Genomic DNA, 53,578 nt, shown 5'->3' on the forward strand with positions numbered 1-53,578 from the left:
ATGTCGCGCTGGCACAGCCACTCGACGCCGGTCGAATCCATCTGTACGCGCTGCAACTGACGCATCTCCTTATCGCGGCGTTCACGCCGGTAGTTCTCTATCGGCTCCTCAGCCAGATACACACGCATCGGCTGGGGCTCCTGGGCATCGTAATGCTGACAGCAGGGACACCGCTCGCGTTCTGGGCATCTGTGCCGAAGCGCCACGCCGTCACCGGGACAGTCGTCGTCTGCATCGCGTACTGCCTCTATCGGAGCCGAAAACCAACAGATGGGGTAGTCATCACACAGCAAACGACCTTCCGCGCACTCGCCTACGCGCTGGTGGGACTGTACGCGTGGGTGCATGCTCCGGAAGCACTCCTGCTCTGTGTCGCCCTCGCACTGGTCGATATCCCGACAGCACCGGACAACAGTCCACGAACGCTCGTCCGTATCGGCGTCGTCTTTGGCCTCTCCCTGCTGCCGTTCATTATCACAAATATCGCTATTTCCGGGTCGCCGGTCAAGCCCCCGCGATTGATTTCCCGCGGTGGCTCCCTTGGCGACAGCTCTGCGGGCAGTGCAAGCGGTGGCGGCGGTAGCGGCGGCAGTGGTGGCTCTGGTGGATTGCTTACACCGCTGGCACCTCTGCTCGGGCCCATCGAGAGCGGAATGCGCCCACTGCTGTTGCTGGCCGGCGAACTCGTGTCAGGATTCAAAGCGCTCCAACAGCAACCAGACGACGTGTATCACGCCTTCGTCCGGTCAGGAAGTGCGAGCGGTGCGCTCGATAAGACTGGCGAGGAGTCCGTCAATCTCTCACTGCTCGAATCTGCGCCGGTTCTCGTTGCCATGGTCAGTACACTCCCAGTCATCCGACGATTGCGTTTGCCGTCGTCGATGGCTGACCGGACACTCAGTGCCGACCGTGTCGTGGACGCGTTCGTTATAGCGGCGTTTGCCGGCGTCGTCCTGCTGTACAACAACCGCTTACCACTGCACGCACAGGTGACTGCCCGGTATCTGTTCCCGCTCTATCCACTCGGCGTGTATCTGCTTGTACGGCTTCCAGCGGTACGCCAGACTCTCGCAGATCACTGGCGCATGTTCCTCTGGGCAGTTGCAGGAACGGTGCTGATCGGCGGGCAGCTGACCCTGGTGTTCGTTGCGCTGACGGTGAACGGTATCGGTGAAGCGTTCCAGTTGCACGCGCTGCTCGCGCTTGGGGTCGCTGTCCCACTCAGTATCTGGGCGCTGTGCGGTCGCTCAAGAGGCCGAGCCGGGCAGGTCGGTGCAGCGCTTCTCGGTGCTGCAACGGGTGTGGCGGCTGTGTTTCTACTCCTAACCACCGTCGAGTACTACGCACTGGGTGATACACACCTCCTGCCGATGATGCGAGCACTCGGTGAACTGCTGACGCTCTACTGAGTCGGTGACGGAGAATTTTAGTACGGGCTTGTAGTACCGACGGCATGGACCGACTCAAGAAGTCCCTACTCGAAGCGCCAATTATCGAGAAGGAAGGCTACCACTACTTCGTCCACCCCATCAGCGACGGGGTCCCGATGCTTCGACCGGAACTTCTGCGCGAAATCGTCATCAAGATCATCCGGAAGGCAGAACTGGACGACGTCGACAAGATCGTCACACCGGCGGCGATGGGTATCCATATCTCGACAGCCGTCTCGCTGATGACCGATATCCCGCTCGTTGTTGTCCGCAAGCGTCAGTACGGGCTTGATGGGGAAGTATCACTGTCACAGGTAACTGGCTACTCCGAGAGCGAGATGTACGTCAACGACGTGTACGAGGGCGACCAGGTACTCGTACTCGACGACGTGCTTTCGACCGGCGGGACGCTGGCCGGGCTCACGGGCGCGCTCGAAGACATCGGCGCCGACATCCGCGACATCGTCTGTGTCATCAAGAAGGCCGACGGGACGAACAAGCTCGACGAAGCGGGCTACGACGCCAAGACGCTGATCAACGTCCAAGTCATCGACGGTGAAGTCACTATCGTCGACGAGCACGGCGACGACTAGAGCAGCTGTTGATACGGTTTCTGTAGCGAGTCGAGGGCGAGCCGCCAGTAGTACCAGTAGGCTTACAAAGACCTGTGCCGGCACTGGCTGTTGTGTCCCCCTCCATTCGGTCCCTCACAAAGGATTTCGCCGCACTGTTTAGTTCACTTGTCTTGCTTGGGCCACTGACACTCGGGCTACTCGTCGTCGCAGGCAGAATTGTCGCCGGGCTAATAGGAGTCGCGGTTCCGGACGCGCTTGGCACCATCGGCTTCAGCGTGGCCGCACTGCTGGCACTCTGGCTGGCGCTGGAGGGGGCGATGGTACAGCGGCACGGGCTCGAAACGATGGATCGCGGCGGCTCAATTCAGCGTGCCGCCCGGTATCTGTTGGTCGCCGTCACGACACTTGCCGGGCTTATAGTCTCTGTCCGGTTTGTAGCGCTGTCGCTCCCGTGGGCATTCGAGACGCAGAACACGGCTGCACAGGTCCTTGGCGTGCTGCTCGTTGCGGCGTTGGTCACCACGCTGTACCGAACACTCACAGCGGCCAGAAAGGGGTACAGCAGTGAGCAATAGCGGAGAACAGGCTGAAGGCAGTCTGCAGCGCGAGAGAGCATAGCGGGAAGTAGATTTGAACTACGCCCACGTCGCTCCCGCTGGTCGCTCGTGTTCTACTTCAAATCTACTCTGTAATAACAGTCGCTCACGGGTTTGTGAGCGACAGAATATAGCGGGAGGTAGATTTGAACTACCGATCTGCGGGTTATGAGCCCGCCGGAATCTCCTGGCTATCCCATCCCGCTACCTTCTCGTAGTTCGGTCCCCTCATTAAGGGTTGTGATTCGAGGGCCGTCCGTGAGTTAGTAACGCGCTACGGTCACCCGTCCGCATGGACCTGCCAGGTGAAGACACTCTCGGCGACGTAGTTGACCAGCATCGCGACCCCAATGGCGAGCGGGCTCGCGGCGATGAACCACAGGTCAGTCCCGGCGATAACGAGTTCAATCATCAGCCACTGCGTAAGTAGCCAGTAAACTGCGAGCTGGACCGCGACGCCGCCGGACCGAACCAGGTGGGACTTGCCGAGGCGCTTGGCGAACGAACGGCGACCTGTCTCACCCTGGCCCGCGAACGTCCAGTGTTCGTTGACCAGAAACATCACGAGAATCGCCGTTTCGACGCCGGCAGCCTTGGCCCACATGTCGCTGACGCCGAACGCCAGGCCGAGCACGGCGAGGACCGTGTTGTCGCTGATCGCGCCGACGACACCGACGGAGACGAACTGGCCGAAGCGAACGCCCGACACAAGGGACTCGAACCGGTCGGGAACGATTCGGCGAACCTGCTGTTCGATGTCGATCATCGATCTTTCTCGATAAGGGCAGTTGGTTCGTCGAGATGCTCGGCCAAGGCCGCGTGGAAACGGTCATCGCGCAGTTGCTTCGACCGATGGCGAGCGGTTAGCAATGCCTCAAGCAGGTCTATCGACGTTCGTATCGGCGAGACCGTCGAGCCGGGCTTGTCTTCCCACTCGATAGGGACCTCCTCGATACACAGGTCCAGTGCGGCGGTGATGGCTATCAGTTCAACGTCCCACGCGAAGCCGGGTTCGTACAGATGGTCGCGGACGCGCTCCCAGGCGGCCGCATCGATTGCTTTTGCACCGCACTGGTAGTCATACAGCCGCACATCGAGCAACTGGCCGGCGAGCCACGCGAAGCCGTCGCCGAGGAATCGGCGGGCGAACGTCTGGTGGCTGGCAACGATAGCGTCCGGGTGGCGGCGGGAGCCAACGGCGAGGTCCGTCCGGCCCTCGGTGACCGGGGCCAGTATCCGTTCGAGCGAGGCGACCGGTGTCGATCCATCAGCGTCGACAAAGGCCAGCACGTCGGTCTCCATCCGCTCGAACCCGGCAGTGATGGCTGCACCTTTACCGCGGCGATAGGGCACGGTGTGGACTTCGACTGGGAGCGAGCGGAGCTGTGCGGGAACGCCGTCCCGGGGTGCATCGAGTTCAACGACTATCGTCTGCGGTTCGAGGGCATCGTCGATAGCGGCGATATAGGTCCCGAGCTGCTCTGTGTCGGGACGGTAGGCGGGGAGAACTACCCCGACGGAACGCGACATTGCCGAGTAGTCGGACAGGCGGAAGTAAAAACAGTTCGAAGCTACCGGTTCCTAACCAGTCGATAATCGCAGGAGCAACGAAAAAGCGTATAGGCCAGCGAACCGGTCCCTCCACTGATGCAATACGGGCTCCTCGCCATCTGGCTCGCCCTCTACCTCCTGTTACTGTACGCTGGCGGAACCGTCGCTGGACTGCTGTTTCCCCGCTTTGCCGACCGCGGACTCGCCTTCGGCGTCCCGGTCGCCGTCTCGATACTATGGCTGGTCACCTACTTCGTCGGTCGCCTCTCGTTGACGCTTGGCATCTGGCTCGGCGTCGTCGTGCTCGCAACGGGTACGGTAGCTGTCTGGCGGGTCGACAGCGCACCCGACCCCCGAACCTACGCCGAAACGGCCGGCGTATTCACAGTCGGGTTTCTGTTTCTCGTCGTCATTCGAGCGTTCGACCCTGCAATCGTCCCCATCGGCGGCGAGAAGTTCCTCGATTTCGGACTATTGCAGTCGCTCATGCGGGCCGACAGCCTTCCGCTAGAGGACATGTGGTTCGCCGGCGAGCCGGTCGCGTACTACTACGGCGGGCATCTCATCGCAGCGATTCTGACCAGGGTAACGGGGACCGGAGGGCAGTTCGCGTACAATCTCGCGCTAGCGGGGTTTTACGCCACGCTGGTCACGGCGGCGTACGGACTGGCGGGCGCTGTCGCGAGCGAACGCGGCCTCCCGCGGCGACTGGCCGCCGGCCTCACGGCGTTCTGTGTCGGGTTTGCCAGTAACCTATCGACGCCTGCCAAGTTCGTCATCTGGCTCTTGCCCGGCGGGCTGGGCCAGAGCGTCGCCGAACGGGCCGGTTACGAATTGAAAGGGCTCGCAGCGGGGCCAGACTCGTTCAGCTACTGGGACGCGAGCCGTGTCATCGAAGACACGGCATCTGATTTCGGCACATACGAGCCCAGTGTGGCGCTAGTCATCGATGAGTTCCCGCTGTTCTCCTGGCTCAACGGCGACATGCACGCCCACATGATGAGCACGGGCTTCCTGTTGCTCGCCGCTGCGCTCTGTTTCAGCTACTACCAGACGCCGGCCGCCGAACGCCGGCGGCGGATCGGACTACTTTTCGCTGCGCTCCCGGCCGTCGCGGGCATCATGGCCGTAACGAACACGTGGTCGTTCCCATCGATGGGCGGGCTGGCACTGCTGACAGTGACCGTCGCGCCGGCTGACCCGACGACGCTCCTGCCAAAGGCCATCGAACAGCGACTCCGACTGAACGGCCTAGGCCAAGAGGGTGTCCGGATCGGAATGGGACTGGGCGTCGCTGCTGTCGTTCTGGTGCTGGGACTACTCTGGTCGCTACCGTTCTGGCTCGGCCCGGCGAGCGGGCGCGAGATCGCCGTCCTGCCAGACCGGACCTCGCTGCTGGAGTTGCTGGCCGTCCACGGCCTGTTCGTCGCTCCGTTCTGGCTGTACCTGTACGCCCAGACCGGGCGCGCCGTCGGGCGGAGTACAGCCCGCATTGTCGGTCTCGTGGCCGTCGGCACGGCGGCACTGGCGGCGACGCTCGACATCGCGGCGGTCGGCCTGCTCGGGCCTCTACTGCTGGGCGCGTGGCTGTTCGCGCGCTCACCGACGCTTGACAGAACAGTCGATGCGGTCCCGGCGCTCGCTGACGGCGGCGACCGGCCCGTCGGCTTCGAGTCCGTGCTGATTCTCGCCGGCGCGGGCCTGGTTCTACTGGTCGAGTTTATTTTCGTCAGGGAGAACATCGGTCGGATGAACACCGTCTTCAAGACGTACATGCAGGTGTGGGTGCTCTGGGGGGTCGCCGCCGGCCCCGTACTGGCGTGGCTGCTCACCCGTTGGCGGCCGACCGGCAAGCAGGCACGAAAATGGACCAACATCGGCGTCCGGGCGTTCGTCGCCCTGCTTGTCTGTTCGGCATCCCTGTACGGCGTGTTCGCGCTCTCGAACCACGTCGAGTACGCCGGCGACCCCACGCTGGACGGGCTGGCGTATCTCGACGACGACCATCCCGAGGAGGCCGAGGCAATCCGGTGGCTCGACGAGACGACGACTGGACGGCCGACCATCGTCACGGCCGCCCCCGCTGACTACGAGTGGGTCGCCGACGAGGGCAAGGGCGCGAGCGCGCCGTCGAGCCTGACCGGGCTGCCGACCGTCGCGGGCTGGACCCACGAAGCCCAGTACCGCAACGACACGGTGTACGACCGCCGCGTCGACGATGTGGCGACGATTTACACCGGCGACGCGCCCGAGCAGCGCCGGCTGCTCGAAGCGTATGACGTGCGCTACGTCTACGTCGGTCCGGTCGAACAGGCCCGCTACGGCGACGTAACTGTCGACCAGCTACAGGGAGTCACCGTCGCGAAACAAGCCGGCGGCGTCACGATCTATCGGGTCCGACCGGAGTACTTCTGAAAACGAAGCGGGTTACTGTGGGCGAACGACGGTTTTCGGGGATCGATGCGGATCGCTCAGGACTCGGCGTTCGGCGGCGCGCGCTCGCGGAGAACGGTGACGGCCTCGGCCTCGATGTCGTCCGTGTCCAGATGCATCGGGATGTACTCCTGGGTCTTGAACGTCTCTTCCTCGTCCTCCGAACCGATAGTACACCAGAGCTGTGGCCGGTCCGGGCCGTGCCAGTCGCCCTGCCGCGAGACCGAGAACACCTCGTACTCCTCGTCCTCGTACTCGATGCGGCCGCCCTTTCGGAGCCCCGGGTCGCCGTGGATAATGAGCTTCTTCATGCGCGTTCCTTTGCCAACAGCGTACTTAGTGACTTCGAAGGCGATTGCGACACAGCGCACCAGTCGACAGAGAGCGACGGGAGAGCATCTGTAACTAGAATGACCTTATATTCTTACCGATGATGTTTAGATGCTTAACATCCTGATAGCAGAGATTTATATATCCGAATCGATGACAGTCGTGTATGTTGAAACAACAGCAGCGGTCGTGCGAGCGGGCCTCAGTTGTCGTCAACCCGATGGACGACAACGGACGGATGGAACTCAGGGATATCGAGACCGACGAGACCTATGAGGTCGTGGACTACATCGACGACGAACTGGCCGCGAAGCTGGGGTCGCTTTCGACCGGCGAGGCCGTAAATCTCGAACTGCTAGCGGGCTCGGAGTCGGACGTGTTCGGTGCGGTCCGCATCGAGTCGACCGGTCCGTCGGCGCGGTTCCAGTAAACGGCCGCGGGACGGGGGGCGTTGGCGTCACATATGCAGCGATGCGGGGCGGGCGGCAGGTGCGAACCAAACGGGTTTTAAGCGGTCACGTCAAATCGCTCGGTAAGGCCGATATCTATGCAGATGCCACGACGATTCAACACGTACTGTCCGCACTGTAACGAGCATCAGGAACACGAAGTCGAGAAAGTCCGGAGCGGCCGTGAGACCGGCATGAAGTGGATCGACCGCCAGCGCGAGCGCAACTCCGGTATCGGGAACGACGGCAAGTTCTCGAAGGTCCCGGGTGGCGACAAGCCCACCAAGAAGACGGACCTCAAGTACCGCTGTGGCGAGTGTGGGAAGGCCCACCTCCGCGAGGGATGGCGCACCGGCCGACTGGAGTTCCAGGAGTAACGATGGCAGGAAGCTTCATCACCGTCGAATGCCCCGACTGCGAGAACGAACAGACGCTCTTCGAGAAGGCCGCGAGCGAGGTCTCGTGTGCCGTCTGTGGCCACACCATCGCCCGTCCGACGGGCGGGAAGGCCGACATCGAAGGCGAAGTGACCGCCGTCGTCGAGGCCCGATAGGATGAAATACAGCGGCTGGCCCGAACCGGGCGAACTCGTCGTCGGCAAGGTCGACGAGATCGAGGACTTCGGCGTGTTCGTCGACTTAGACGAGTACGAAGGCAAGCGCGGCCTCTGTCACATCTCTGAGGTCGCCAGCGGATGGATCAAGAACGTCCGTGACCACGTCAACGAAGGGCAGACAGTCGTTGCCAAGGTGCTTGACGTCGACGAGAGCGCCCAGCAGATCGACCTCTCGATCAAGGACGTCAACGACCACCAGCGAAAAGAGAAGATTCAGGAGTGGAAAAACGAGCAGAAGGCCGACAACTGGATGGAACTGGCCTTCGGCGAGGACCTAGACGACGAGACGTACGCCGCCATCGCCAACGAACTGCTGGCGGAGTTCGGGTCGATGTACGACGGCTTCGAGTCGGCGGCGATACACGGCACGGACGCCCTCGAAGACGTTGACCTCTCCGAGGAGGAGATCGACGCTATCGTCCAGACGGCCCGGAACAACGTCTCCGTGCCGTACGTGCAGGTCACCGGCTACGTCGACCTGTCCTGTCCCGAAAGCGACGGCGTCGACATCATCAAGGAAGCGCTGCAGGCCGCTGAGGGCAACGGCGAGGTCCCCGACGAGATCGAACTCGAAGTGACCTACGTCGGCTCGCCCGAGTACCGCATCCAGGTGCAAGCGCCCGACTACAAGACCGCCGAGGACGCGCTCGAAGAGAGCGCGGACCGCGCCGCGACGGTCGTCGAGCAACACGGTGGCACGGGGCAGTTCCACCGTGAGCGTAGCGAAGACGACGAGTAAGCCGGTTGTCGTTCAGTGAGTCACTACCGATGAAATCGGACATCCACGTCTGTACTGCCTGGGAGTCCGAGCACGACCGGCCGGTGTACACGCTGGACGATACCTGTCCGGAATGTGGGGCCGAAGCAGTCAATAGCGCACCCGCGCCGTTCTCGCCTGAAGACAGCTACGGCGAGTATCGACGTTCTCTTAAGCGCCGCAGCCGCGAATAAGCCGTATGGACGAATTCGACATCGAGACTGTAGCGGACCCCGACCTTGACGATCCGGTACTGGTCGAGGGGCTGCCCGGCGTCGGCCACGTCGGCAAACTCGCCGCCGAACACCTACTAGAGGAACTCGAAAGCGAGCTCGTTCGCCGTGTCTACTCAACACACTTCCCGCCACAGGTCAGCATTGACGACGGACAGGCAGAACTTGCCTGCGCCGAGTTCCACGCTGTGACCCCGGAAGAGGGCCAGGACCTGCTCGTGCTTTCCGGGAACCATCAGGCCCAGGACAACCAGGGCCACTATGGCCTGACCGACACGTTCCTCGACATCGCCGACGAGTTCGGCGTCCAGCGGGTGTTTGCCCTCGGCGGCGTCCCGACCGGCGAACTCATCGAGGAGTACGACGTGCTCGGCGCGACGACGACTGAGGATTTCAAGGAAACGCTGGAGGACGCTGGCGTTGCCTTCCGCGAGGACGAACCTGCGGGCGGTATCGTCGGCGTCTCCGGCCTGCTGCTGGGTCTGAGCAAGCGCCGCGACGTGCCAGCCAGTTGTCTCATGGGCGAGACATCGGGCTACCTGGTCGACCCTAAGAGCGCGCAGGCCGTCCTCGAAATCCTGCAGGAAGTCATCGGGTTCGAGGTCGACTACAGTTCGCTGGAGGACCGCGCCGACGAGATGGAGGAGGTCGTCCGGAAGATTCAGGAGATGGAACAGCAGAACTCCCCGTCGCCCACCGACGAGGATCTCAGATACATCGGCTGAGACGGATTCCTGTCCCCGTGTCTCGGCTTTCACCGACGGCGGAGCCGGTACCCTCCGGGACTGATTAGAGGGAGTCCGCCTGAAGCAGTCACCTGTTGCCGGAGAGCGGGAATTTCTTTACCACTGGACCCTAATTCAGGGCTGTGCAGACACAACCGGGTATGCCACCGGAGTGGCTGGTCCTCGGGCTCGCCCTCGGCGTCGCCGGAACCCTCGTTGTCGCCGGGCTATTCGTCCTCGCGAATCGTGTGTTTCCGGCTGAGCGGCCGAATCGGCAGGCGACAGACGGCGGGGAGATGCGACGCCGGGCGGAGCTTCGCGAGTACCTCACCGCTATCGACGAGCAGTTCGCCGAGAACCACTTCGTCGAGGGGCAACACGTCGCCTTCTATCTCCCCAAGCGGGACGTGGCAATCACGTTCGACGCCCGGGCGTACTACCGCATCGAGCGATCGCCGACTGTTCCCGTACTGGTCGAACACGAGATGCCGGGCGTCTATCTCGGCGCACGCCTGCCCTTCGAAACGCCCGAAGTTGACCTCGGCCCGGACCCCGAGGAGGAACCACACCCGACAGTCCAGGCGTTCAGCGAACTGGGACTGACACAGAGCGCGTCGCTGGACGACGTGAAATCGGCCTACCGCGAGCGCGTCAAGGAGGTCCATCCGGACCACGGTGGCAACGAGGACGAGTTCAAGCGCGTCCGGGAGGCGTACACCACTGCAAAACAGCACGCATCCGGGGCATCGCGACAGCGAGCGTCATAAGGGGAGACTGCAGGCCTGTCACTGCATCGGGACGCAGCAGACCGGGACAGACGAATGACGGACAACGGTCTCGGTGACGCTTCCGGTCAGATATCGCGTGAGGCCGGAGTGGCCGTGTGTTCCCATCGCAATGAGATCGATATCGTGTTCCTCACTGTAGGAGAGAATCGCGCGTGCAGCCGGGCCGCTTGCGATGTTGCCTGCAACACTGACATCCGCGTCGCTGGCACGCTCATGGACCGCCTCAAGTGCCTCCTGACCGGTTTGCTCAAGCGCCTCGTGAATCTCTGTCGCTCCTTCAGCGCCGCCGAACCGGCTCGTGTCGACAGAATAGAGCGTGTGTACGGTTGCGTCATACAGTTCCGCTAGCGTGATTCCCCATTCGATTGCGAGTGCTGCCCCTTCGCTGCCGTCAGTCGGGAGGAGAATGTTGTCGTACCGTTGATCACCGATTTCGACGATATCCCCATCCGGAGTGACTGTGACGATTGGAACAGCGGCAGTCCGGAGCGTCTTTTCTGCGACACTCCCGAGTGCAACCCGTTCGAACCCTGTCCGTCCCTGCGTCCCCATAACAATGAGATCGATGTCGTGAGCATCGACGTAGTCGTTGATCGCCTGAAACGGAATCCCCGACTCGACAGCGGTAGTGATTTGCCCGGAGAGATGCGCCCTCGCGAGTGTCGCGATGGAGTCTACCGCCCGTTCAGCCGCCTCCGTGAGGAGACGCTCCCGGTCGGTCTGCCCATCAGAATTCAGGTCCGGTTCGATGTCACGGGCGTCAACTGCTGACAGTACGTGGAGGTCGGCACCGATTGTGGCAGCGAGATCGATACCTCGCCGAGCCCCTATTCGCGCCCCGTCACTGCCGTCGGTCGGCACGAGAATCGAGTTGATCGGTTGGCTCATAGCCACGGTTTGACAGGCTATTGATTTAACACTACGTTCGATTCCCGCACATTGCAGAGTGAGTTTACGACCGCCCTGTGTTGCGTACGTGTACTGCATCTTGCACGCCTCGGTCAACGGACGCCGAACCGACCAGCTGCCGCCGGCAAGAAGATGGGCGTTCACAGCCGACGGGACTGCGTCGCGCCTCTGAACCAGGCGCACCACCATTTTATCCACAGGCTGACCGTAGTCGCGATATGATCGAACGGATTCTCGTTCCGATGGACGATTCGGAAATGGCCCGGCGAGCGCTTGCGTACGCCCTTGAGAACCATCCCGACGCGGAGATTACTGTCTTACACGTCGCGGGCGGACCGTCGCCGTTGGGAGGAGCGGCCACCGCGCTTGCTCTTTCGGATGATGTCGAAGCGGCCGCCGAGGAGCGTGCGGAGGAAGTATTCGACGACGCTCGTGAGCGCGCCGCCGAGTACGATGTGGAAATAACCACTGAAGTGCAACTGGGCCACCCGGTCCGGGCGATTCTGAATAGAGCTGCCGACTTCGATGCGGTCGTACTCGGAACGCACGGCGGCTCGTTATCCGATCGGCTGGTCGTCGGGAACGTCGCTCAGAAAGTGTTCCGTAACTCGCCTGTTCCAGTCATCATTGCCCGATAAGTGGTGGCAAGGCCGATAGATGGACTGCCCCAAGCATCGACAGTGACGGGACACCGACCGTCTGTGCCAGACTCAGTCTGGAAAGTTTCTGGGGGTCGCGGGAGTGACTACGGCGTCACGACGAGTTTGCCGACGCTATCTCGGTCCTGCATTGCCGCAAACGCCGCATCGGTCTCTTCAAGCGAGTACGTCTCCCCGATTTCCGGAGAGAGTGTACCGTCAGCGACGAGGCCGACGAGTCGCTCCAGGTCACCCTGTGTTCCCATCGTACTCCCGATGACGCGCTTGTGGCCGAGAAACAGGTCTGGAATGTCGATCTCGGACGTGCCGCCGGCCGTCCGCCCACAGACCGCCATCCGGCCGCCGCGACGGAGAACGTCCAGCCCGACCTGCGTGTACTCGCCGCCGAGGTGATTGAGCACGGCGTCGACCGGCCCGACCTCGCTGACTGCCGCCCGAATCTCGTCCGGGTCGGTGCTCTCGACGGCGTGGTCCAGGCCGAGCGATTCGACGCGGTCGAGTTTCGCCCGCGAGGAGGAGGTGCCGGCGGTGTGAGCGCCGAGCGCGTCGGCGAGTTGCACGCCAGCGACGCCGACGCCGCCGGTGACGCCCGGCACGAACACCGTATCGCCCGGTCCGGTCTCGACCCGGTGGAGCATGTGGAAGGCGGTCATGTAGGCCGTCGGGAGTGCGGCCGCCTCGACCATGTCCACGCCGTCGGGAAGCGCGACGAGCCGGTCGGCCCGGACGCGGGCCGATTCGGCGAGGCCGCCGTGGTACAGCGAGAAGTTCGCACAGAGGTTCTCAGGCCCCTCACGGCAGTAGCGACACGTTCCACAGGTCTCGTTCGGGCAGAGTACAACACGGTCTCCGGGTTCGACGGCGGTGACACCCTCGCCCACGGCGTCGACGGTCCCGGCCACGTCGAGGCCGCTGACAAACGGCAAATCGTCGGTGTCGACCATCGCGGAGTCGCCTTCGAGAATCCAGAGGTCGTGGCGGTTGATAGCACACGCCTCGACGGAGACGACCGCCTCACCGCGTCCGGGTTCAGGGGTCGGTCGGTTGACGAGCGAGACGCCGTCCGGGCCAGTGAGTTCGCTGAACGCTGCGGCGCGCATCAGGCAAGTGTTGTGCCACGACGGGTTAAACAGCACCGAAGCGTGCGGTGTCGTGCCACAGCGGCCCTATTCCGACCGGCTCAGATGCCCTGGCTCATGAGGTGACTGCGCAGGAGGTCCGCCTCCTTGCTGCCGGCGACGGGGTTTACCAGGACGACCACGTCGTCGCCGTCGAAGGCACCGTCGTCGGCCAGCGCCCGTGCGCCAGCGATGGCGGTCCCGCCGGTCGCGCCTGTTTCCGGCCCCATCTCGCAGCCGTCGACGGCACCGGCCAAGATGTCCTTGTCGGGGACGGCGACGCCGCCTCCGCCCGAACGCTCCAGCGAGTCCAGCGCCGCCGTGCCGGCCGCGGGGTCGGGCACTTCGAGCGGGCCGACGATGGTGTCGGGGTGCTCGACGGTCGCCGGTTCGTCGTCGCCCTCGCGTGCGGCGTCGGCGATGGCGGCCGCCGAATCGGGCTGTGCGGCGTAGATTCGCGGGACCGACTCCGTGAGGCCGCTGTCGGCTGCTGTCTGAAAGCCGCGTTCGAGACCGACGACCGTCTCGCCGTGGCCGGTAGGGTGGACCACCGCGTCGGGGACCGCCCAGTCGAGGTCGTCAGCCGTCTCGAAGGCGACGGACTTGGCCCCCTCGATACGGAACGGGTGGCCGGGCGCGACCGGGACCCAGCCATCGGCGGCCTCGGCCAGTTCCTCGTCGAAGGCCGCGACGGCGTCGTCGTACCGCCCCTCGACGACGCGCATGTCGCCGCCGTGGACGTTCACCATCGCCTTGTTGAGGAACGGACACCGCGAGGGGACGAAGCCCTTCGACTCGACGCCGGCCCGGGCCGCGTAGGCGGCGCTGGCCTGCGCGCCGTTGCCCGTCGAGGGCGTCACGACGCGCTCGGTCCCACGCTGGGTGGCGGCAGTGACCGAGAGCGAGAGCTTCCGGTCCCCCAGCGAGGCCGTCGGGTTGCGCCCCTCGTCTTTGACGTACACCGCATCGACGCCGAGTTCCTCGGCCAGGTCCGGGACCGGGACCAGCGGCGTCGCCCCCTCCCCGAGCGTCACCGTCGCGTCGTGAGGGAACGGCCGCAGCGGCTCGTAGCGGCCCGGCCCCGTCGTGTCGGGCAGCGCCGCCGGCGTCAGCTCCGGAACGTCGTAGTCGCCCACGAGGACCCCGCCGCAGTCGGGACAGCGGTCCGCCGTGCTGTCGGTTTCCGCACCACACGCCGTGCAGGTGAGGCCGCGAAACGCCGCAGTCGTCTCCATGTCTCCCACTGGGGACGGGACGACCAAGTGTGGTCCGGTCCCGCTTCAGCACGCTCTTGTCCCGTGCGGTCGAACCGGAGGGTATGACAGATGTCGTCGTCGCCGGAGGCGGACTCGCCGGGCTGGTCGCCGCCCGGCACGTGGCGGAGTCGGGCCGAGACGTGACCGTCTTCGAACAGGCCTCGGAGGTCGGGGGTCGCGTCCGGACGGCCCACGAGGACGGCTACACGTTCGACCGCGGGTTCCAGGTGATGTTCACTGCGTACCCTGCGGCCAAGCGTGAACTCGACATCGAGGCGCTCGCCCCGCGGACGTTCACGCCGGGCGCGACCATCGCCAGCCCGAACCACCGCTCGGTGCTGTCGGACCCGCTCCGCAACCCCACGGCCGCGCCACAGACGCTGCTCAACACCGACGTGCGCACGGCCGACAAGCTCAGGCTGTTCCGGCTCCAGCGCGAACTGGCCGGCGTCGAGCCGGTCGAACTGCTCTCTCGTGGCGGCCGGACCATCCGGGAGTACCTCGCCGACTACGGCTTCTCACAGCGGTTCGTCGAGCGGTTCGCCGCACCGTTCTACGGCGGTATCACCCTCGACCGCTCGCTGGGCACCGACAGCAGCATCTTCGAGTACACCTACAAGATGCTGAGCGAGGGCGAGATATTCGTCCCCGCCGACGGGATGCAGGCGATGCCGCGCCAGCTCGCCGACCGCGCTCGCTCGGCGGGAGTGACCATCGAGACCGACGCGGCCGTCACAGACATGGAGATCCACGACGGCGAGATCACTGCCGAGGTGGGCACGGAGACGGTGACGGCCGAAAGCGCCGTCGTTGCGACGGACCCGCAGACAGCGGCTGAACTGACGGATATCGATGCGATTCCGACTGAGCCCGTCGGCTGTGTCACCCAGTACTTCGCGCTCCCGACGAACCGCGCCCCGACGACCGGGCAGCGCATCATCCTCAACGCGGCGGACGACCGGCCAAACACCGTCGCGCCGCTGTCGGCTGTCGCCAGTGAGTACGCGCCCGCGGGAATGGAGCTATACAGCGCCACCTTCCTCGGAACCCCCGAAGCGAGCGACGAGGAACTGGCCGCCGAGGTTCGGGACGCACTTCAGTCGTGGTACCCGAGCGCGAGCTTCGAGGCGCTCGAACACCTCCGGACTGACCGAGTTCCGTTCTCACAGTTCGCCCAGCCACCGGGATACCGGGAATCGCTCCCGGACCCGACAGCGCCGGACGGGAACGCGGTCCTGGCTGGCGACTACACCCGCTGGTCGTCGATACAGGGCGCGCTGGAGAGCGGCAAGGTCGCCGCTGATCTGCTACGATAGTAGAACTGCTGAGACAACTCCGAAGCGACGGCGGTCTATGCGGCTGGACCGCCGCTATTCGTGTTTCCCTCGTGGTCGGGCCCCTCCCCTTCGAGGACTTCAGAGACGTACTTTATTGTCGCGAAGTACAGCAGCAGTAGCGAAAGCAGCGTAATCGCGATGAGACCCAGCGCGATTTCTGTCTGAACCATATTCCAGCGTCCACCGTCGCGGCTCAAATACTTACCGTTATAGCATGCGGCGGAACTCCCCCAGCGGCGGGAACGATAGGGTCTCGCGGCCGCTCTCGTCCCAGACCACCGGCTCCAGCCGGTCGGCGTCGGTGACCAGCGGGGACTGGAAGTCACCGGCGCGCATCTCGTTGACCTCGACGCCGGCGTTCAGCCTGTTGAACGACGGGAGCATCACGACATCGCTGCCGCGGTACTGACCGCTCCCGACAAGGTAGCAGGGCTGGCGTTGCCCCTCAATGCTGATCGTGGGGTGGTCATGTCCGACGACGTAGCGGTCGGCGTCGGCTTCGGGGGCCTCGTGGCCGTGGCAGACGACGGTGTCGCCGACCCGGTACTCCGGCTCGGTCGGCCCGTCCCACACGCTGTCGAGCATCGTGTCGTGGTTGCCCGGCGTCACGAGCAGGCGCGCACCGGCCGTCCGGCAGGCCTCCCTGAGGCCGGCGACGGTACTCTCGACCGACCGGGGAACGGTCTGGAACGAGTGGAGGAGGTCACCGGCGATAACGACCTCCGCTGGCTTGTGGCGCTCGACGAGCGACTGGAACCGCTGGAGCATGTCCGAGCCGGATCCGACCGGGAGTTCGAGGTTTCCGCCGGTGCCCCGGCCGACGTGGAGGTCCGCGACGACGAGCGTCTCCCCGAACAGGAGCGCACGGTCGTCATAGCTGGCTGTCATCGCCGTGGAGTCGGCGCTGCCGACGGTTATATTGTCGGTCACGCGAACGCTCGGCGCGGGGCTGCCCGCGTATCTGGGCCTGACAGTGTCGGTGGTATTTTTACCCGCGACTCCCGTGACTCCTGTATGGTCGACGTCCTGGAGAACAAGCGGGCCGCGACGCGGTTTCGGGTCCTCGTGGAAATCGCCGAGCGCCAGCCCGCAGTGAGTCAGGGCGAAATCGCCGATGCCGTCGGCGTGACGAGCCAGGCCGTCAGCGAGTACATCCGCGAACTCGTCGACGACGGCCTCGTTGAGAAAGAGGGGCGGTCCCGCTACCGGGTCACCAAGGAGGGCGTCGACTGGGTGTTCCAGTCTGCGACCGATGTCCGACGGTTCGCCGACCACGTCACCGACGACGTACTCGGGAGCGTGCAGGAGGACGCTGCCATCGCCACGGCGGATCTGAAAGAAGGAGAGACGGTGACACTCTCGCTGTCGGACGGGCTGTTGCACGCCCATCCCGGCGGCGGCGACGCGACAGGCGTGACAACGACGAGCGCCGCGGAGGGCGAAGTCGTCGGTGTCACCGGCTTCGAGGGCGTCATCGACCTCGACCCCGGCCACGTCAGCGTCATTCAGGTCCCGCCGGTCCGGACGGGGCCAGTCGAGAACATCGACGAGATCGCCACAGCCTGTGCAGATGTTCCCATCGTCACCGCAGCGGGCGTCGAGTCCGTCGTTGCGCTCCGCGATGCCGACATCGAACCGACGACACATTTCGCGGCTGGCGAGGTGGCCGCTGCGGCCGCATCGCGGGGACTCGATGCCGTGGTCGTCGCGACACAGGACACCGTGGGGCGTGTGACCGACGCCCTTCGCGATGCGAGCGTCGACTACGACGTGACGCAGTGACTCACGAGTAGCGGGACTTTTCTGGTCGGCTGCCGTCGGGACAGCCATGAGCGATCACGAAATCCATGCTGCTGTCGAGGCGTTCCTGAACGAAGCCGACGACGCCTACGGGGAGTACGAGCAAGGATACACCGACGCTGATGCGACGCTCCGCCGGCTTGAAACGGCCATCGAGGAACTGCGGACGACGGCCGAAGAGTAGGAGGCCGTCCATCGTCGGGCGAACAGTATTGTAGGCTCAGATTCATGTAGCCCGTATGACGGATGTGGTTCTGGTAGACGGCGCACGCACCGCACACGGTGAACTGCTGGGAGGCCTCGCAGAACGAAGCGCGATAGCGCTGGGTACGGCAGCCGTCGAGGGACTGCTTGACCGAACCGCCATTGATAAAGACAGTGTCGACTGGGTCGGCCTCGGAAACGCGGTACAGGCGGGCGTCGGCCAAGTTCCGGCCAGACAAGTCGTCGTCGAGTCGCCGCTCCCTGACGATGTCGCCGCCACGACGCTCAACGAGGCATCGGGGTCCGGGTTGCGGGCGATCACGACCGCCGCCGACCGTATCGAGGCCGGTCGGGCGTCGGTGTGTTTCGCCGGCGGTATGGAGTCGATGTCGAACGCGCCGTATCTCGTTCCGGATATGCGCGGCGGTCGCCGACACGGGAACAGCGAACTCGTCGACGCGATGATCTGGGACTCGCTGTGGGACAAACACTACGACGCGCACATGGGCACGCTGACGGAGGCCCTCGCCGCAGAGCACGACATCAGTCGCGAGGCTCAAGACGAGTACGCTCGGCGGAGCAACCACCGTGCCGGTGAGGCCATCCAGTCCGGGACGTTCACCGAAGAACTCGTCCCCGTGGAAACAGCGGATGGCCTCGTGACAGAGGACGAAGGGCCGCGGCCCGACACGACGCTGGATCGGCTGGCGGCGCTTCCACCGGCGTTTTCGGACGGAGGCACGATCACCGCCGGCAACGCCTCGAAGCTCTCGGACGGAGCGGGTGCAGTGGTGCTGGCCGACGCCGAGACGGTCGATCGCGAAGGGCTGGGACCGATGGCCCACGTCGAAGATTACGCGGTTGCCTACCGTGACCCGTCGGAATTCTCTATCGCCGTCCGCGACGTTGTCGAAAAACTGCTTGAGCGCAACGACCTCGCCGTCGCCGACGTGGACCACTTCGAACTCAACGAGGCGTTTGCTGCGCAGATGGTGTACGTCGCCGACGAACTCGACATCCCCGCCGAGAAACACAACCCGCTCGGCGGCGCAGTGGCGCTCGGGCACCCCATCGGAGCCAGCGGCGGCATCCTCATGACCACGATGCTGTATGCGATGGAACGAGCGGACCACCATCGCGGCATCGTGGGGATGAGCGTCGGCGGTGGCGGCGCGATTGCGATGTCTGTGGTCCGATAGGATCCGCCAGCGACGAGGCGAGTGAGCGTCGGCGGTGGCGGCGCGATTGCCACAGCAAAACCGGCGCGAAACCCCGGTGAACTGAAAGCCGAAGGGCAAGCGGACACTACGCACGAAACCAGTCGAAACGAGAGAATAGCAGCTGGATTACGAGCTTGTGTTTCCGATTTCCTCCAGTGAGAGTGTGTAGTCTCCGCGTCCGCTGTAGACATACACGAGTATGCCTATTTCGCTGACCTGCGAGAAGTCGTCGATGATTATCTGTTCGTTGCTGTCCTGCGTGTAGGACGCGCGGTCGTAGTCGTTCGGCGTGGGTATGCGACCGTCGAAGGAGACATAGAGGTCGAAGTCAGCATCAGACGGGCCATCGAGGCTGAGGATCAACTGCAGAGGCGAGTCCGTCTCCAGGGCGTACGTGTACGTATCATAGTCAAGCATCCCACTGAGTGAGCCGGACGACTCAGTGGTGATACGGTCTTTTGCTTCAGAAGAGACAGAGACGTTGACTGAGGTAGTTGCCTCGGCACCGTCATTATCTGTCACAGTGACGGTAACGGTGTAGTCGCCAGTGTCGGTGTACGTGTGGCTGACCTCTGCTGCGTCCGAACCCGTAACGGGGTCTGAGCCGTCGCCGAACTCCCAGCGGTAGTTCGTTATCGAGCCGTCGGGATCACGGGAGCCGCTGGCATCGAAGATAATCTCTCTGTTGACAGTGACAGTTCGTGAGTCGTCGTTGAGCGTCACGATTGGCGGTTCGTTTTTCGATCCGCCGCCGGCGGTGACGAAGTTGTATGCATCCGCAAGGCCGACACCGACGAACTTGCTGTCCTCACTCAATGGCTGGGCAGTGTCGAGAAGGTTCTGTCGGGTCTGGCTGACGGGCCAATCGTGTCTGTCGAGTCCGAGCGCCGCAACGCCGGCGACAGCAGGACACGCCATTGAGGTTCCGGGGAACTGCGCGTAGTCCCCTCCGGGAACGGATGAGAGGACGTCATTGCCCGGAGCCGCGATGTCGACCTTCTCACCGTAGTTCGAGAACTCGGTCGGACTCTTGTTCTGATCGACGGCACCGACGGCGACGCATTCTTCGTAGGCTGCTGGGTACGACACGTCCTGCTGGCTTGGAGGGTCACCGTCCTTGTGGTTACCGGCTGCACAGATGAGGAGGACACCCTGATTCCATGCGTACGAAACAGCGTTTTTCATCGTCTGGTTGTAGCCGCCGCCACCGAGTGACATATTGATAATGTCCGCCCCCTGATCAGTCGCCCACTCGACAGCGTTAGCGATATCGGCGGTTCGGCCCCCGTTCGGACCGAGTGCACGACAACTCAGGAGCCGTGAGTTACTGACACCTGCGATACCGGTTTCGTCGTTCGTTTCGCCGGCAGCGATGCCGGAGACGTGTGTCCCATGCTGAGCGGATTGCGGTGCGGGGTCGCTGTCGTTGTCGACGAAGTCCCGTCCCTTCTGGCTCCCGAACTGCCCGTCAAGATCGGGATGGGTGTAATCTGTCCCAGTGTCTATGACAGCGATGGTGACGTCTTTGCTACCGAAGGTAACATCCCAGGCTTTCGGGGCGTTGACCAGTTGTGGCGCGTACTGGCTGTCGAACTTCGGGTCATTCGGAACCGTGGCGATCGGCTCGCGAACGTGATTGAATTCCGTGTATTTGACTCCGTCAATCGCTTCGACCGTCGGAAGGAGTTCCTCCTTGAATTCCTGAGGGACTGCTGAACGAAGGTACGAAAGTGACTCGTTCACGTCAATAATATCAAGCTGTTCAAGGTCGGATCGCTCCTTTATTTTGTTATGAACATCTGATGCGTTTTTATCATTTGATACACCGATCAGATATTCTTCTGTGTCAGTTTTTTGTGATGCACTGGCTTCTCCACCGAAAGCTGCGACCGTTACGGCGGAACCGAGCATCTTGATGACTGATCTTCTGGACGGTTTCGGCAGAGTATGTCGGGACATCCGACTCCCACTAAATATGGGTAGGTTATAAAACTAATATATAATTCATCATGCAGCCCGATATGTAATAAATAAAGTCACATAAACTGCATTATGTTTACGCGTCAATTTTGATATCTGATATATAATGGAATAGTTATAAACATAAAAGCTGTTTACTTTGGTCGGTGGATACAGCAGAACAGACGGTGGATGCTATTGCTACCGAAGCACAAGGAAGAATTATCGGGCCGGCCGCCCCGAAACAGAGTATGACCGAATTCTCCCGGCGGGTAGAGCAGGTATCGATTTCGGGCATCCGCGAAGTGTTCGAGGCGGCCGGCGAAGACGCCATCAACCTCGGCCTCGGCCAGCCGGATTTTCCGACGCCGGAGCACGCCCGGCAAGCGGCCGTCGAGGCAATTCAGGCTGGGGAAGTCGACGCCTACACGTCGAACAAGGGGACCGAGGAACTCCGGGAGGCCATCGCCGCCAAACACGCCCGGGACAACGACCTCGACGTCGACCCCGGGGACATCATTGCCACGTCGGGCGGGAGCGAGGCGCTGCATATCGCGCTGGAGGCCCATGTTGATGCAGGAGAGGAAGTCATCTTCCCGGACCCCGGATTCGTCTCCTACGACGCCCTGACCCATCTGGCCGGCGGGACGCCGCGGCCGGTCCCGCTGCGTGAGGACCTCACGATGGCCCCCGAGACGGTCGAAGAGGCCATCACCGAGGACACGGCGGCGTTCGTCGTGAACTCGCCGGCGAACCCGACTGGCGCAGTGCAGTCCCCCGAGGACATGCGGGAGTTCGCCCGTATCGCCGACGAACACGACGTGCTGTGTATCTCCGACGAGGTGTACGAACACCAGGTGTTCGAAGGCGAGCACCGCTCGCCGGCGGAATTCAGCGAGACTGAGAACGTCGTCGTCGTCAACGCCTGCTCGAAGGCGTACTCGATGACGGGCTGGCGGCTCGGCTGGGTCACCGGCTCCACCGACCGCATCGAGCGGATGCTACGGGTCCACCAGTACGCACAGGCCTGTGCGTCGGCCCCGGCCCAGTACGCCGCCGAGGCGGCGCTGACAGGGCCACAGGACCCCGTCGCGGAGATGCGCGACGCGTTCGAGGAGCGACGGGACGTGCTGCTCGACGGCCTCGAAGAGATGGGACTCGACTGTCCGACGCCGAAGGGCGCGTTCTACGCGATGCCGAAGGTCCCCGACGGCTGGGTCGACGAGGTCATCGACCGCGGCGTCGTCGTCGTCCCCGGCGACGCCTTCGGCGAACACGGCGCGGGCTACGCCCGCATCTCCTACGCGACGGACATGGAGACGCTGAAAGAGGCCATCGACATCATGGCCGACGCGACAGCAGCGGTCCGCTGAGCGGGTGGTCACTGGCGGCACCTAGTGCGCAGTCGCCCCGAAATTGGAACAGTCTCGGAAGAGAGTGCGAAGAAACGCTTTATCCGCCGCCCGTTTTGACTCCGGTATCCCATCGTGGCATATGTATCCGAGTCCAGCGGGCTGTTCGACGGGGAGAGACAAAACTATACGACGGGCAGACGCAGGTCCCGGGAGGACAGTGGGATGGAGAAAGCGCTCTGGTACCTGCTGACGGCGACGCGCGGCGGCGCCAACCGGGCGCGTATCATCGACGCTCTCTCGGACCGACCGATGAACGCCAACGAACTCGCCGACGAACTCGACGTGGGCTACAAGACGATCAGACATCACATGGAACAGCTAGAGGACCACGACGTGGTCGAATCCGGCGACGAGGAGTACGCCAAACTCTACTTCCTGACCGACCGGTTCGACAACTACCGCGATACCTTCGAGGAGATCGTGGAGAAAATGGACGAATGAGAGAACAAATCACCAGGGCCGCGACCGGCAGGCATGCGAGGTGGCGCTGATGGCGATGGGACCGCTCATCACTGCCGCGGCGGCGCTAGCGGGGCTCAACGTCCTGTTACTACTGCCGCTGCTGGGTGTCTGGGTCCGAAACTACGCGACGTTCCGGACGGGACTCGTCGCCGGCCTCATCGCCTTCGCCGTCGCCATGCTCGCCGAGAACGCCATCGCCGTCTACTTCTTTTTCTCGATGCAGAGCTTCTACGCCGGCGACCCACACGTCCAGCAAGCCGTACTGGTCCTGCGCTCGCTGCAGTTTATCGCCATCGCCGGACTGAGCTACACGACGCTCCGGTGACCTGCGGGTCGCAGCGACGGTCCGTTTTCCGATACGCATATCGGAACCGCACCGTCGTCCGAACACGTTCGGGAGAACTGTCTGACTGGCTGGGACCGTCATCGGACGTATGAGTACGGACCAGCAAGAGTCGGTACGAGAACTCGACGTTCGGGACGTCGAGGGGGAGCCGTTCGGACAGATCATGGACGCGCTCGACTCTGTCAGCGAAAGCGAGGCGCTCAGGCTGGTGAACAGCTTCGAGCCGGTGCCGCTGTACGACGTTCTCACGAGGAAGGGATACCAGTACGACGCGGAACAGGTCGCCGACGAGGAGTGGCACGTCACGATACGGCCGGAGTGAGATGCGGACCGAGCGCGCCTCGCGGTGGTTCGTCGCCGCCAGCGCGCTGTTTTTCGTCGGCTTCCACGCCGCGATTGCGGTCGCCGCGCCCCGCCGCGTCGTCGTCACGCTCGGGCTCTACGGGTTCGTCCTGCACGTCCTGTTCGGGAAAGCCTACGCGCTCGTGCCGTCGTACTTCGACCGGGACCTCGCGTGGGAGTCGGGGCCGGCCGTCCAGTTTCCGCTGTCCGTCGTCGGGACGGTTGCGCTGGCGCTCGGGCCGGTAGGGCCGCCGTGGCTCGGCCCCGTCGGAACCGGACTCTGGGTCGGCGGCGTCGGGGTGTTTCTCGGCACGCTGGGCCGGACAATGTGGGGCAACGTCACCGGCGCAGCGACGGGGACCGGCGGCGCGAACGCCCACCGGGAACCGGTCGACCGAACCGCCAACGTCGCGGTCCCGATAGCGCTCGGCTACCTCGCCGTCGCGGCCGCTGGTGCGCTCGCTACCGCCGCCGGCTTCGGGTCAGTACTCCCCCAACAACTGTCGCACTTGCTCGCTGTGGGGACGGCCGCGCTGTTCATCTTCGGCGTCGGCTTTCGGGTGTTCCCCCGGTTTCTGGTCGCGACGGTGCCGCGCCCGGTCGTCGTCCTCGTCGTCATGGCCGGTGCCACCGGTCCCGCGCTGCTCGGGTTCGGGCTGTTCGACCGCGCACTCCTCCTCATCGGTGGCGTCGTCGAAGCAACCGCGGTCGCGGGGTTCGCGCTGTCGTATCTGGTCCTGTTCCTGCGGTCGGAGCGTCGCCGCGTCGGGTTCTACGCGGTGCTGTTGGCGGTCGTGGCCGGGGTCGTCGGTATCGGATTCGGGCTGACTGTCGCCGCAACCGGTCGGAGCCCGGCGCTGGTCACTGCGCACTATCGGGCGATGCTGGCGGGCTTTCTCGGACTCACTGTGGTCGGCGCAGCGTTCCAGTTCTACCCGCCGGCAGTCGGCGTCTGGCCCTGTGCAGATGACCGAACAGCGCTGCTGTCGATTGCACTGCTTGGGAGCGGACTCGGCATACAGCTACTCGGTCTTGTCGGCCGTGTCGGCTGGATGAGACCGGTCGGCACAGCGGCAGGAGTTCTCGGCGCACTCCTGTATACGTATCTTCTGTTAGCGGCGTTCGCTCGCCGTTGGTAGGAGGAGATCCGCGTCGCGGGCCTACTCCGCGACAATGCTGTCAAGCAGCTTTGTCTGGGCGGCGGCGAGGTGTTCGGCGAACGTCGAAACGGAGATGTCCAGTTCCGCCGCCACGTCGCCGGCGTTGGCCCCTTTGGGGTATTCGAAATAGCCCATCTCGACGGCCGTTTCGAGCACTTCCTGCTGCCGGTCGGTGAGCTTGCTCCGGTCGACCAGTATCGAGTCCACCGGGTCGACATCGCCGTTGCGCCGCATCGACCGGAGTGAGACGCCGTCGTACAGTTCCTTCAGCCGCGTCACAATGGCTCGCACCCGGTCGACATCGGGAGCGTGAAATGTCAGGTGGAGCTGTCCGCCCTCAGCACGGATATCTGCCACCGGACAGTCATACGTTTCGACCGCTTCACAGACGCACTCAGTTCGCGACCGAGAGAACTGGTAGCGGGCCCCGGTGCCCGTCGAGAACACCTTGTCCATGTCCTCTCGTGTCTCGATTTCCCCTCCGTCAGTGCCCGTCGCGGTGAACTCTTCGATGACCTGCCCGTCTGCATCTGGGCTGCTTCGGGCAACATCGGTCACGGCCGCGCCCGCCTCATCCGAGACGCTCGCCACCGGACAGGCCCCCGGGGCATCGACCGATAGCTCCACTCTGATGCCGGAGTCGCTCATACAAGTTACTGTGACACCACATTACAAAACGGGCGAGGCGCGTTCCCACGGAGTGAAAAATCCCCTCAATCTGCTGGGTGCTGGTCGGGAACCGGCCCCTCGAACCCATCCGGTTGATAGTCACACAGCGGGTCCGCCGCCAGCGGGTCTCCCGTCGTCGCGTAGGCCCGCGACCGACTGCCGCCACAGACCGACCGGTACCGGCAGGCCCCGCACTTGCCCGTCAGCGCGTCGTCGTCTCTGAGTTGCTGGAACAGCGACGACTCCCGGTAGATGTCGACGACGCTTTCCTCCCGGACGTTGCCCGCCGATTCCGGCAGGAACCCGGAGGGGTACACCTCGCCGGTGTGGCTCACGAAGGCAAAGCCCTTGCCGGCGCGGATACCCATTCGGCGCTTGAGCCCGCTGGCCCCCTCGTCCTGGTTCTGTATCGCGACGCGCCGGTAGTGGGGCGCTTCGGTCGTCTTGAGGCCGAACGACGCCTCGTCGCTGACCTCGTGGAGCCACTCCAGCACGCGCTCGGCCCGCTCGGGGGGAATCGGCGTCAGCACACGCCCGCGGCCGACCGGGACGAGGAAGAACACCGACCACAGCACCGCATCGAGGTCTGCAACGAGGTCCCGGATGGCCGGCAGTTGCTCGACCGTCTCCGCACAGACGGTGGTGTTTATCTGCAGCGGGATGTCGAGATCCTGGGCCGCCTCGGCGGCCGCCATCGTCGCCTCGAAGCTCCCGGACTCGCCCCGGAAGGCGTCGTGGGCGTCGCTGTCGCCGCCGTCGAGAGACAGCGCCAGCCGCCGGAGTCCGGCGTCGTCGAGGTCGGCCAGCCGGTCCCTCGTCAGCGAGGTCGTCCCGCTCGGGGTCATCGTCATCCGGAGGCCCCGCTCGGTCCCGTAGTCGACGAGCGCGGGGAGATCCTCACGAGCGAGCGGGTCCCCGCCCGAGAGGACGACCAGTTGGCCCTCGCCGAACTCGCGGGCCTGATCCAGCAGCGCCTTTCCCTCCGCCGTCGACAGTTCGTCGGGGTGGCGACGCGGCTGGGCGTCGGCCCGGCAGTGTTTGCACGCCAGTTCGCAGGCCTGCGTCACTTCCCATATCAGCACCAGCGGCTGCTGGTCGAGGTCGAGATTCCCGCGCATCTATGCCTCCCGGTGGACGCGGGTGACGTGGCCCCCACAGCCACACTGCTGGACGTACTCCGTCGAAATCGTCTCGCCGAAGGCGTCCTCCAGCGCGTCGAACAGGTAGGTTTCCGGGTGACCGTGGTCGGCGTGGCTCACCAGATTGACGTGGTTCCCAGCTGTCGTCATCTCGACGGCGTCGATGGCCTGTTCGACGACCACGTCGGGGTCCGCGGCGTGTGCGGGCGTCTCCAGGTTCGCCGACCAGGAGTTGTCGTGCACCTCGGTCGTGACCGGCGGCACGTCCTCGTGGGAATGGCTCATATGTACCGGTAATCCGTGGGTATCCCTCGGTCCTCTCCCGAAGATGTTCGGGTTATTAAACAGAGAACAGCCAGGCGGTCGCTCGAACAGTCACGCTCGCGTCTACCGCGATGGCACTTGCTCGACCAGCCAGTCGAACTGCCTGTTGAGCTCCTTCGTGCGCTGTCGGGAGACGACGGTCGAATCGAGCATCTCGCCGAGAACCGGGAGGTCGAGTGCGCTGTACTCCGTCGTCGCCGTCACCTCGGTCCCGTCGTCGACGGCCTCGATGCGGTACTCCGTCATCATCGACTCGAAGATACCCTCTCGCTGTTCGTACCGCAACACGGCGTCGGTCTCGACGATTTCAAGGTCCAATTCGATTTCGAAGAGGCCGACGCGGTTCGTGATGCCGAGGTCGTCCCCGTCGAGCGTCACCTCGTCGAAGCCTGCCGCGCGCATGAACGGTGCCACGTCGGTTATCAGACCGGTGACTGTTTCCGAATCGGCCGGGATTGTCCGAGTCAGCGAGACGCGCTCCATACCAGACGGCCAGTGGCCGGCGGAATAAGCGTTCGCCATACCCGTAGATGTTCGACGTTGCGGTTTTGTCCGGTCCTATATCGTGGTGGCAGCGTGGGACACTACCCCCAAATTTCTTATTCCGGCGAAGAGTGGACGAACATGTTCGGGATTACGGACGCAGGGGCCGGGCGAATATATTCGGATACACCAATGCCACACGCAGAACTCACACTCACGATTCCGGAGGAGATCTGGATCGGCGATGTCTCGCGAGCGTACGACGACGCGACGTTTCGCATCCTGTCGGCGCTCCCCGGTGAGGACTCCGGTGTCGGGCTGGCAGAGATCACAGCAGACGACCTCCCGGCGGTGCTCCGTGATATCGAGAACAGAGAGTCTGTCACCACGCTGGAGATACTGTCACACCGGGACGACAGCGCGCTAGTGCAGTTCGAGACGTCGATGCCGCTCCTGCTCTTCCCAGTTCAGGGCTCGGGCGTTCCGCTGGAGATGCCGTTTACGCTCTCGGACGGCGAGGCCGTCTGGGACATATCCGCGCCACAGGAACGACTCTCCGAACTCGGCGAGCAACTGGAGGAGTTCGGCATCTCCTTCAGCGTCGACCGCATCCGGCAACACCTCGAAAGCGAGCAGGTACTCACCGAGAGCCAGTTCGAACTGGTCGAGGAGGCCATCGAGGCGGGCTACTACGACACGCCGCGGGAGTGCTCGCTAACGGAGCTTGCAGACCGAGTCGGTATCGCGAAGTCGACCTGCAGTGAAACGCTCCACCGCGCGGAAGAGCAGATACTCAAGCAGTTCGTGTCGGACCACCCGGCGCGGTGACGGGAAGTCGAAGGGCGTAATACGCGCCTCTGTGAGAGGTACGACATATGAGTTCCGACGCGGTCGACGAGACGCACGAAAACGCTCGACAGGAGGTCGTCGCGGTGGATGCCGACGACAACGAGGAGGGGCTGGTCAATCGGCTCGATGCGCACACCGGTGACGGGGTTCGCCACCGCGCGTTCACCGCCCTGTTGTTCGACGAGGATGACCGAATCCTGCTCGCACAGCGTGCCGCCAACAAACGCCTCTGGGACACCCACTGGGACGGCACCGTCGCCTCCCACCCCGTCCAGGGCCAGACGCAGGTCGAAGCCACCGAGGAGCGCCTCGAAGAGGAACTGGGTATCGACCCTTCGCAGTACGGGGACCTCCGCGTGACCGACCGGTTCGAGTACAAGCGCTACTACGAGAACGCCGGCCTCGAATGGGAAGTCTGCGCGGTTCTCCAGGCCACACTCCACGACACTTCGCTGGAACCGAACCCCGAAGAGGTCGACGGCCTCATGTGGGTCCCCTACGAGCGGCTGCGCGAACACCCCGAGTACTACCGCCAGCTGCGCCTCTGTCCCTGGTTCGAGATCGCGATGCGCCGGGACGAGGAGCGGTAGGTCGGCCCGACATAGCGGCGCAGTCGCCACGACCACCCTTCTTTTCGGCTCGGCCGCCCAACTTCGGGTATGGACGTTCCGCTCTATGACTCCCTCGACGGGCAGGTCGCCCTCGTCACCGGCGCGACGCGGGGCATCGGGAAGGCAATCGCCGACGGGCTGGTCGACCTCGGCGCGACTGTGTACGCCGGCGCACGCGACACTGACGACATCGAAGCCATGGACCGCCACGCCGTCGGACTCGACGTGACCGACGACGAGGGGATGGTCGCCGCCGTCGACCGCATCGAGCGCGAACAGGGTCACCTCGACGTGCTGGTCAACAACGCCGGCGTGATGGATTCGCGAGAACCACTCGACGAGATGCCGACCGACGTCATCGACCACACCCTCGATACGAACCTCCGGGGGGCGGTCCTCATGACGAAATACGCCCTCCCGCTGTTGCTGGGCGACGACGGCGGCCGCGTCGTCACCATGTCCTCCGGGCTAGGAGCCATTACCGAGAGCCAGTCGGGCGGCACGCCGGCCTACCGCATCTCGAAGACGGGCGTCAACGGACTGACGAAGTACCTCGACGGCGAGTACGCGGCCGACGGGCTGGTCGCCAACTCGGTGTGTCCGGGGTACGTTCAGACGGACATGACCGAGGGCAGCGCCCCGCGAACACCCGAAAAAGGAGCGGAGACGCCGGTCTGGCTCGCCCGCTTCCGACCCGACGCACCGAGCGGGCGGTTCTGGCGCGATAAAGCTGAAATCGAGTGGTAGCGGCTACGCTCAGTCAGCGTTCTCCCTGCGGGCCGCCACTGGTTCGTCCGTCGCGTGGCCGGGCTCAGCCGTCGGCAGTTGCAGCTCTACGGTCGTTCCTGAATCGTCCGTATCGGGGAACGACATCCGACCGCCAAGGTTCCGGACGATCCAGTTGACGAGCCACAGCCCGACGCCGGAGCCGTGCTTGAGCGGCGTTTCGGTCCCCGAACGGATGACCTCGCGCTCGTGGTCGGTGATACCGGGACCGTTGTCGTGAACGGCCACACGGGCGCCCGGCGTTCCATCGGCCCGCGTCGCCGTGATCTCGACCGCAACTCGGTCCGCATCGGTTGCCTGATGTTCGACAGCGTTCTCGACCAGTTCCTCCAGCGCGATGCGGACCGACGGACCACCCCGAATCCAGATATCATCCTCGCAGGTGAGCGTGATCGCCACGTCAGGGTGGCGGCCCTTGGCGTCGCTGACGACCGATTCCAGCAGTTGCCCAAGCGCTGTCGGGCTGTGCTGTTCTGTCTCTAACGCCTCGGTGACTCGGCCGATTTTGTTGCTTCGGTCGACGATGTCGTCGACTGTGCTGATAATGCGGTCGAGTCGCTCGCGTTCGTCGGTGTCGGCTGTATCCCTGAGCAGGTCCGCGTTCCCCTTGACGACGTTCATCTCGTTTCGGATATCGTGGCGAAGCAGGCGATTCAGCACGTCCAGCCGCTGTTCGCGCTGTCGGCGGTCCGTGATATCCCGGAGACTGATGAGATGGCCCGAGACAACGCCGTACGCGCGGTACAGCGGTAGCACGCGCACGTCGTAGTACCGCACACTGCCGCCACGGTCGAGAGCCATCTCGGTCTGGGTTTGCTCACCAGGGCCGGGAACCGTCTCGGCGAGTGTCGGTGACATCTGGGGGAGCGAGCGGCCCAGAACTGCATTCTGGTCACCGTCGAACAGCGCCGTGGCGGCCGCGTTGATGTCGACGATGCGGCGCTCGTCGTCGACAATGATGACCATGTCGTCCATTTCGGTGAAGATGGCTTCCCGGCCCAGTTCTCGGGTCACCGGTGCCACGTCGAGCAGTTGCCCGCGGAGGATAGCGACCGAGAGGACGGCCCCCGACGCGACGTATCCGAGACTCGTCGGGTCGAAGGCGGTTGGCAGCACACCGAGCACAAACAGCGTCTGGATGACTGTCGGGACGGTAATTGCAAGCAGCAGTGCGAGTCCCTGGCTCTGGAATGCCTGATTCGACCGGAACAGCATTCGCAACAGGAGAACACCGCCCGCGAGAATCAGAAGCAAAATATACGACATATGGCCCCAGTAGATGACTTCGAATCCGGGAACGAGCGTCACTGACGACGCTGAGACGAACTGGGTTTCGCGGCCGGACCAAATGAGTTCGTGAGCGTGGTTTGACCACACGAGCGTGACAAACACTGCCGGTTCGACGAGCAACAGCGCCGTTCGGCGCTGCGTGAGCCAGTGTGGATATCCCGCGTACTCGATGACCGTCACGAGCCACGCCACAGGGATGATTACTGAGAGCGTCAACTGTATCTGGACGAGTCGCTCCATGGTTGACAGCCCCGGCACAGCGAGCTCGATGCCGTACGTAACAGCCCAGAGGCTCGCCGCAACGACGAACACTGCCAGCGGTCCTGCACCCGGCCGGTCCCGGTGGAGCCACACGAGAAAGGCGACGCCCATGCCGACGACACCCGACAATAAAACGACAGTAAGCGGCGACAAGACCATTCAGTAGCTTAGCAAAGGCGTCCCTGATATAATTATTCTCGGTCACCCTGACTGCGAGCGAACCGCGGACCACACCGCGAGCGCACCGAGGACGAACGCCGGAACGAGCGGGAGCGTAAGATAGGCGTCTCTGAGCGTGAGGCCGAAGCTACTGATGACGCTCTGGGCGGCCGGCAAGAGCAAAATTGCGCCGGGAACGAGGAGGAACGCCACGCCAATCATCCCGACAAGAATCCAGCCGCTCGTCCCGAACTCGGGACCGTCGGTGGGTTCCGTGCCTGTCTCACCGTCTGTGCGAGAGCGGTCCGTGGACTGTGGCTCCGTGTCAGGCCGGTGGACGTAGCCAGACTCGTCGTCAGCCATCGACACCCACCCCGTCGCGCCCGCTCGAACGGTGCGTCACGATGGACACCCTCCAGTGATACCGACGGAACAACGTGGCTGCATAGGTCAGAATCAGGCAAGCGTGCGCAAAACGCTAACGGTCGCGCTACTGTGACAGACCAGGCGTTTCCCGGCTCGAGATGTCACGCAGACTCATCCGGTGCCCACTGGCAGAAGCGTGCGCGTCCCGCTGGCCCTCCGCGACCGACGACTCCTCGTACAGTCCCTCGAACGCACACTCGTGGCAGACGACGTGGTATCTTCCAGCCATACATTTTTGTTTTTCTTACTATATTTTAAGGCTAACGGTTTCAAATATTATATAAGTTGCAGTCATACAAACGGTCGTCAGGGTATTTATCCACGCCGCCCGTTGAACTGATATGGTGGATTTCCAGTCCCGTGACACGCGCCGGGGTCCGACTGACGGGGAAGACGACGAGACAGACGAGGGCGAGACGGGGGACGACGAGGAATCCGCGGAAGTCGATACTGACACCGAGGCCACCGCTTCGGAACCCACCGAAGCGACTGATGCAGCGTCGGGAAGCGACGATATAGCAGCAGGGGAAGCCGACAGCACAGCGACTGCTGCAGTGGATGATACCGCGGAGAACCGCGACGAACCATCTACAGAGGCCGAATCCGACGGCTCTGTCACAGAACAACTCGACGAGGCGGCGGCTCAGAGTTCAGACAGCCAATCAGCGGCCGAAACGCAGGACGGTGAAGTGCCTGCTGCAACGACACAGAGCCCTGACGAGGACGCACAGAAGGAACCCCACGGCGAGGCACAGGCAGCGACCTCGGCGGATACACCACAGGAAGCGGCGGTTCAGACAACGGATGCGCCGCCAGCGCAGACAGGAAGTCACGACGACACGTCACAGGAACAGTCGGTGACCACCGCCCTCGTCACGGTCGGGACGGCGACGGAAGAAGGCGACCCGACGGGTGAAGCGGTCGAGGCGGCGCTGGAAGCGACCGGTCAGACGGTTACAGCCCGTGAGCGACTGCGAGGGAACTACGACGGCATTCAGGAGGCCGTCGACAGACTGGTCGGCCGCGACGACGTGGAGGTCGTCGTCACGGCGGGCGGTCTCGGCGTCGCGCAGTCGGAGCAGACCCTCGAAGCGGTCCATCCGCTGTTTGAGAAGGCCCTGCCGGGATTTGAAGAAGTGTACCGAGCACTTCTCTTCGAGCAACAGGGAGCCGGTGTCATCTCCATCCGCGCGACGGCAGGCATCGCTGACGGAACGCCAGTGTTTTGCCTGCCCGCGGACCCGGAGGCGGCCCGTGTCGCCATCGACGAGATCATCGCGGCGGAAGCCCCGTCTCTCGTCGCCGACCTGTCCTGAGGCGACGCGACGGACTCGCGGTATCAGTCTTGTGTCCGTTTACCCGACTTAATCTGATATTTTGCCGGTTCGGACCGGGCCACCAGTTTTCCATGTCCGACGGGCTATTCCTTCGAATATCGGCCGTCTAAACGTTTAAATCGCCGTGAAAGGTCATTAACTGCGCCCCCCATTGAAGTGGAGACAGTCCACAGGACCGGGTGTCATGTCCGATCGCAACGCGACACGACGCGGCGTACTCAAGGGTATCGGCGCGACAGCTGCAGCCGCACTCGGCGGGACGGCCCTCTCCGGGACGGTTGCGGCGGCCGGTCCCTGGGAGTCCGTCGAGTCCCCGACCGGGAACACCCTCCACGACGTCGAATACACGGCCGCCGGCGCGTATGCAGTGGCGGGCGGCGGTATCGTCCTCGAACGGACCGGCACGGGCTGGCAGAAGGTCCTCGGCGGCGGCCCGACCGGCAACGGCAACAGCCTCTACGGGGCCGACGTGACCGACGACGGCAAGGCCCTCTGGTTCGTCGGTTCCTCGGGCGCTATCGGCGAGTACGACGTGGAGTCGGGCGTGCTCACCGACCACAGCGCCCCGATGGACGTCACGAACAACTTCAACGACGTGTCCGTGACGGGGGACGCCGGCGAGGCGAACGTCTACGTCGCCGGCGACTCCGGGAAGATGTACTACAGCTTCGAGAACGGTGCAAGTCAGACGTGGGACTACACTACGCCCGGCTCCGGGTCGGCCATCAACGCCGTCGACTTCCACGGCGTCCGGTCGGGCCACATCGTCGACGGCAACAAGAGCGTCTTCGTCACCGACGACGGCTCGACGTGGGACAAAATAGGGCTCGCCGACGCCAACGTCAACTTCTACGGCGTCGACTCCGACGGGCCCGACGACGTGTGGATCTCCGGCGGTGGCGGCATGATATTCCACTGGAACGGCTCCGAGTGGACGCCGACCGACACGGGCGACGCCGGCCTGCGCGACATCGAGGTCACCGACGGCGACAGCGCCGGTTACACCGTCGGCGGCGGCGGCAAGGTGTACGGCCTCGGCGGCGGTGACTGGACGCAGGAGGAGACCCCCGCTGGCGAGAACCTGAAGGCCGTCGTCCGCGGCGGCACCGACATCGCGGTCGGCGCGGGCGGGACTATCCTCGAAAAGTAGGCGGCGGAGCGAACTACTCCCGGTCGCGCTGGCACTCGGCCTTCCCGTCCGCGGGGATGCGCGCGTCCCGATAGGCCCCCTGATGGAACGACTCGGCCAGCCAGAGCTTGTGGCCGTACTCGTTCCCGAGGCGTGCCGTCCCGGTCGAGACGAACTGCCGGGTCGACGACTGCGAGTGGAGGTTGACGTGACACTCGTCTAGCTCCCAGTAGTCGTCGCCCCTCGTCGTCCGGTCCCCCTGCTTGCGGAGGTAGACGTGTGTGACGTTGGGCAGGCAGATGGTCATCCGGTCGAGTTGGTCCGCCGCGGTCTGTGGGTCCTTCCCGCCGTAGAAGTTCGCGTACTGTCCGAACGAGTACGTTACGACGCTCCCTTCCTCCCAGTCGTCGAAGTTCTCGACGTTGAGTGCGAACTCGCGGCCGCCGACCGTGCCACAGACCCCGAGGTACACGTGGTCGTCGGTGCCCGCGTACTTTCCGGCCCCGGTCGTCAGGGAGACGAACACGCCGGACAAGTCACTCATGCGTGTGCCCCCCGGACCGGGGCTGTTTGTCCGTCAGTACGCGTCGCCGTCGTGGATATTGGTGGCTCATTGCCTCTCTCCTGTCTCCGTCGAGACGTGGCAGATAGACGTGAGGAGCTATTAATACCCACAAATTGTTTATGATAGATAGATGTGGCCCCAGGGGTAGCTTCGGCGTACCCCTGAACTGTAACCCTGTCTGTGCGCCCGAGTGGACACCGACGTTTTACCTGCGTGATGCGAACGAACAGTATGGACGAGATTCAGGTCCGGGGAACATCGGTCCCCGCAATCGGCCTCGGAACGTGGCAGTTGACCGGCCAGTCCTGTCGTGAGACGGTCGAGGCGGCCCTGGAGATGGGCTACCGGCACGTCGACACCGCACAGGCCTACGGCAACGAGCGGCAGGTCGGACTGGGCATCGAAGCCGCCGCGGTCGACCGCGGGGACGTGTTTCTGACGACGAAGCTCGACGGGTCCAACCGGGACGCGCGGAGCGTCCGCCGGTCGACCCGGGAGAGCCTGAACAGACTCGGGACAGACTATCTCGATCTCCTGCTCATTCACTGGCCGAACACCCCGTGGATGGCCTCGCTGTCGGAGACGCTCGGGGCCATGAACGACCTCGTCGAGGAGGGGCTGGTCCGTCACATCGGTGTCAGCAACTTCTCGCCGTCGCTGCTGGACGAAGCACGGGACATCTCCTCGGTCCCGATCCTGACCGACCAGGTGCAGTACCATCCTTACTGGGACCAGCGCAAACTGCTCGACTACTGTCGCATTCACGACGTGCTCCTGACCGCCTACAGCCCGCTGGCCCGCGGCGGCGTCCTCGACGACCCCGCGCTCGTCCAGATAGGGAACCGCTACGGCAAGTCCCCGGCACAGGTCGCGCTCCGGTGGCTCCTCCAGCAGGACGGCGTGGCCGCGATTCCGAAGGCGTCCAGCCGCGACCACCTCGAAGCGAACCTCGCGGTCTTCGACTTCGAACTCACCGACGCGGAGGTAGAACGGATTCGGGACCCGTCGAAACTCAGGACCGGCGTGGAGTTCGCCCGGTCGCAGTTGCCGTTCTGAGCGCCGTCCCGAACCGGTGACGACGGGTATTCGCCGTATTGTGGGATGTCCGTTCGGTTTTCAGACAACTATTCGGATAATCGTGGCCTCTGATGGGGGCAAATATTACTAATCACACAACAATCATAAGCCGCCTGGACGCAGGTTTCATGTGGTGTGTTACCATTAGGTTCCGGCACGGGGACACACCGCGGCACCCACAGCGAGGCCACTGTGTCAGTACACGAATCCGAACCGATACGACGGAGCATCGAAGTCGAGTACTGGGTCGTCGACGACGCGGGCCGGCTGGTCGAGCCGGGCGCGCTCGTCGACGCAACTCCGGGGGCGGAGCGGGAGTTCGTCGAGCCGCTGCTGGAGGTCAAGACGACGCCGTGTGAGACAGCGACGGAGCTACACGAGGAACTCTTCGACCGGCTCGGGGACGTGCTGCGGCGGGCCGACGACCTCGGGAAGCGTCTCGTGCCGCTTTCGACCCCGGTCAACGCCGACGAGATTCAGGAGCTTCCGAGCGACCGGACCCGGATACAGAACCGCGTCATCGGCGACGACTTCGAGTACGTGCGCCACTGCGCCGGCACCCACATCCACGTCGAACAGCAGCCGGGGCGGGCGATAGACCAGTTGAACGCGCTCATCGCCGTCGACCCCGCGCTGGCGCTCGTCTCGTCGTCGCCGTACTTCCGCGGCCGGCGGCTGGCCGACAGCGCCCGCTCGAAACTGTACCGCTGGATGGCGTACAACTCGGTGCCACACCAGGGGTGGCTGTGGTCGTACCTCGACGACACCGAGGAGTGGGACCGCCGGCTCGAACGCCGCTACGACGACTTCGTGACCGCGGCTATCGACGCCGGTATCGACCGCCGGACCGTCGCGGCCAACTTCGACCCCGAGAGCGCCATCTGGACGCCGGTCCAGCTCCGGGCCGAGTTCGGCACCGTCGAGTGGCGGTCGCCGGACGCCGCGCTCCCGAGCCAGGTGCTGCAACTGGCCGACGACGTGGCGTCGCTGATGGACCACCTCAGGGAAACAGAGGTGCGCATCGACGGGGCGACGGGCCGCGTGACCGACGACGAAATCGTGCTCCCGGAGTTCGATGCCGTACTCGAGTACGCGAACGACGCTATCCGGGACGGGGTAAGCACCGACAGCGTCCGGTCGTACCTCGACCGGATGGGGTTCGACGTGGACGCCTACGACCCGGTCGCGCCGACGTTCGACAGGCCGGAACCAGTCACGGCCAGCGACGCCCGCGAGATTCGACTGGAACACGCCGACCGCCTCCAGGACGACGTGCGCCAGGCCGCGCCGGTCGCACTGGATTGAGACCGGCCGCCGATACAGGACAGTGACAGTTTAGGAACCACCGTTCCAACCTCGCGGTATGGTGACGGCGCTCGCCGACCATCTCTGGTGGTACGACCTCACGGGCGTCAACGCGACGCTCGTTGACGACGGCGGCATGCTCACGCTCGTAGACACAGGGCTGCCCTGGCATGGCAACGAGCTCATCGCTGGCCTGAGCGACGCCGGCTACGAACTCCGAGATCTGGACCGAATCCTGCTCACGCACTTCGATTTCGATCACGTCGGCGGGCTGACTGCCTTCGACGGCGTCGACGCGACTATCTACGTCGGCAAACGGGACGCACCCCTGGTCACCGGCGAGCAATCCCCACCGCTGGGCAATCACAAGGGCGCATTCCAGCGGCTTATCTCGCCGTTTCTGGACGCACCGGACAACGAGGTCGTCCCCCTGGCCGACGGCGACACCGTCGGCAGCTTCACCGTCTATCACACCCCAGGCCACACGCCAGGCCACGTCTGCTACGTCAGCGAGACGCTGTCGCTGGGACTGCTGGGCGACCTCGTCCGGGAGGACGGCGGCCGCTTCGAGCCGTCGCCGTGGCTCGTGAGCTACGACACCGACGCCGTCGCCCGGAGTATCAGTGACTTCGCGGAGCGCGCCCCAGACTTCGAGGTCGCGGTCCCGGGCCACGGCGTTCCATTCGAAAAACGCGGCTCGGAGCGACTGGACCGCCTCGCGGCAACAATGTGAACAGGGGCCGGAACGCGCGGGACTGCGCTACAGTTCCTCGGCGACCGCGTCGGGACCGAGCAGGTCCGGGTCGACAACGAGGTCGGTCTGCCGGCTGGCGAAGTCCGGCAGCGAGCCCTCGGCGTAGACGACGACCCGCAGGTCGGGGTTGAGGTCCTTGGCGACGGCGATGGAGGTGGCCTGTGACATCTCAGTCAGCAGGTACACGTCCGCCTCGTGGATGCCGGCCTCCTCCAGTCCGGGCCGGTTGCCCACGTCGGCGACCGTCACGGTGTGTCCTTCGGCTTCAAGCGCGTCCGTGAGTCCGTTGGGGTCCGTGCCGACGAGAACGATCGTCATTCGTACTCGATGGTCGCCGGCGGTTTGTGGGTCACGTCGTAGACGACGCGGGCGACGTTCTCGTGGGCCCCGGTGATGCGCGACTGCATGCGCTGGAGGGTGTCCCAGTCGAGTTCCTGTGCGCGGGCGGTCATGCCGTCCCGGCTCTCGACGGAGCGGACGGCGACGACCCAGCCGTGGACGCGGTTGTCGCCCTTGACGCCCGTGGCCTTGCCGATGACGGCGGCCAGTGCCTGCCACGGCTCGTACTCTTCCAGTTCCTCCTCGACGACGTGGTTGGCCTCGCGGGCGACCTCCAGTTTCTCCTCGGTGACCTCGCCGATGATGCGGACGGCGAGTCCGGGGCCGGGGAACGGCATGCGCTCGGAGATTATCTCCTCTAGGTCGAGCGCGCGGGCGACCTCGCGGACCTCGTCCTTGTAGAGGTCCCGCATCGGCTCGACGATGCCGTCGAAGTCGATGCGCTCGGGCAGGCCGCCGACGTTGTGGTGGGACTTGATGGTCCCCTCGCTCTCGATGCGGTCGGGGTAGATGGTCCCCTGGACGAGGTAGTCCGCGTCGACCTCGCGGGCGACCGTCTCGAACTCCCGGATGAACTGCTCGCCGATGATGTGCCGTTTCTCCTCGGGGTCGGTCTCGCCTTCGAGTTCGTCGAGGAAGCGGTCCTGGGCCTCGACGATGCGCAGCGAGTCCATGTAGTCGAAGGTCTCGCGAATCTCGTCGGTCTCGCCTTTCCGCATCAGCCCGGTGTCGACGTAGACGGCGGTGAGCTGGTCGCCGATGGCCTCGTAGGCCAGGGCGGCGGCCGTCGAGGAGTCGACGCCGCCCGACAGCCCGATGACGGCGTGCTTGTCGCCGATTTCCTCGGCGATTTCGGCTTTCGCCTCCTCGATGAACTCGTCAACGTTCACCATCAGTGGCTCACCTCCTCGGTCGTCACGCTGTGTGGGTCGTCGCCGAGGACTGCTTCGAGCAGGCCGACAAACGGCGGGCTGGCGCGGGTCGGTCGCGAGCGGAACTCCGGATGGAACTGCGTCCCGATGAAGTAGGGGTGGTCCTCGGGCGCGAGTTCGAGTATCTCCATACGGTTTTCGGCGTAGCCAGAGAACTTCAGCCCGGCGGCTTCGAGGTCGTCGATGTACTCGGGGTTGACCTCGTAGCGGTGGCGGTGCCGTTCCGTACAGGACTCGCCACCGTACAGCGTCGCCGCAAGCGTGTTCTCGTCGATTTCGGTCTCGTGGGCACCCAGCCGCATGGTTCCGCCCATGTCCTCGATCTCGTACTGTTCGGGAAGGATGTCGATGACGGGGTGTGGCGTGTCCTCGTCGAGTTCAGCGGAGTGAGCGTCTGTCAGGTCAAGGACGTTGCGGGCATACTCGACGACAGCCATCTGGAAGCCGAGACAGAGACCGAGGAACGGCACGTCGTTCTCGCGGGCGTACCGGATGGCTTCGATTTTGCCCTCCGTGCCACGGGCACCGAAGCCGCCCGGCACGACGATGGCGTCGGCCTCGCGCATCCGGTCGGCGTGGTGGTCGCTCATCTTCTCGGAGTTGACCCACCGGACGTTCACGTCGACGTTCTTCTCCAGCCCAGCGTGTTTCAGCGCCTCGTGAACGGACATGTAGGCGTCTTCGAGGTCGTACTTGCCGACGAGGGCGACCTCGACCTCGCCTTCGGTCTGCTGCGTGACGAGGTCGCGCCAGCGGTTCTCCCGCTCGTCCTCGGGCAAGGCCTCCGAAGCGATGTCGAGTTCTTCCATCACGTACTGGTCGAGGCCTTCTTCTTCGACCATCAGCGGGACGTGATAGATATCGTCGACGTCGGGGTTCGAGAAGACGGCCTCCGTCGGCACGTCACAGAACAGCGCGATTTTCTCCTTGGTGTCGATGTCGAGTTTGTCCGAACAGCGACCCACGAGGATGTCCGGCTGGAGACCGATAGAGCGCAGTTCCTTCACGGAGTGTTGGGTCGGCTTGGTCTTCTGTTCGCCGTTTTTCGAGTAGGGGACGAGCGTGACGTGGGTAAAGAGAATGTCGTCTTCGTCCTCTTCGTGGGCGAACTGGCGCAGCGCTTCGAGATAGGGCATTCCCTCGATGTCGCCGACGGTGCCGCCGACTTCGATGATACAGACGTCGTTGCCCTCGGCGGCCTCACGGATGCGCCGCTTGATGTCGTCGGTGATATGCGGGATGATCTGGACCGTGCGACCGAGGTAGTCGCCGGACCGCTCCTTCTCGATGACGTGCTGGTAGGTTTTGCCCGTCGTGACGTTGTGGTCGAAGGTCATGTCGATGTCGAGGAACCGCTCGTAGTTCCCCAGGTCGAGGTCGACCTCCCCGCCGTCTTTGAGCACGTACACCTCGCCGTGCTGGAACGGGTTCATCGTACCGGCGTCGACGTTCAGATACGGGTCAATTTTGACCGCTGTAACGTCGAACCCGGCGTTTTTGAGTAATCTACCTGTGCTGGCGGCGGTGATGCCTTTCCCCAGGCCAGACATCACGCCACCGGTGACGAAGATGAACTTCCGACCCAGCTCAGGGTCGTAGTCCGTTTCGGGTTCGGTCGGCATACCGACGGTGAACCCCGCGTAGTCTAAACGGTTTCGGAGCGCGCACTGTTCGCCACCCCGTCGCAGTGTCAACGCGGCTACAGTGAGGGCAGCGTGAGGACGCGCCACGCAGCCACGAGCGCGGCGAGTGACAGCGCCGAAAACACCGCATCACTGGGAGTTGAGCCGATAGCGATAAACAACAGATAGCCAGCGACGAACCCACCCAGAAGCGAGACGATGCCGTGCCGTGTCGAGTGAAACGCCGCTGCCCTGGTTCGCGTTGACATATATCATTATTTATCAGTATATAGTATAAATGTACCTTCGCCCGGCCGTCAGGACTTGAGCACGCCGGACCTGATTGCGAGGTACGTCCCGATAGCACCGACTGAGGCAAGCACGAGCGCCCGTGCCGGTCCACCCGCAACGAGCGCCGTCTGCATCAGCGCTAACAGCGTCACCAGCGTGGCGATAAACGACACGGCAGCAAACGTCAGCGGGCGATCCATAGTCGGGACTCGGACCCACAGTGCCTCTGTCTTTCGATACTGTCTAGCGGGAGTGGGCTCCGAACACTGTTTTCACCGAGCAGTTGACTGGCGGCAGAAACCGACCACGGAATGACAGTGGGTTCCCGGTCGCTACAGGTGGTCGCGGAGGAAGGGGCCGACAGTCTCGGCGATACGACCGCGCTGACCGACGAAGTGATGATCGGCCGGCAGGCGCTCGACAGCGTGTCCCAACTCGGCGGCCCGGTCGACGACCGGTTTCCAGTCGACAGTGTCGTCGCGCTCACCGACGACGACCTGTACCGGGCAGTCGATAGCGTCGAGCGCGGCGGTAGCATCGAGGTGCTCGGTCAGTCCGGCCGGTGGCGCGAGCACTGACAGGACCGCCGGGCCGGCGTCGCCATCGATCTCGGCGGCTGTCCGCAACGCCACGGCCGCGCCGAAACTATAGCCGAACAGCCCAACGGCGTCTGTCTGCTCGCTCGCCCACGCCAGCGCGTTCTCGGCGTCGGCCCGTTCGCCACGCCCCTCGTCCCACGGACCGTAATCGAAGCGGAGACAGCCGATGTCGGGGGCCATCGCGTCGCTGACTGCGTTTAGGCGACTGTCTGAGCGGGAGCTACCGTACTGTGGGTGGGGCGGACACGCGACGACGACGGTGTCCGCTGCTGGCCGGTCAAGTGACGCGGTCACGTCCCGTCCACCCGGAATCCCGACGGTAGTCATACGTGTTCACTCGCCAGCCCTCTGTAAGAAATTTAAGGTTGGAGAGACCAATGCGCATACATGGGAATCCTCTCGCGCGCGTCGTACGTCATCCGCTCAAAACTCAACGCCGTCCTGAACCGAGCGGAGGACCCGACAGAGACCCTCGACTACAGCTACGAGCAGTTGCGTGACGAACTGCAGGATGTCAAGCAGGGCATCGCGGACCTGACGACCCAGAAGAAGCGACTGGAGATTCAGAAGCGCCGCCTCGAAGAGAACGTCGAGAAGCACAACGAGCAGGCGCGTCAGGCCGTCGAGCAGGACCGCGAGGACCTCGCTCGTCAGGCGCTGGAAAAGAAAAAGCAGAAAATGAGCCAGATCGAGGATCTGGAAGGCCAGATACAGGACTTACAGAACCAGCAGGACCAGCTGGTCGAGCAGAAAGACGAACTCCAGAAACAGATCGAGCAGTTCCGCACGAAAAAGGAGACAATGAAGGCTCGCCACGAGGCCGCCAAGGCGTCAGCGCGCGTCAACGAGGCGATGACCGGCGCGGGCGACGAGATGCAGGACATCAACCAGGCTATCGAGCGTGCGGAGGAACGCACCGAGGACATGGAAGCCCGCTCGCAGGCGATGGACGAACTCCGTGAGGACGGCGTCCTCGAAAGTCAGATATCGGACGAGAGCTCGCTGGAGCGGGAGCTTGAAGAAGTCCGACAGAAAGGCTCAGTCGACGCCGAGCTCGACACGCTCAAAGCCGAGATGGGGAAAACCGAGGACGGCGATAGCGGGTCGACCGATGCGGACGTCTCCGAGGCCGAACTGGAGCAGGAACTCGCCGACGAGAGTACGCAAGTCGACGTCGACGAGAGCGAGGTCGAGTCGGAGCTTGACGAACTGAAAGAGGACGAGCAGTAAGGCGGCGACCCGGGACTGCTACAGCGGCCAGACAACCGACACAGAGAGCGTGGTCACGGCACACAGAAGCAGCTGTAGCGGTCCGCCGACGCGCGCGAAGTCCGTAAAGTGGTAGCCGCCGGGACCATAGACCATCAGGTTCGTCTGGTAGCCGATGGGTGTCAGGAAGGCCGTCGCGACCGCGAACGTCACGACAACGAGAAACGGAAACCCGGAAGCGCCGACCCCGGCGGCGGTGGCGACGGCAATCGGAATCATTAGCACGACGGTTGCGGGCGGGGTGATGACGCTAGCGAGGACGGCCGTCAGGAGATACACCAGCGCCAGCAGTGCAAGCGGCGGGAGGACGCCGGCGGCGTCGACGAGGAGACCGCCGACGAACGCCGCCCCGCCGGTGGCCTGCATCGCCTGCCCGAGCGGGAGCAGGCCGGCGAGCAGGAACACGACGTTCCAGCTCACCGCGTCGTAGGCCCGCGACGCGCTCAGCGTGCCGGTCGCGACCGTGGCGACGACGCCGCCAAGCGCGGCGATGTAGATGGGAAGGACATCCAGCGCCGCGAGTGCGATGACGACGAGCACGGTCCCGAGCGGGGCTGCCGCAGCGGCGTTGAGCGACGGCGGACCGCCGTTGAGAGCGTCGAACAGCTCTGGAGGGCCCTCAGTCAGGGTCAGATACCCTTCGTCCTGTAGATGTCCCACTTCGTCAAGGGGCGTCTGGAGCAAGAGTAAGTCGCCGGCGGACAGTTCGACCGACGTGAGGTTCTCGTGAATAATCTCGTCGCCGCGACGGACAGCGAGGACCGTCACGTCGAACCGACTGCGGAGTTGCACGTCGGCAAGTGTTCGCCCGCGAAGCCGCGACTCCCTGTCGATGACGGCCTCCGCGAGAACGCCCGGATGTCCGCTCTCCGCCAGTAGGTCCGCCGTGACAGACTCGCGGGCGAGGTCCCGTAGGTCGAGCGTCTGGGCGAGTTGGTTGACGGTCTGGCGGTTGCCACGGACCGTCAGCACGTCCCCGGGTTCAAGCGGCCGGTCGGTCGCCGTCGCGAAGAACGACTCGCCGTCCCGGTCGATCTGCAGCACATCGATGTCGAGCGGATCGCTCGCGGCGAGGACCTGCTCGACGGTGGCCTCGGTCGGCAGTGGCTCCCCCGCGTCGACCGCGTCCGCGACCGCCTCGGCCACGTCGTCAGCGACGCCGCCTTCGAGCGCTTCCTGTACCGTCAGCCCGACCAGCGGCGACGCCTCGCGCACCCGTAACTGCGCCAGGTGGCGGTCCATCTCGAACTCCTCGGTGAAGTCGGCCGCGGGGTGGATCCGTTCGGGGACGAGCACCCGACCGACCGTCAGCAGGTACCCCACGCCGACAGCGAGGACGACGACGCCGACGGGGGTCAGTGTGAACATGGAGAACGGCCGGCCGAGCAACTGCGCCGAGAGGTCGCTTGCGAGCAGGTTCGTCGCAGTGCCGACCAGCGTGAGCGTCCCGCCGAGCATCGCGGCAAACGAGAGCGGTAACAACAGGTTCGACGGCGAGATACCGTATCGCTCTGAGAGGCCGGTGACCAGTGGGATGAAGACAGCCACCACCGGTGTGTTGTTCACGAACCCCGCGCTAACGCCCGTCGTGCCGACGATAGCGGTCAGTAGACGCCGTTCGTCACCGCCCGTCAGCGCCGCGAGTCGCCCGGCCAACCAGTCGACGACGCCGGCCGATTCGACGCCGGCGCTGAGGATATACATCGCGACGATAGTGACCACCGCCGGGCTGGCAAAGCCCTCGATGGCCGTCCGGGCCGGGACGCCGGTGTACGGTTCCAGCACGACTAGAGCGACGAGGACGGCGACGGCGGTCATGTCCGGCGGGAGCCATTCCGTGACGAACAGCGCCAGCGCGGCGGCAACGAGCGCGAATACTACGAGCGCGCCCACCGAGAGCGAGGACATACCACCCCACTCGCGGGTCGATTACAAAAACGTCCGGGGCGTAGTCTGAGAGTTTCGCGAGCAGAAGCGCTTCGCTCACCGCCGGCCGACCGTCCTCACTCCGGGTTCGGTTCGTAGCTCCCACCCACGCGGAGCGTGAGCGCTCGCTCGCGTACTGACAGCGACAGCGTCTCGTGCGTACTGAGTTCGCCGTCGCGGCTGAACGTGAGTTTCTCGCCATGTCCGTCGACGGTGATCTCGTCGGCCCGAACGTGGGTCACGCCGTCGGTGTCGAGCGTCAGCAGGCGCTGCCCGATGGCCTCGGCGACCAGATTGCCGGCCGGCATCTGTTCGACGATGGCCACGTCGAGCAGTCCGTCCTCCATGTTCGCCTGCCCGCCCTCGGCGACGAACTTGCGGGCGTTGCCCACCAGCAGACACGTGGCCTCGCCCGACCAAGTGAACGGCCCGTCCTCGCCGACGGCCGCGATAGTGATGTCGAGCCCGTCGAAGCGCAGCGCCTCCTGTGCGCCGGTGAGCAGAAACGCCAGCGTGCCGAACCGTTCTTTGAGGTCGCTCGGCGTCGAAACGCTGGCGTCGGCGGGAAGCCCGGCGATACAGGAGACGAGGAACGGCTCGCCGCCGGCGACGCCGACGTCGACGGTCCGTTTCGCCCCGGTGTCGGCGACTTCGACGCCGTGTTCGACGTCCCTGATGCCGACGTTCCCGGCCAGAAGGTTCGCCGTCCCGGTCGGGATAACGCTCAGGGTCACGTCCGAGAGGTGGTCGGCGTCGTCGAGCCCGCGGACGACCTCGTTTACCGTCCCGTCGCCGCCACAGACGGCGACCTCAGATGCCTCGGCCCTGCCGGCCTCGCGACCGAGTTCGACGGCGTCGCCCGCCGCCTCGGTTTCATACACCTCGAACCCGCGGGCCTCCATCAGCCGCGGGACGTAGTCGGCGTGTTCGCCGTCGCCGCTAACGGGGTTGAGGATACACCGACGCGAGCCAATCTGCATACTACTACCGAGTCCGGACCGGCACTTATACCGTGGTGGTGTGCCGTCGTCACTCCCAGTCGACGTCGACGCTCCGGTCCGTCTCCCGGAGGATGAACGGGCCGATAGCGAGCGTCCGCTTGGTTATCGTGACGATGCGGAGGATGTACGACAGCAGGACGGTAAACGGTAGCACCGACGCCGTCGTCGCCACCGCGACGAGCCACAGCACGTCGGGCACGCCGGCCGTGAGGCCGACGAAGTCCTGCGTATCGAGGAACAACAGCGACGTGACCGAAACGGTGAGCGCCGGAATCGCGACGTACAGCAGCGTCCGGGAGAGATTCGACAGTTCCCACTGGAAGTACAGCGTCTTGAAATGTTCCCGGGCTGGGCCGAACAGTTCGAGCGTCTCGACGAGTTCCGCCAGCGAGTCGTCGATGTCGTCGGTGAGTTCCTCGGCGTGGGACTCCCGGATTCGCCGGCCGACGTACAGTTTCCAGGAGTAGTTGTAGTTCAGGGCGGCCTTGATGACGTCGAACTCCCCGAAGGTCCCGCCTTCGAGCTGATCGGTGACCCTGTCGGCGTTGCTCGTCACGTCCGCCAGATACGTCGACAGCAGCGCCGTCAGGTCGTCGTCGAGGTCGGTGTCGTCGACGGCGTCCCGGACCGCTTCGGCCCGCTCGGCGGTCCCGCGGACCAGCGACCGGAGGAACGCCGAGGGTTCCGCGGGACTGACCTGTGCGTCGACGGCGTCGGCCACGTCCGCGCGGAACTGCATCGCCCCGTCCATCCGCTCGCGCTGGTCCCCGACCGCGCCGAGTTCCTGTGACAGGACGAGCTGGCTCAGCGTCAGGACCAGCGTAACGGCGGTTATCGTCCCCGTAATCAACGCCTGGAACAGGGTTTCGACCGGGTCGCCGCGGGTCAACAGCGCCAGGGCCGGCGTGGGATGGAGGAGACCGACCGCGAGGATACCACAGAACAGGACGCCCGAGAGGAGGGCGGTGACGAACCAGCGGTCTGCATCGAGGAGGAGCCAGAGGAGTCGGGTGTCACCCGCGGCGCGCTCCCGCATGGTGTCGCTTGACTCTCCACTGTCGGTGGTCATACAGGTCGGCTCGCCCGCTGGGAATAAAAGGGCGCGCCCGGCGCATCCCGGAGCGTCAATACAGCGGCAGCGAGAATCGGCCGAACAAACAGCAGCTATCTGCCGGCGAGGAACGTCACGGCGGTCCGCTGTTGCTCGACCTCTGTTTCGAGATGCTCACGGAACTCGGCGATGTCGATGTCTTTCTCCTCGCGTTCCTTGCGGTCCCTGACCGAGATGGTCCCGGCTTCCTCCTCGTTGTCGCCGATGACGCACATGTAGGGGACGCGGTCGTCGTGGGCCTGCTGGATCTTCTTGCCGACGGTCCAGGAGCGGTCCTCGATGGTGACACGGAAGTCCTCAAGTTCGTCCTGAATCTCCTCGCAGTAGGCGATGTTGTCGTCGCTGACCGGCAGCAGACGGATCTGCTCGGGGGCGAGCCACGGCGGGAATTTCCCGTTGTAGTGTTCGGTCAGCACCATGAAGAACCGCTCGTAGGAGCCATACAGCGCGCGGTGGATCATCACCGGGCGGTGTTCCTCGTTGTCCTCGCCGGTGTAAGAGAGGTCGAACCGCTCGGGCATGTTGAAGTCCAACTGGACCGTCGGGCCGTCCCAGTGGCGGCCCAGAGCGTCTTCGAAGGCGAAGTCGATCTTCGGGCCGTAGAAGGCCCCGTCGCCCTCCTCGACGACGTAGTCGATGTCTTGCTCTTCGAGGACAGCTTCGAGCTGGGATTCTGCTTTCTCCCAGATCTCGTCGCCGCCGACGGACTTCTCGGGCCGGGTGGCGAACTGGACGGTGTAATCGAGATTGAAGGTGTCGAGCGTATCGAGGATGATGTCGACCGTCGCTAGCACCTCCTCCTCTATCTGGTCGGGCCGGACGAACAGGTGGCCGTCGTCGATGGTAAAGGCCCACGTCCGGGAGAGCCCGGAGAGTTCGCCGCGCTGTTCCTTGCGGTACACCTTCCCGTCCTCGAAGTACCGCACCGGCAGGTCGCGATAGCTCCAGGAGTTCTGCTCGAAGATGGTCGCGTGGCCCGGGCAGTTCATCGGCTTCAGGCCGTACTCCTCGTCGTTGACATCGAGCAGGAACATGTCGTCGACGTAGTTCTCGTAGTGGCCCGACTTCTTCCACAGTTCGGTGCGGAAGACGTGGGGCGTCTCGACCTCGTCGTAGCCGGCGTCGCGGTTGAGGCCGGCGACGTACTCGGAGAGTTCGTTGAGAATCTTCTTGCCGTTTGGTTCGTACAGCGGCAGGCCCGGCCCCGTCGTCTCGTCGATGGAGAACAGGTCCATCTCCTGGCCGATCTTGCGGTGGTCGCGCTCCTGGGCCTTGCGGCGCTGTTCGAGGAACTCGTCGAGCGCGTCCTCCGTCGGGAAGGCAGTTCCGTACACGCGAGTCAGCGTCTCGTTGTCCTCCTCGCCACGCCAGAAGGCTGCCGAGATTTCCAGCAGGGCGAACCCGCCGATTTCGCCGGTTGATTCGACGTGGGGGCCCTGACAGAGGTCTTCGAACTCGCCCTGGGTGTAGAACGAGACCGCCTCGTCGTCCGCGGCCTCGGTTTCGAGGATGTCCTGCTTGAACCGGTTGTCCTCGTAGCGTTCGAAGGCCTCGTCGCGGTCGACGAGTTCGCGCTCGATGTCGAGGTCCTCCTCGATTATTTCCTCGGCTTCGGCCTCGATGGCTTCGAGGTCGTCTTCGTCGATGTCGACGCCGGTGATGTCGTAGTAGAACCCGTTGTCGGTCCACGGCCCGATTGTGAGCTTGGCATCGGGGTAGAGGCGCTGCAGGGCCTGCGCGAAGACGTGGGCGGCCGAGTGACGAAGCACGTCGAGATACTCGTCACTGCTCTCGGTGACGATTTCGAGCGTAACATCGTCTGTCAACGGCGCGTGTTTGTCGACGAGGTCGCCGTCGACGACGCCGGCGACCGTGTCATCACCCAGCCCTGGCCCGATTTCGTAGGCGACATCCTCGACCGTGCTGCCGCGCTCGACCTCTAAGGGAGTCCCGTCGGGCAGCGTGACCGTGACCGTACTCATACCCGAGGATACGACGGCGGCCGGGGATAAGTGTATTGAGACGCGGGCGACGCTGGCGTTACTCTGGTAACGGCGGGTCCGAATCTTCGTCGGCGGTGTCAGCCGCCGGCAGCTCGGACTGGGCTGGTGGCCGTGCCGCGCTTGCCCGTTCGAGCGGTGAGAGCGTCAGTTCTTCCTCGCCTTCGAGCATGGTAAGCCGGTCCGTGACAGTGACGGTCTCCCCGTCGGCCGTGTGCGGCGTTACGCACCTGAGTTCAGACCCGGCGTACTCGGCTAATAGTTGGACGGGAAACACGAGCGCCCGGTACTGCTCCCCCGAGATCTCAGCGTCCACTGACCGAACCTGAAACGCGGGTTCGAGTGAACATTCGTTGCGTTTTGCCCACTCCTGAAAGACGCTAACTCGGTTGAGTGCGAACAGCCCGAGTTCAGTCCGCGCCTCCGCTGGCGTGGACGGTATCTGTCTCCCAATGACCTGAACAGTGATATCTGACAGAACGCTGGCGTCCGACAGTCCCTGAAGTCGGTCAATGACCGCAGCCTGTTGCTGCGTGTGCCCGTCGGGCAGGAGTGAACGAACGTACAGTTCTGCCCGTGTACCGTCTGGCTGCGTGCTCCCCTGCATCGTATGGAAATGAATGGACAGCGACCGGCAAAAGTATTCCTGTTGACAAATAATGGGTAGAACGGTTATACACTGAACGACGGAAGCTGAATCAACAGTTTCACCGTCGGTTGGACAGTCACGGCCCGTATCAACGTGATAGGGAGTACTATGTGGGCACAGTTCGCATGAGAAGCCGGATATGTACGATTCGGTGCTCGTAGCCACAGACGGCAGTTCGGGAACGACGGAGACGCTCGCACACGCCACCTCCATCGCGCGCGATAACGACGCGACCCTCCATGGGCTGTACGTCGTGGACAGACGGCTGTACGTCGCAGCCGACAAGGCCAATCAGGACGAGGTGCGTCAGTCGCTGGAGGAAGAGGGCGAAGTCGCGCTCGACGACATCGTCGTCGGCGGCGAGGAGGCCGGCGTCGAGGTCGTCACGACCATGGCGGAAGGGATTCCGCACAAGACAATCACCAACTACGCCGAAGAGGAGGACATCGACCTCATCGTGATGGGGACGCACGGTCGAACCGGGCGAGACCGGGTCGCCAATCTCGGGAGCGTTACCGAGCGCGTCGTCGAGAGCGCGCCCGTCCCCGTCCTCGTCGTCCACATCGAATAGCTCGGGTGAGGCTGGCGGTTGCGGTACGGACGCGCTCGACAGCGGCTGTACGACCGGTACCATCCCGTTCTGACCGGTATCTTTTCGAGCCGCCGACACGATGGTGGCAGTATGGACAGCCGAGAGTACGCCTTCGAAGGAGCCGCGCCGGATATCCACGGATACGCCCACGTCAGCCGCGAGGCGACGCTGGTGGGAGATGTCACCGTCGGCCCGAACGCGAACGTCTGGCCCGGCGTCGTGTTGCGCGGCGACGTGGCCCCGGTCGAAGTGGGCCGCCAATCAGCCATCGGTGACGGGGCCATCGTCCACGCCTCGACCGTCGGCGAGAAGGTGATGGTCGGCCACGGGGCCGTCCTCAACGACGCCCATGTGCGCGACGGGGCGCTCGTGGGCTTCAACTCGACGGTCAGCGACGCCACCATCGGCGAGGGTTCCATCGTCGCGATGGGGACGGTCGTCCCACCGGGCTATGAGGTGCCCGCGGAGTCGTTCGTCCGCGGGAGCCCGGCCACGGTGACGCCGCTGTCCGAGACGACCATCGACCCCAACGAAGTGTTCGAGGCCTTCAGCTCCGGCGATTACGCTAACCTCGCGGCCCGCCACGAGGACCTTTTCGAGTAACGCCCCGTCGGCCAACGACGGGTCACTTATAGTGGAAGAACCCACACAGTACCGAGCATGGACGATATCGTCGACCTGGTGACCCGGTCGCTCGCCGACGAGACTGCTGCGGCGTTCACTGAACGGGTCGACGAACAGGCGATGCAGCTACGGAAGGCCATCGAGGCCGGCGAGTTCGACAACGAGGCGTTCTCCGTCGGTCTGGAAATCGAACTGTACGCGATCAACGCGGAGCCGGACCCGCCCGAACCGGACGAGGAGGAAGACGACGAGACGGTCGCCGAGGAGGACCTCGACGACGACCTGAGCGGATCGGGCGAAGCGGCCTGGAGCGGGTCGCTGGACGCGCCGGCGGAGCCAGAAGGGGGCGGTGGCGCATCGCTGGAGCCAAACGGTGACGGAGCGTCGCTTGAGCCAGACGAGGCCGATTCTCTCGAACGCGCTGGAAACGAATCACTGGAGCAGAATACTGCCGAAACCGCTGCCGAGCCTGAGGATTCTTTCGGCCCCGGAGAGGGACCCTCGCTCGACATCGACCCGGACAGTCCGCTGGCCGAGGACGAACCGGAGACGCCCGAGGAGGAGGCCGAACCGACTGTCGAGTCATCGGTCGCGGAGGAAAATGACGAGCCGTACATGGACCCCGAGGACTGGAAGGGGCGGCTGACCCGCCTGCCAGACGTGGTGTTCGAGGGCGAAGCCAACAAGGAACTGGGCCTGCACAACGCCGAGGTCAACACTGAGCCAAACAGCTTCGACCAGACCGGGATGGAAGTCCAGACGACAGCGGTGGAGATGCAGACGAAACAGGCCCGCCAGCAGGCGAGCAAGCACAACTGCGAACTCGTCCTCGACGCGATGTGGACCATCCCGCCCGAGGAGGGCAGCGAGGCGTACCTCTCGGCACACGAGACGAGGGACGGGGTCGTCCTCGCGGACAACATGCGGCAGGCCCCCAGATACGTGGCGCTGGACAACGAGGCGCTGGACCACGCTGGCGGCACCATCGAGTTCGACGTGCCGGGGTACAGCGGGTCGTTCCCGACGATTCTGTTCGAGTCCCTGGCTACCTCGATTCAGCCCCACCTCCAGATTCCGGACGCCGGGGCGTTCCCCGAGTACTACAACGCCGCGATCCGGACGCTCGGACCGCTGCTCGCGCTATCGGTGAACTCGCCGTTCCTCCCGGCGGACATGTACGGCGACACCGACGGAGAGTGGCTCTGTGCGAACACCCACCACGAACTTCGCATCGCGGCCTTCGAGCAGTCGGTCAACACCAGCGAGAACCCGAAGGTCCGGGTCCCGCGGGACCTCGACGACACGACGGACATCGTCGGCCGTGTCGTCGACGACGACCTGTTCGCGCCGTTTCTGCGGGAATTCCTGCACGACGACGCCCGGGCGGCGTTCGAAGACGAGTTCTGGGAGTTCGACCACAAGCGCGGGACCTACTGGCGCTGGCTCCGCTGTGTCGCCGGCGGAACGCCGGTCGACGGAGCGAGCACTGAAAAGTCGCTCCGCATCGAGTACCGCCCGCTCCCGACCCAACCCCACGCCAAGGATATGATCGGGCTGCAGGCGCTGACGGTCGGCCTCATCCGCGGGCTGGTCGTCGCCGACCATCCCGCCGCGGAACTGCCGTGGCAAGAAGCAAGGCGGAGCTTCTACAGCGCCGCACAGAACGGCTCCGACGCCGACCTGTCCTGGGTGACAGCCCAAGGCGAACGGACGGTCGATCACGACGACATCTACGACGAGATTTTCCAGTATGCCCGTCTGGGACTGGCCGAGCAAGGCGTCCCGGAGGCCCGAATTGACGAGTACCTCGGGCCTATCGAAGCCCGATACCACGCCGGGATGACCCCGAGCGACTGGAAGATTGACCGCGTCCGCGAATACCTCGATTCCGGCGACGACCTCTCGACAGCCATCGAGGCGATGCAGCGGGACTACGTCGAGGCGAGCCGCCACCACCACGCCTTCGAAGAGTGGCTGTAGGCGGCCAGTCAGCGGCGGCAGTGGGTCGGGGCCGCCCTGCCGGATGGCGGGTATTTATTCGGATGACGCCGTTATATTCGGGTGATGGTATCCACAGGCGACACAGCGCCGGACATCTCGGCGACAATCGCGAACGGTGAGGTAGAGGCCTTCGAACTGAGCGACCACCTGGGCGACGGGCCGGTCGTGCTCGCGTTTTTCCCGGGCGCGTTTACCCCGCCGTGTTCCAACGAGATGGTGGCCCTGCAGGAACACCTCGGTGACTTCCACGACGCCGGCGCGACGGTGCTGGGCCTCAGTGCCGACTCGGCGTTCTCGCTGAACTCCTTCCGGGAGGAACACGGCCTGGAGTTCGATCTGCTCAGTGACATGGGCCGGTCAGCGATTCAGGACTACGGCCTCGAAATCGACATCGAGGACCTCGGGCTGCTCGGCGTCGCCAACCGCGCCGTGTTCGTCGTTGACGACGACAGCGAGGTCACCTACAGCTGGGTCGCCGACGACCCGACCAACGAGCCGGACTACGAAGAGCTGTTAGACGCCGTCGAATCGGCGTAAGACGAGTCCCCGTTGGGCACTTCTTTTGACTGTCCGAGTAGCGAGGGCCGTTATACCGAAACGTCGACCGTCCGCTCGCCGTCGCTATCGGAGATGGTGAGCGTCGCTTCGCCACGCCCGGTCGCCTCGACAGCGACATGAGACTTGAACGACGTTTTCAGGCCGGTGACCGTGCTGTTCATGTCCGATCCGATATCGGCGCTCGTATCGAGCGCACAGACGCCAATGCCGTTGCTCCGCCTGATTTCGGA

At 64.3% G+C, this 53,578-nt stretch carries 63 protein-coding genes and 1 tRNA gene (2 of these 64 only partly in view); 34 read left to right on the top strand and 30 right to left on the bottom strand.

Annotated elements, in window-relative coordinates; translation table 11 throughout:
* From AMS69_RS00600 to AMS69_RS00610, 3 genes are all read left to right on the top strand, one after another.
* Window positions 1–1,409: the 3' portion of a hypothetical protein gene (locus AMS69_RS00600; RefSeq protein ID WP_053966170.1), read on the top strand. Its footprint begins 496 nt before the window's first position; only the last 1,409 of its 1,905 coding nucleotides appear in the window; its start codon lies beyond the left edge, outside the window; the stop codon is at window positions 1,407–1,409.
* Window positions 1,410–1,453: 44 nt separating this feature from the next.
* Window positions 1,454–2,023 carry a hypoxanthine/guanine phosphoribosyltransferase gene (gene hpt, locus AMS69_RS00605; RefSeq protein WP_004518711.1) on the top strand — a complete coding sequence of 190 codons (570 nt, stop codon included), beginning with the start codon at window positions 1,454–1,456 and terminating at the stop codon, window positions 2,021–2,023.
* 152 nt (window positions 2,024–2,175) lie between these two features.
* Entirely contained in the window at window positions 2,176–2,580 is a 405-nt protein-coding gene (locus AMS69_RS00610; protein WP_206043622.1) for a hypothetical protein, read from the top strand.
* A gap of 152 nt (window positions 2,581–2,732) precedes the next feature.
* Here AMS69_RS00610 and AMS69_RS00615 read toward each other — a convergent pair.
* The 3 genes from AMS69_RS00615 to AMS69_RS00625 form a co-directional block, all read right to left on the bottom strand.
* Window positions 2,733–2,807: transfer RNA gene (locus tag AMS69_RS00615), tRNA-Met, on the bottom strand.
* 74 nt (window positions 2,808–2,881) lie between these two features.
* Complete coding sequence (locus AMS69_RS00620) at window positions 2,882–3,367, bottom strand: GtrA family protein (RefSeq protein ID WP_202904501.1); 486 nt, start codon at window positions 3,365–3,367, stop codon at window positions 2,882–2,884.
* Complete coding sequence (locus AMS69_RS00625; protein WP_053966172.1) at window positions 3,364–4,131, bottom strand: glycosyltransferase; 768 nt, start codon at window positions 4,129–4,131, stop codon at window positions 3,364–3,366. The genes AMS69_RS00620 and AMS69_RS00625 overlap by 4 nt, the downstream gene beginning before the upstream one ends.
* A 117-nt stretch (window positions 4,132–4,248) precedes the next feature.
* On the opposite strand from AMS69_RS00625, the gene AMS69_RS00630 reads away from it, so the two are divergent.
* Window positions 4,249–6,567 carry a DUF2298 domain-containing protein gene (locus tag AMS69_RS00630; RefSeq protein ID WP_053966173.1) on the top strand — a complete coding sequence of 773 codons (2,319 nt, stop codon included), beginning with the start codon at window positions 4,249–4,251 and terminating at the stop codon, window positions 6,565–6,567.
* Window positions 6,568–6,623: 56 nt separating this feature from the next.
* Here the strand turns inward: AMS69_RS00630 and AMS69_RS00635 are convergent, their stop codons facing one another.
* Entirely contained in the window at window positions 6,624–6,896 is a 273-nt protein-coding gene (locus AMS69_RS00635) for an HAH_0734 family protein (RefSeq protein ID WP_004963583.1), read from the bottom strand.
* A 185-nt stretch (window positions 6,897–7,081) separates the two neighbouring features.
* On the opposite strand from AMS69_RS00635, the gene AMS69_RS00640 reads away from it, so the two are divergent.
* The 7 genes from AMS69_RS00640 (at window position 7,082) to AMS69_RS00670 (ending at window position 10,462) form a co-directional block, all read left to right on the top strand.
* Complete coding sequence (locus tag AMS69_RS00640) at window positions 7,082–7,345, top strand: hypothetical protein (protein ID WP_053966174.1); 264 nt, start codon at window positions 7,082–7,084, stop codon at window positions 7,343–7,345.
* A 117-nt stretch (window positions 7,346–7,462) separates the two neighbouring features.
* Window positions 7,463–7,741: a 50S ribosomal protein L44e gene (locus tag AMS69_RS00645; protein ID WP_053966175.1), complete on the top strand. Its 279-nt coding sequence runs from the start codon at window positions 7,463–7,465 to the stop codon at window positions 7,739–7,741.
* 2 nt (window positions 7,742–7,743) lie between these two features.
* Window positions 7,744–7,917, top strand: a complete 174-nt coding sequence (locus AMS69_RS00650) for a 30S ribosomal protein S27e (protein WP_004518703.1) — start codon at window positions 7,744–7,746, stop codon at window positions 7,915–7,917.
* Window position 7,918: 1 nt separating this feature from the next.
* Window positions 7,919–8,719, top strand: a complete 801-nt coding sequence (locus AMS69_RS00655; protein WP_053966176.1) for a translation initiation factor IF-2 subunit alpha — start codon at window positions 7,919–7,921, stop codon at window positions 8,717–8,719.
* Window positions 8,720–8,748: 29 nt separating this feature from the next.
* Window positions 8,749–8,931 carry an RNA-protein complex protein Nop10 gene (locus AMS69_RS00660; protein ID WP_053966177.1) on the top strand — a complete coding sequence of 61 codons (183 nt, stop codon included), beginning with the start codon at window positions 8,749–8,751 and terminating at the stop codon, window positions 8,929–8,931.
* 5 nt (window positions 8,932–8,936) lie between these two features.
* Entirely contained in the window at window positions 8,937–9,695 is a 759-nt protein-coding gene (locus tag AMS69_RS00665; protein WP_053966178.1) for a proteasome assembly chaperone family protein, read from the top strand.
* A 143-nt stretch (window positions 9,696–9,838) separates the two neighbouring features.
* Window positions 9,839–10,462 carry a J domain-containing protein gene (locus AMS69_RS00670; protein ID WP_053966179.1) on the top strand — a complete coding sequence of 208 codons (624 nt, stop codon included), beginning with the start codon at window positions 9,839–9,841 and terminating at the stop codon, window positions 10,460–10,462.
* A gap of 18 nt (window positions 10,463–10,480) precedes the next feature.
* On the opposite strand, the gene AMS69_RS00675 is transcribed toward AMS69_RS00670, so the two are convergent.
* Complete coding sequence (locus AMS69_RS00675) at window positions 10,481–11,371, bottom strand: universal stress protein (protein WP_053966180.1); 891 nt, start codon at window positions 11,369–11,371, stop codon at window positions 10,481–10,483.
* Between the two features lie 239 nt (window positions 11,372–11,610).
* Here AMS69_RS00675 and AMS69_RS00680 point away from each other — a divergent pair, with 239 nt between their 5' ends.
* On the top strand, window positions 11,611–12,030 hold the full coding sequence (locus tag AMS69_RS00680; RefSeq protein ID WP_053966181.1) for a universal stress protein: 420 nt from the start codon (window positions 11,611–11,613) through the stop codon (window positions 12,028–12,030).
* A gap of 107 nt (window positions 12,031–12,137) precedes the next feature.
* Here the strand turns inward: AMS69_RS00680 and AMS69_RS00685 are convergent, their stop codons facing one another.
* Window positions 12,138–13,151, bottom strand: a complete 1,014-nt coding sequence (locus AMS69_RS00685; protein WP_053966182.1) for an alcohol dehydrogenase catalytic domain-containing protein — start codon at window positions 13,149–13,151, stop codon at window positions 12,138–12,140.
* Between the two features lie 80 nt (window positions 13,152–13,231).
* Entirely contained in the window at window positions 13,232–14,404 is a 1,173-nt protein-coding gene (locus tag AMS69_RS00690) for a threonine synthase (protein ID WP_053966183.1), read from the bottom strand.
* A gap of 83 nt (window positions 14,405–14,487) precedes the next feature.
* Between AMS69_RS00690 and AMS69_RS00695 the strand changes: the two genes are divergently transcribed.
* Window positions 14,488–15,741, top strand: coding sequence for an NAD(P)/FAD-dependent oxidoreductase (locus AMS69_RS00695; protein WP_053966184.1), 1,254 nt, complete (start codon window positions 14,488–14,490; stop codon window positions 15,739–15,741).
* A gap of 35 nt (window positions 15,742–15,776) precedes the next feature.
* On the opposite strand, the gene AMS69_RS20435 is transcribed toward AMS69_RS00695, so the two are convergent.
* Both AMS69_RS20435 and AMS69_RS00700 read right to left on the bottom strand, forming a co-directional pair.
* Window positions 15,777–15,932 (bottom strand): hypothetical protein, encoded by a 156-nt coding sequence (locus tag AMS69_RS20435; RefSeq protein ID WP_004518693.1) that lies wholly within the window; start codon window positions 15,930–15,932, stop codon window positions 15,777–15,779.
* Window positions 15,933–15,969: 37 nt separating this feature from the next.
* Window positions 15,970–16,650 (bottom strand): metallophosphoesterase, encoded by a 681-nt coding sequence (locus AMS69_RS00700; RefSeq protein ID WP_053967001.1) that lies wholly within the window; start codon window positions 16,648–16,650, stop codon window positions 15,970–15,972.
* A gap of 126 nt (window positions 16,651–16,776) precedes the next feature.
* Here AMS69_RS00700 and AMS69_RS00705 point away from each other — a divergent pair, with 126 nt between their 5' ends.
* The 3 genes from AMS69_RS00705 to AMS69_RS00710 are packed head-to-tail and all read left to right on the top strand — an operon-like array spanning window position 16,777 to window position 18,965.
* Window positions 16,777–17,544, top strand: coding sequence for a DUF7839 domain-containing protein (locus tag AMS69_RS00705; RefSeq protein ID WP_053966185.1), 768 nt, complete (start codon window positions 16,777–16,779; stop codon window positions 17,542–17,544).
* Between the two features lie 46 nt (window positions 17,545–17,590).
* Window positions 17,591–17,746: a hypothetical protein gene (locus tag AMS69_RS20440; protein ID WP_202904502.1), complete on the top strand. Its 156-nt coding sequence runs from the start codon at window positions 17,591–17,593 to the stop codon at window positions 17,744–17,746.
* A gap of 55 nt (window positions 17,747–17,801) precedes the next feature.
* The gene (locus tag AMS69_RS00710) at window positions 17,802–18,965 is read left to right on the top strand and encodes a thiolase family protein (protein WP_053966186.1); all 1,164 of its coding nucleotides are present in this window, start codon (window positions 17,802–17,804) and stop codon (window positions 18,963–18,965) included.
* A gap of 147 nt (window positions 18,966–19,112) precedes the next feature.
* Here AMS69_RS00710 and AMS69_RS00715 read toward each other — a convergent pair whose 3' ends face one another.
* Window positions 19,113–20,729, bottom strand: coding sequence for a S8 family serine peptidase (locus AMS69_RS00715; protein WP_274377993.1), 1,617 nt, complete (start codon window positions 20,727–20,729; stop codon window positions 19,113–19,115).
* A 467-nt stretch (window positions 20,730–21,196) separates the two neighbouring features.
* Between AMS69_RS00715 and AMS69_RS00720 the strand changes: the two genes are divergently transcribed.
* The 5 genes from AMS69_RS00720 to AMS69_RS00740 all read left to right on the top strand — a co-directional run bounded on the left by AMS69_RS00720 (window position 21,197) and on the right by AMS69_RS00740 (window position 24,649).
* Window positions 21,197–22,318 carry a pyridoxal phosphate-dependent aminotransferase gene (locus AMS69_RS00720; RefSeq protein WP_053967002.1) on the top strand — a complete coding sequence of 374 codons (1,122 nt, stop codon included), beginning with the start codon at window positions 21,197–21,199 and terminating at the stop codon, window positions 22,316–22,318.
* A 204-nt stretch (window positions 22,319–22,522) separates the two neighbouring features.
* Entirely contained in the window at window positions 22,523–22,801 is a 279-nt protein-coding gene (locus AMS69_RS00725) for an ArsR/SmtB family transcription factor (protein ID WP_004593670.1), read from the top strand.
* Window positions 22,802–22,850: 49 nt separating this feature from the next.
* Window positions 22,851–23,147 carry a hypothetical protein gene (locus tag AMS69_RS00730; protein ID WP_053967003.1) on the top strand — a complete coding sequence of 99 codons (297 nt, stop codon included), beginning with the start codon at window positions 22,851–22,853 and terminating at the stop codon, window positions 23,145–23,147.
* Between the two features lie 109 nt (window positions 23,148–23,256).
* Window positions 23,257–23,490 (top strand): DUF2249 domain-containing protein, encoded by a 234-nt coding sequence (locus tag AMS69_RS00735; protein WP_053966188.1) that lies wholly within the window; start codon window positions 23,257–23,259, stop codon window positions 23,488–23,490.
* Between the two features lies 1 nt (window position 23,491).
* Window positions 23,492–24,649 (top strand): hypothetical protein, encoded by a 1,158-nt coding sequence (locus AMS69_RS00740; protein ID WP_053966189.1) that lies wholly within the window; start codon window positions 23,492–23,494, stop codon window positions 24,647–24,649.
* Between the two features lie 21 nt (window positions 24,650–24,670).
* On the opposite strand, the gene AMS69_RS00745 is transcribed toward AMS69_RS00740, so the two are convergent.
* From AMS69_RS00745 to AMS69_RS00760, 4 genes are all read right to left on the bottom strand, one after another.
* A complete protein-coding gene (locus tag AMS69_RS00745; protein WP_053966190.1) occupies window positions 24,671–25,318 on the bottom strand; it encodes a helix-turn-helix domain-containing protein in 648 nt (215 codons plus the stop codon).
* 65 nt (window positions 25,319–25,383) lie between these two features.
* Complete coding sequence (locus tag AMS69_RS00750) at window positions 25,384–26,457, bottom strand: radical SAM protein (RefSeq protein WP_053966191.1); 1,074 nt, start codon at window positions 26,455–26,457, stop codon at window positions 25,384–25,386.
* Window positions 26,458–26,763, bottom strand: a complete 306-nt coding sequence (locus AMS69_RS00755) for a CGCGG family putative rSAM-modified RiPP protein (RefSeq protein WP_053966192.1) — start codon at window positions 26,761–26,763, stop codon at window positions 26,458–26,460. It lies immediately after the preceding gene.
* Between the two features lie 102 nt (window positions 26,764–26,865).
* Complete coding sequence (locus tag AMS69_RS00760; RefSeq protein WP_238378330.1) at window positions 26,866–27,285, bottom strand: SRPBCC family protein; 420 nt, start codon at window positions 27,283–27,285, stop codon at window positions 26,866–26,868.
* A gap of 192 nt (window positions 27,286–27,477) precedes the next feature.
* Between AMS69_RS00760 and AMS69_RS00765 the strand changes: the two genes are divergently transcribed.
* The 3 genes from AMS69_RS00765 to AMS69_RS00775 all read left to right on the top strand — a co-directional run bounded on the left by AMS69_RS00765 (window position 27,478) and on the right by AMS69_RS00775 (window position 29,492).
* Window positions 27,478–28,113, top strand: coding sequence for a helix-turn-helix domain-containing protein (locus AMS69_RS00765; RefSeq protein ID WP_053966194.1), 636 nt, complete (start codon window positions 27,478–27,480; stop codon window positions 28,111–28,113).
* Between the two features lie 47 nt (window positions 28,114–28,160).
* Complete coding sequence (locus AMS69_RS00770; protein ID WP_053966195.1) at window positions 28,161–28,724, top strand: NUDIX hydrolase; 564 nt, start codon at window positions 28,161–28,163, stop codon at window positions 28,722–28,724.
* Between the two features lie 69 nt (window positions 28,725–28,793).
* Window positions 28,794–29,492, top strand: a complete 699-nt coding sequence (locus tag AMS69_RS00775) for an SDR family NAD(P)-dependent oxidoreductase (RefSeq protein WP_053966196.1) — start codon at window positions 28,794–28,796, stop codon at window positions 29,490–29,492.
* Between the two features lie 9 nt (window positions 29,493–29,501).
* Here the strand turns inward: AMS69_RS00775 and AMS69_RS00780 are convergent, their stop codons facing one another.
* The 3 genes from AMS69_RS00780 to AMS69_RS20445 all read right to left on the bottom strand — a co-directional run bounded on the left by AMS69_RS00780 (window position 29,502) and on the right by AMS69_RS20445 (window position 31,896).
* The gene (locus tag AMS69_RS00780) at window positions 29,502–31,241 is read right to left on the bottom strand and encodes a histidine kinase N-terminal 7TM domain-containing protein (RefSeq protein WP_053966197.1); all 1,740 of its coding nucleotides are present in this window, start codon (window positions 31,239–31,241) and stop codon (window positions 29,502–29,504) included.
* A gap of 42 nt (window positions 31,242–31,283) precedes the next feature.
* Complete coding sequence (locus AMS69_RS00785; protein WP_053966198.1) at window positions 31,284–31,604, bottom strand: hypothetical protein; 321 nt, start codon at window positions 31,602–31,604, stop codon at window positions 31,284–31,286.
* A gap of 127 nt (window positions 31,605–31,731) precedes the next feature.
* Window positions 31,732–31,896, bottom strand: coding sequence for a hypothetical protein (locus AMS69_RS20445; protein WP_170083872.1), 165 nt, complete (start codon window positions 31,894–31,896; stop codon window positions 31,732–31,734).
* Between the two features lie 112 nt (window positions 31,897–32,008).
* Here AMS69_RS20445 and AMS69_RS00790 point away from each other — a divergent pair, with 112 nt between their 5' ends.
* Window positions 32,009–32,983, top strand: a complete 975-nt coding sequence (locus tag AMS69_RS00790) for a MogA/MoaB family molybdenum cofactor biosynthesis protein (protein WP_053966199.1) — start codon at window positions 32,009–32,011, stop codon at window positions 32,981–32,983.
* 205 nt (window positions 32,984–33,188) lie between these two features.
* Window positions 33,189–34,154, top strand: a complete 966-nt coding sequence (locus tag AMS69_RS00795; RefSeq protein WP_053966200.1) for a WD40/YVTN/BNR-like repeat-containing protein — start codon at window positions 33,189–33,191, stop codon at window positions 34,152–34,154.
* 13 nt (window positions 34,155–34,167) lie between these two features.
* Here the strand turns inward: AMS69_RS00795 and AMS69_RS00800 are convergent, their stop codons facing one another.
* A complete protein-coding gene (locus tag AMS69_RS00800; protein WP_053966201.1) occupies window positions 34,168–34,677 on the bottom strand; it encodes a hypothetical protein in 510 nt (169 codons plus the stop codon).
* Between the two features lie 252 nt (window positions 34,678–34,929).
* On the opposite strand from AMS69_RS00800, the gene AMS69_RS00805 reads away from it, so the two are divergent.
* The 3 genes from AMS69_RS00805 (at window position 34,930) to AMS69_RS00815 (ending at window position 37,813) form a co-directional block, all read left to right on the top strand.
* Complete coding sequence (locus tag AMS69_RS00805) at window positions 34,930–35,754, top strand: aldo/keto reductase (RefSeq protein WP_053966202.1); 825 nt, start codon at window positions 34,930–34,932, stop codon at window positions 35,752–35,754.
* Window positions 35,755–35,967: 213 nt separating this feature from the next.
* A complete protein-coding gene (locus tag AMS69_RS00810; RefSeq protein ID WP_053966203.1) occupies window positions 35,968–37,080 on the top strand; it encodes a glutamate-cysteine ligase family protein in 1,113 nt (370 codons plus the stop codon).
* Between the two features lie 58 nt (window positions 37,081–37,138).
* Window positions 37,139–37,813: an MBL fold metallo-hydrolase gene (locus AMS69_RS00815; protein ID WP_053966204.1), complete on the top strand. Its 675-nt coding sequence runs from the start codon at window positions 37,139–37,141 to the stop codon at window positions 37,811–37,813.
* 27 nt (window positions 37,814–37,840) lie between these two features.
* Here the strand turns inward: AMS69_RS00815 and AMS69_RS00820 are convergent, their stop codons facing one another.
* The 6 genes from AMS69_RS00820 to AMS69_RS00840 all read right to left on the bottom strand — a co-directional run bounded on the left by AMS69_RS00820 (window position 37,841) and on the right by AMS69_RS00840 (window position 41,944).
* Complete coding sequence (locus tag AMS69_RS00820) at window positions 37,841–38,152, bottom strand: DUF7126 family protein (protein ID WP_053966205.1); 312 nt, start codon at window positions 38,150–38,152, stop codon at window positions 37,841–37,843.
* A complete protein-coding gene (gene guaA, locus AMS69_RS00825; RefSeq protein ID WP_005535811.1) occupies window positions 38,149–39,066 on the bottom strand; it encodes a glutamine-hydrolyzing GMP synthase in 918 nt (305 codons plus the stop codon). Before guaA ends, AMS69_RS00820 begins: the two co-directional genes overlap by 4 nt.
* Window positions 39,066–40,727: a CTP synthase gene (locus AMS69_RS00830; protein WP_053966206.1), complete on the bottom strand. Its 1,662-nt coding sequence runs from the start codon at window positions 40,725–40,727 to the stop codon at window positions 39,066–39,068. The genes guaA and AMS69_RS00830 overlap by 1 nt, the downstream gene beginning before the upstream one ends.
* A gap of 77 nt (window positions 40,728–40,804) precedes the next feature.
* Window positions 40,805–40,996: a hypothetical protein gene (locus tag AMS69_RS00835; RefSeq protein WP_053966207.1), complete on the bottom strand. Its 192-nt coding sequence runs from the start codon at window positions 40,994–40,996 to the stop codon at window positions 40,805–40,807.
* A gap of 48 nt (window positions 40,997–41,044) precedes the next feature.
* The gene (locus tag AMS69_RS20450) at window positions 41,045–41,218 is read right to left on the bottom strand and encodes a hypothetical protein (RefSeq protein WP_202904503.1); all 174 of its coding nucleotides are present in this window, start codon (window positions 41,216–41,218) and stop codon (window positions 41,045–41,047) included.
* A 132-nt stretch (window positions 41,219–41,350) separates the two neighbouring features.
* A complete protein-coding gene (locus AMS69_RS00840; RefSeq protein WP_053966208.1) occupies window positions 41,351–41,944 on the bottom strand; it encodes an alpha/beta hydrolase in 594 nt (197 codons plus the stop codon).
* Window positions 41,945–42,004: 60 nt separating this feature from the next.
* Between AMS69_RS00840 and AMS69_RS00845 the strand changes: the two genes are divergently transcribed.
* Entirely contained in the window at window positions 42,005–42,847 is an 843-nt protein-coding gene (locus AMS69_RS00845) for a PspA/IM30 family protein (protein ID WP_053966209.1), read from the top strand.
* Between the two features lie 18 nt (window positions 42,848–42,865).
* Here the strand turns inward: AMS69_RS00845 and AMS69_RS00850 are convergent, their stop codons facing one another.
* The 5 genes from AMS69_RS00850 to AMS69_RS00870 form a co-directional block, all read right to left on the bottom strand.
* Complete coding sequence (locus AMS69_RS00850; protein ID WP_053966210.1) at window positions 42,866–44,794, bottom strand: SLC13 family permease; 1,929 nt, start codon at window positions 44,792–44,794, stop codon at window positions 42,866–42,868.
* A 95-nt stretch (window positions 44,795–44,889) separates the two neighbouring features.
* Entirely contained in the window at window positions 44,890–45,792 is a 903-nt protein-coding gene (locus tag AMS69_RS00855) for a diacylglycerol/lipid kinase family protein (protein ID WP_053966211.1), read from the bottom strand.
* Between the two features lie 49 nt (window positions 45,793–45,841).
* On the bottom strand, window positions 45,842–46,882 hold the full coding sequence (locus tag AMS69_RS00860; RefSeq protein ID WP_053966212.1) for a hypothetical protein: 1,041 nt from the start codon (window positions 46,880–46,882) through the stop codon (window positions 45,842–45,844).
* A gap of 95 nt (window positions 46,883–46,977) precedes the next feature.
* Complete coding sequence (thrS, locus tag AMS69_RS00865; RefSeq protein WP_053966213.1) at window positions 46,978–48,906, bottom strand: threonine--tRNA ligase; 1,929 nt, start codon at window positions 48,904–48,906, stop codon at window positions 46,978–46,980.
* Window positions 48,907–48,964: 58 nt separating this feature from the next.
* Window positions 48,965–49,531 (bottom strand): HTH domain-containing protein, encoded by a 567-nt coding sequence (locus AMS69_RS00870; RefSeq protein WP_053966214.1) that lies wholly within the window; start codon window positions 49,529–49,531, stop codon window positions 48,965–48,967.
* A 181-nt stretch (window positions 49,532–49,712) separates the two neighbouring features.
* On the opposite strand from AMS69_RS00870, the gene AMS69_RS00875 reads away from it, so the two are divergent.
* The 4 genes from AMS69_RS00875 to AMS69_RS00890 all read left to right on the top strand — a co-directional run bounded on the left by AMS69_RS00875 (window position 49,713) and on the right by AMS69_RS00890 (window position 53,327).
* Window positions 49,713–50,144 carry a universal stress protein gene (locus tag AMS69_RS00875; protein ID WP_053966215.1) on the top strand — a complete coding sequence of 144 codons (432 nt, stop codon included), beginning with the start codon at window positions 49,713–49,715 and terminating at the stop codon, window positions 50,142–50,144.
* A gap of 111 nt (window positions 50,145–50,255) precedes the next feature.
* On the top strand, window positions 50,256–50,768 hold the full coding sequence (locus AMS69_RS00880; RefSeq protein ID WP_053966216.1) for a gamma carbonic anhydrase family protein: 513 nt from the start codon (window positions 50,256–50,258) through the stop codon (window positions 50,766–50,768).
* A gap of 57 nt (window positions 50,769–50,825) precedes the next feature.
* On the top strand, window positions 50,826–52,769 hold the full coding sequence (locus AMS69_RS00885; RefSeq protein ID WP_053966217.1) for a hypothetical protein: 1,944 nt from the start codon (window positions 50,826–50,828) through the stop codon (window positions 52,767–52,769).
* Between the two features lie 84 nt (window positions 52,770–52,853).
* Entirely contained in the window at window positions 52,854–53,327 is a 474-nt protein-coding gene (locus AMS69_RS00890) for a peroxiredoxin (RefSeq protein ID WP_053966218.1), read from the top strand.
* 50 nt (window positions 53,328–53,377) lie between these two features.
* Here AMS69_RS00890 and AMS69_RS00895 read toward each other — a convergent pair whose 3' ends face one another.
* A protein-coding gene (locus AMS69_RS00895; RefSeq protein ID WP_053966219.1) for a DUF7504 family protein crosses the window boundary here: on the bottom strand, window positions 53,378–53,578 show its final stretch. Its footprint extends 450 nt past the window's final position; the window shows 201 of its 651 coding nt (coding positions 451–651); its start codon lies beyond the right edge, outside the window; it ends in the stop codon at window positions 53,378–53,380.

Origin of the sequence: Haloarcula rubripromontorii, from assembly GCF_001280425.1 — an archaeon.
Taxonomy (GTDB): domain Archaea; phylum Halobacteriota; class Halobacteria; order Halobacteriales; family Haloarculaceae; genus Haloarcula; species Haloarcula rubripromontorii.

What these genes read in the sequence shown, in the direction of transcription:
- hpt (WP_004518711.1), top strand. Translation starts at nt 1,454, where the DNA reads ATGGACCGACTCAAGAAGTCCCTACTCGAAGCGCCAATTATCGAGAAG.
- AMS69_RS00620 (WP_202904501.1), bottom strand. Translation starts at nt 3,367, where the DNA reads ATGATCGACATCGAACAGCAGGTTCGCCGAATCGTTCCCGACCGGTTC.
- AMS69_RS00625 (WP_053966172.1), bottom strand. Translation starts at nt 4,131, where the DNA reads ATGTCGCGTTCCGTCGGGGTAGTTCTCCCCGCCTACCGTCCCGACACA.
- AMS69_RS00630 (WP_053966173.1), top strand. Translation starts at nt 4,249, where the DNA reads ATGCAATACGGGCTCCTCGCCATCTGGCTCGCCCTCTACCTCCTGTTA.
- AMS69_RS00635 (WP_004963583.1), bottom strand. Translation starts at nt 6,896, where the DNA reads ATGAAGAAGCTCATTATCCACGGCGACCCGGGGCTCCGAAAGGGCGGC.
- AMS69_RS00640 (WP_053966174.1), top strand. Translation starts at nt 7,082, where the DNA reads ATGTTGAAACAACAGCAGCGGTCGTGCGAGCGGGCCTCAGTTGTCGTC.
- AMS69_RS00645 (WP_053966175.1), top strand. Translation starts at nt 7,463, where the DNA reads ATGCAGATGCCACGACGATTCAACACGTACTGTCCGCACTGTAACGAG.
- AMS69_RS00650 (WP_004518703.1), top strand. Translation starts at nt 7,744, where the DNA reads ATGGCAGGAAGCTTCATCACCGTCGAATGCCCCGACTGCGAGAACGAA.
- AMS69_RS00655 (WP_053966176.1), top strand. Translation starts at nt 7,919, where the DNA reads ATGAAATACAGCGGCTGGCCCGAACCGGGCGAACTCGTCGTCGGCAAG.
- AMS69_RS00660 (WP_053966177.1), top strand. Translation starts at nt 8,749, where the DNA reads ATGAAATCGGACATCCACGTCTGTACTGCCTGGGAGTCCGAGCACGAC.
- AMS69_RS00665 (WP_053966178.1), top strand. Translation starts at nt 8,937, where the DNA reads ATGGACGAATTCGACATCGAGACTGTAGCGGACCCCGACCTTGACGAT.
- AMS69_RS00675 (WP_053966180.1), bottom strand. Translation starts at nt 11,371, where the DNA reads ATGAGCCAACCGATCAACTCGATTCTCGTGCCGACCGACGGCAGTGAC.
- AMS69_RS00680 (WP_053966181.1), top strand. Translation starts at nt 11,611, where the DNA reads ATGATCGAACGGATTCTCGTTCCGATGGACGATTCGGAAATGGCCCGG.
- AMS69_RS00685 (WP_053966182.1), bottom strand. Translation starts at nt 13,151, where the DNA reads ATGCGCGCCGCAGCGTTCAGCGAACTCACTGGCCCGGACGGCGTCTCG.
- AMS69_RS00690 (WP_053966183.1), bottom strand. Translation starts at nt 14,404, where the DNA reads ATGGAGACGACTGCGGCGTTTCGCGGCCTCACCTGCACGGCGTGTGGT.
- AMS69_RS00695 (WP_053966184.1), top strand. Translation starts at nt 14,488, where the DNA reads ATGACAGATGTCGTCGTCGCCGGAGGCGGACTCGCCGGGCTGGTCGCC.
- AMS69_RS20435 (WP_004518693.1), bottom strand. Translation starts at nt 15,932, where the DNA reads ATGGTTCAGACAGAAATCGCGCTGGGTCTCATCGCGATTACGCTGCTT.
- AMS69_RS00700 (WP_053967001.1), bottom strand. Translation starts at nt 16,650, where the DNA reads ATGACAGCCAGCTATGACGACCGTGCGCTCCTGTTCGGGGAGACGCTC.
- AMS69_RS00705 (WP_053966185.1), top strand. Translation starts at nt 16,777, where the DNA reads ATGGTCGACGTCCTGGAGAACAAGCGGGCCGCGACGCGGTTTCGGGTC.
- AMS69_RS20440 (WP_202904502.1), top strand. Translation starts at nt 17,591, where the DNA reads ATGAGCGATCACGAAATCCATGCTGCTGTCGAGGCGTTCCTGAACGAA.
- AMS69_RS00710 (WP_053966186.1), top strand. Translation starts at nt 17,802, where the DNA reads ATGACGGATGTGGTTCTGGTAGACGGCGCACGCACCGCACACGGTGAA.
- AMS69_RS00720 (WP_053967002.1), top strand. Translation starts at nt 21,197, where the DNA reads ATGACCGAATTCTCCCGGCGGGTAGAGCAGGTATCGATTTCGGGCATC.
- AMS69_RS00725 (WP_004593670.1), top strand. Translation starts at nt 22,523, where the DNA reads ATGGAGAAAGCGCTCTGGTACCTGCTGACGGCGACGCGCGGCGGCGCC.
- AMS69_RS00730 (WP_053967003.1), top strand. Translation starts at nt 22,851, where the DNA reads ATGGCGATGGGACCGCTCATCACTGCCGCGGCGGCGCTAGCGGGGCTC.
- AMS69_RS00735 (WP_053966188.1), top strand. Translation starts at nt 23,257, where the DNA reads ATGAGTACGGACCAGCAAGAGTCGGTACGAGAACTCGACGTTCGGGAC.
- AMS69_RS00740 (WP_053966189.1), top strand. Translation starts at nt 23,492, where the DNA reads ATGCGGACCGAGCGCGCCTCGCGGTGGTTCGTCGCCGCCAGCGCGCTG.
- AMS69_RS00745 (WP_053966190.1), bottom strand. Translation starts at nt 25,318, where the DNA reads ATGAGCGACTCCGGCATCAGAGTGGAGCTATCGGTCGATGCCCCGGGG.
- AMS69_RS00750 (WP_053966191.1), bottom strand. Translation starts at nt 26,457, where the DNA reads ATGCGCGGGAATCTCGACCTCGACCAGCAGCCGCTGGTGCTGATATGG.
- AMS69_RS00755 (WP_053966192.1), bottom strand. Translation starts at nt 26,763, where the DNA reads ATGAGCCATTCCCACGAGGACGTGCCGCCGGTCACGACCGAGGTGCAC.
- AMS69_RS00760 (WP_238378330.1), bottom strand. Translation starts at nt 27,285, where the DNA reads ATGGAGCGCGTCTCGCTGACTCGGACAATCCCGGCCGATTCGGAAACA.
- AMS69_RS00765 (WP_053966194.1), top strand. Translation starts at nt 27,478, where the DNA reads ATGCCACACGCAGAACTCACACTCACGATTCCGGAGGAGATCTGGATC.
- AMS69_RS00770 (WP_053966195.1), top strand. Translation starts at nt 28,161, where the DNA reads ATGAGTTCCGACGCGGTCGACGAGACGCACGAAAACGCTCGACAGGAG.
- AMS69_RS00775 (WP_053966196.1), top strand. Translation starts at nt 28,794, where the DNA reads ATGGACGTTCCGCTCTATGACTCCCTCGACGGGCAGGTCGCCCTCGTC.
- AMS69_RS00780 (WP_053966197.1), bottom strand. Translation starts at nt 31,241, where the DNA reads ATGGTCTTGTCGCCGCTTACTGTCGTTTTATTGTCGGGTGTCGTCGGC.
- AMS69_RS00785 (WP_053966198.1), bottom strand. Translation starts at nt 31,604, where the DNA reads ATGGCTGACGACGAGTCTGGCTACGTCCACCGGCCTGACACGGAGCCA.
- AMS69_RS20445 (WP_170083872.1), bottom strand. Translation starts at nt 31,896, where the DNA reads ATGGCTGGAAGATACCACGTCGTCTGCCACGAGTGTGCGTTCGAGGGA.
- AMS69_RS00790 (WP_053966199.1), top strand. Translation starts at nt 32,009, where the DNA reads ATGGTGGATTTCCAGTCCCGTGACACGCGCCGGGGTCCGACTGACGGG.
- AMS69_RS00795 (WP_053966200.1), top strand. Translation starts at nt 33,189, where the DNA reads ATGTCCGATCGCAACGCGACACGACGCGGCGTACTCAAGGGTATCGGC.
- AMS69_RS00800 (WP_053966201.1), bottom strand. Translation starts at nt 34,677, where the DNA reads ATGAGTGACTTGTCCGGCGTGTTCGTCTCCCTGACGACCGGGGCCGGA.
- AMS69_RS00805 (WP_053966202.1), top strand. Translation starts at nt 34,930, where the DNA reads ATGGACGAGATTCAGGTCCGGGGAACATCGGTCCCCGCAATCGGCCTC.
- AMS69_RS00815 (WP_053966204.1), top strand. Translation starts at nt 37,139, where the DNA reads ATGGTGACGGCGCTCGCCGACCATCTCTGGTGGTACGACCTCACGGGC.
- AMS69_RS00820 (WP_053966205.1), bottom strand. Translation starts at nt 38,152, where the DNA reads ATGACGATCGTTCTCGTCGGCACGGACCCCAACGGACTCACGGACGCG.
- guaA (WP_005535811.1), bottom strand. Translation starts at nt 39,066, where the DNA reads ATGGTGAACGTTGACGAGTTCATCGAGGAGGCGAAAGCCGAAATCGCC.
- AMS69_RS00830 (WP_053966206.1), bottom strand. Translation starts at nt 40,727, where the DNA reads ATGCCGACCGAACCCGAAACGGACTACGACCCTGAGCTGGGTCGGAAG.
- AMS69_RS00835 (WP_053966207.1), bottom strand. Translation starts at nt 40,996, where the DNA reads ATGTCAACGCGAACCAGGGCAGCGGCGTTTCACTCGACACGGCACGGC.
- AMS69_RS20450 (WP_202904503.1), bottom strand. Translation starts at nt 41,218, where the DNA reads ATGGATCGCCCGCTGACGTTTGCTGCCGTGTCGTTTATCGCCACGCTG.
- AMS69_RS00840 (WP_053966208.1), bottom strand. Translation starts at nt 41,944, where the DNA reads ATGACTACCGTCGGGATTCCGGGTGGACGGGACGTGACCGCGTCACTT.
- AMS69_RS00845 (WP_053966209.1), top strand. Translation starts at nt 42,005, where the DNA reads ATGGGAATCCTCTCGCGCGCGTCGTACGTCATCCGCTCAAAACTCAAC.
- AMS69_RS00850 (WP_053966210.1), bottom strand. Translation starts at nt 44,794, where the DNA reads ATGTCCTCGCTCTCGGTGGGCGCGCTCGTAGTATTCGCGCTCGTTGCC.
- AMS69_RS00855 (WP_053966211.1), bottom strand. Translation starts at nt 45,792, where the DNA reads ATGCAGATTGGCTCGCGTCGGTGTATCCTCAACCCCGTTAGCGGCGAC.
- AMS69_RS00860 (WP_053966212.1), bottom strand. Translation starts at nt 46,882, where the DNA reads ATGACCACCGACAGTGGAGAGTCAAGCGACACCATGCGGGAGCGCGCC.
- thrS (WP_053966213.1), bottom strand. Translation starts at nt 48,906, where the DNA reads ATGAGTACGGTCACGGTCACGCTGCCCGACGGGACTCCCTTAGAGGTC.
- AMS69_RS00870 (WP_053966214.1), bottom strand. Translation starts at nt 49,531, where the DNA reads ATGCAGGGGAGCACGCAGCCAGACGGTACACGGGCAGAACTGTACGTT.
- AMS69_RS00875 (WP_053966215.1), top strand. Translation starts at nt 49,713, where the DNA reads ATGTACGATTCGGTGCTCGTAGCCACAGACGGCAGTTCGGGAACGACG.
- AMS69_RS00880 (WP_053966216.1), top strand. Translation starts at nt 50,256, where the DNA reads ATGGACAGCCGAGAGTACGCCTTCGAAGGAGCCGCGCCGGATATCCAC.
- AMS69_RS00885 (WP_053966217.1), top strand. Translation starts at nt 50,826, where the DNA reads ATGGACGATATCGTCGACCTGGTGACCCGGTCGCTCGCCGACGAGACT.
- AMS69_RS00890 (WP_053966218.1), top strand. Translation starts at nt 52,854, where the DNA reads ATGGTATCCACAGGCGACACAGCGCCGGACATCTCGGCGACAATCGCG.